This window comes from Anaerolineae bacterium, from assembly GCA_013178165.1.
Lineage (GTDB): Bacteria > Chloroflexota > Anaerolineae > Aggregatilineales > Ch27 > Ch27.
In genome coordinates this window covers 1-45,121 of record JABLXG010000027.1, presented here as the reverse complement: position 1 = coordinate 45,121, position 45,121 = coordinate 1, and the positions used below count along the sequence as shown (strand labels likewise).

Genomic DNA, 45,121 nt, shown 5'->3' with positions numbered 1-45,121 from the left:
ACCCTGGGGCTCATCCGGTTGTTGAAGTTCGACTTCATTCCCCAAGCACGCCGCTTCTTCAATGCTCGGCTCGACCTGGCGCTTGACCTGCTTCTGGCTCCTCCCTGACAACTTTGCAACAGCCGTGACGTCATGCCGGAGAGTGTTGTCCAGTACGGCGCACCATAGTATAGTGTCCGGAACATACCCCGGAGGGTGATCCGTATGACAACACTTCTGGTACGGCATATCTACAGGCTGGTCACCATGGATGAGGCGCGCCGCGAGATTGAAAACGGCGCGTTGTTTATCCGGGATGGTGTGATCGAAGCCGTGGGCGAGACTGACTCGTTGCCTGCCAGCGCTGATGAGGTGCTTGACCTGAGGACGCATGTGGTTCTTCCGGGTCTGGTCAACACGCATCACCACATGTATCAGACACTGACACGAGTCATCCCTGCCTGCCAGAATTCGGAATTGTTTGGCTGGCTCAAGAGCCTATATCCGATCTGGGCCGGGTTGCGGGCTGAGCACGTGTATGTTTCGGCGCTTACCGCTATGGCGGAACTGATTCTTTCGGGTTGCACAACCAGCAGCGATCACCTGTATATCTTCCCCAACGACTGCAGGCTGGACGATGAAATCCGCGCCGCCCAGGAGATCGGGATTCGTTTTCACGCCATGCGCGGCAGTATGAGTCTCGGGGAAAGCAAGGGCGGGTTACCGCCGGACCGGGTTGTGGAGGATGAGCGGGCGATTCTGGCTGACTCGCAACGTTTGATCGAGACCTACCATGATGCCCAGCGCTATGCGATGTTGCGGATTGGTCTGGCCCCCTGTTCGCCGTTCAGCGTGACTCCCACACTGATGCACGAATCGGCGGTGATGGCCCGCAGCTATGGCGTGCGCTTGCACACGCACCTGGCGGAGAACCAGAACGACATCGACTATAGCCAGGAAGTGTTCGGAATGCGTCCTGGCGATTATATCCAGAGCGTGGGATGGGTCGGCGAGGATGTTTGGCACGCGCATTGCGTCAAGCTCGATGCTGCCGAGATTGCGCTGTTCAGTCACACGGGGACGGGTGTGGCGCACTGCCCAAGCTCCAATGCACGGCTGGCTTCCGGCATAGCGCCTGTCCGGGCCATGATTGACGCGGGCGTGTCAGTAGGGCTGGGGGTGGATGGTTCGGCGTCCAATGACAGCGGGCATTTGCTGGCTGAGGCGCGGCAGGCGTTGCTGCTACAGCGTCTGGCTGGCGATCCGGCAGCGCTTTCGGCGCGGGAAGCGCTGGAACTGGCGACGCGCGGTGGGGCAAAGGTGCTGGGGCGGGATGATATCGGCGCTCTTGCGCCCGGTATGGCAGCGGATTTTGCTGCCTATGATCTGGCGCAGGCAGGCTTTGCCGGCGCCCTGCACGATCCAGTTGCTGCGCTGCTGTTCTGTATGCCGGTCAATGCAGACTACACTGTCATCAACGGGCGCGTGGTAGTGCGGCACGAGCAGCTGGAAACGATCGATCTGCCGGTTGTTCTGGAACGGCATAACCGGCTGGCGAAGGCGCTGGTGGAAGGAGTCTGAGGTGAGCGAAGTCCAGCGGCTACTGATCACTGGTGGCCAGGTTGTGACCGGCCACACGGTGTTACCTGCTGATGTTCTCATCGAAGGCGAGCGTATCGCTGCCATCCTCTCACCCGGTGCAGTCCGTGATGCCGATCGCGTGATCAGTGCGGCGGGGTGCTTTGTCATCCCCGGAGTTGTGGATGCTCACACCCACATCAGGCTGGACACCGGCATCTATCAGACGGCTGATGACTGGGAGACCGGTTCGAGGGCGGCGGCGTTTGGCGGCGTGACCACCGTCATTGACTTTGCGAACCAGATTCCGGGTAAGCCATACATGGAAGCGCTTGCCGCGCGGCAGGCTGAAGCAGCTGATACGGTCATTGATTATGCGCTGCACATGGTGGTGTTGCGTCCGGAAGCTGACCGGAATGCTCTACAGGCAAGCCTGAGCGCGTTGATTGCGCTGGGCGTTCCCAGTATCAAGCTGTTCACGACGTATCGCCCGAACTATTACCTGGATGATGCGGCGATCCTGCGGGTGTTGCAGGCTATGCCAGATGGCATGATTGCGATGGTTCATTGCGAAAACGACAGCATAGTCACTGCGGCAACTCAGGCGCTGGTGGAGCAGGGCAAGACTGACTGGCGGTATCATGCCGAGGCTCGTCCGGCGGAGGCCGAGGCTGAAGCAGTCAACCGTATTCTTTATCTGGCTTCCCTGGCCGGGGCGCGGGTGTATATCGTGCACAACTCCACGGTCACAGCGGCCAGGCTGGTTAACCGCATGTGCTCACAGACAGAGGATGGGCGCCGGGGCAGGTTCTTCTGCGAAACCTGTCCTCAGTATGTGCTGCTGCATGATGGCGTCTATGCTGGTGAGCATCCTGAGCGTTACATTCTACAGCCGCCGCTTCGCTCATCTCATCACATGGAGGGGCTGGCTGATTTCGTCAAGGCCGGGATGATTGACGTACTCTCCACCGATAGTTGCGATTACACGCTGGCGCAGAAACAGGCCAGACGCGACTTCACCCGCACGCCGGGCGGGTTGCCGGGGGTGGAGACGCTGTTACCGCTGATGTTCACCCAGTTTGTCGACCATGTGGGGTTGCCGCGCCTCATGGCGATGCTGGCGGAGAATCCGGCGCGGTTGTTTGGTCTATACCCGCGCAAGGGGGCGATCCTGCCCGGTAGCGACGCAGATGTGGTGATCTATGATTCCGCGCCGCAAAGCGTGATTCGTCACCAGAACCTGCATTACCTGGCTGGCTATACCCCCTTTGAGGGGATACCTGTGCGAGGCAGGGTGCGGACGGTGTTGAGCCGTGGCGAGGTTATTGTGGAAGAGGGGGTGTTTAAGGGAAAGGCGGGGCGCGGCCAGTTCCTGCCGGGAGGCCGGTCGCTGGACCCATGTTAGGTGTGCCGGGTTGAGTATTGGCGCGTGATCTGGCCGGGAGAGAGGAGGTTGCCTTGACGCTGGAAGAGAAGCAGGCCCTGATTGCTGTCGCCCGCGGGGATTCTCCGGCTGATCTCATCCTCCGTAATGCCCGTCTGGTGAATGTATGCTCCGGGGAAATCCAGGACACGGATATCGTAATCAAGCGGAGTCGCGTGGCAGCGTTGGGTAGAGGATATGAGGCTGCTCAGACTGTCGATCTGGGGGGGCGCTATGTATGCCCCGGCTTCATTGATGCTCATGTGCATATTGAGAGCAGTCTGTGCACACCGCCGGAATTCTTCCGGGCGGTGCTGGCCCGCGGGGTGACAACGGTCGTAACAGACCCGCACGAGATCGCCAATGTGCTTGGCCTTGAAGGTATCCGTTTTATGCTGGATGCGGCCAAATACAGCCCGGTCAGCATGTACGTGATGGCGTCAAGCTGCGTGCCGGCGACGCGGATGGAGACAAGCGGGGCGCGGCTGGAAGCGCACGACCTGCAAACACTGGCCGGCAACCCCTGGGTACTGGGACTGGCGGAGATGATGAACTATCCGGGGGTGATTCGCGGCGATGACTCGGTGCTGCGGAAGATCGAAATCTTTGCCGATCGTGTCCTTGATGGTCATTGTCCCGGTCTGACGGGCAAGGCGCTAAACGCCTACGTTGCTGCCGGCATCCAGAGCGAGCATGAATCCACCAAAGTTGAGGAGGCACTAGAAAAGCTCCGGCTGGGTATGCACATTTTCATCCGGGAAGCGACCAATGCCCATAATCTACTGGCGCTCTTGCCGATGGTTACGCCGGAGAACAGCCGCCGGATATCGTTCTGTACAGACGATCGACAGCCCGCCGATCTGCTTGACCAGGGATCGGTTGACTATATGGTGCGCTTGGCCATTGCAGAAGGCATCGATCCGGTCACAGCCATACGCATGGCCACGCTTAACCCGGCGGAATACTTTGGCCTGCGGGATCGGGGCGCAGTTGTTCCGGGCAGCCGGGCGGACCTGCTGGTGTTCAGCGATCTGCGGCATCCTGAGGCCGAGAGTGTCTACCGTGGCGGGGAACTGGTGGCTCGGGATGGCAGAGTGATTGTTAGCCTGCCGGATCACAGGCCGGTGCAGTTGCGCCACTCCATGAATGTGCGCTGGGAAGCCGTGAATTTCGCCGTCCCGGCGGAAGGGAAACGCATCCGGGTGATTGGCATCATTCGCGATCAACTGGTGACCGAGCACCGCGTTGAGGACGCGCTGCTGGTTGATGGCTATGCTGTCAGTGATCCGGGGCGGGACATTCTGAAGATGGCAGTGATTGAGCGCCACCACGCCAGCGGCAATATGGGCAAGGGATTCATCCAGGGGTTTGGCCTCCAGCATGGCGCTATCGCCGGGACGGTAGCGCATGATCATCATAATCTGGTGGTCATCGGGGTGGATGACGCCAGTATGATGGCCGCTGCCAGGCGAGTCGGCGAACTTGGCGGCGGGCTGGTAGCTGTCCACGGGGAGCGTGTCCTGGCTGAGCTGGCCCTGCCGATCGGCGGCCTGATGAGCGATCAGCCGATTGGCAGGGTGCGGCAGGCGATCGATGCGCTGATCGCTGCCGGCCATGCGCTTGGTTCTACGCTGCATGATCCGTTTATGGCTATGAGCTTTATGGCGCTGGAGGTCATTCCGCATCTGAAACTGACCGATGCCGGGTTGATCGATGTTGATCGATTCGAGCAGGTAAGTCTGTGGGCAGACTAGCCAGCCACTGCGGGACGGGTTACACTACACAGGCGCCCGGAAGGGGCAGCAGGGCACCATCCCTGCTGATAGCCTGTGTGTTCATTATCGCCATGGTCGGCTACCATTACCTATCCAAGGAGAAAGCACAGTCATGAGGAGCTTTGCCGGTCGGGACATTCTCTCTCTTAAGGGTTTCGAGCGCAACGAGTTTGAGCGCGTCTTTGAAGTGGCCGATGAACTGGCTCTGTTCGCCCGCAATCGACAGAATACGGATCTGCTGGCGGATAAGATTCTGGTCACAGCTTTCTACCAGCCCAGCACGCGCACGCGGCTGGCGCATGAAGCCGCGATGCTGCGCCTGGGTGGCAAGGTCACCGGCTTTGCCGACGCCAAGATGACCCGCGCTGGGGATTTCTACCAGGAGTCGATCAAAGATACCGTGCACATGCTGGAGTACTATGGCGATGTGATCGTCATGCGCCACTTCCAGCAAGGCGCTCCTCATGAGGCGGCGCGCTGGGCCAGCGTCCCGGTGATCAACGCGGGCGATGGCTGGGGTGAGCATCCGACCCAGGTGCTGACAGACCTCTACACGATTCTGGAGGAGAAAGGCACGCTGGACGGTCTTGATTTTCTGCTGGTGGGCGATATGCGGATGCGCACCATGCATTCGATGCTGTATGCCCTGTCGCAGTTCGATGTCAAAGCGTATGTGGTTTCCCCGCCGGAGATGGCCCTGACCGAGGAATTCAAGAAGGAAATCACCGAGATGGGGACGCAATTCGAGGTGGTCAATTCCGTGCACGACGTCATCGGCGATGTGGATGTGATCTACATGGAGCCGGTGGTGCAGCCGGACTATACCAAAGCCCGGCAGGAAGCGACTGCGGATAAGGGCCTCACGCCGCTGGAGTACAAGATCACCAAGGAAATCCTGCTCAAGAAAGCGCGCCAGGATGCTATTGTGCTGCATTCCCTGCCGCGCCAGGACGAGCTGACCGTTGATGTGGATGACACGAGGTTTGCCCGTTACTGGGTGGAAGCCTTCAACGGTGTGGTGATGCGCATGGCGTTGCTGGCGCTGATTCTCGGCGCGATGGAGTAAGCCGCCGATCGGGGTTTACGAGTGGTAGGCGAATACGGATGCCCGGCGTGTGCCGGGCACCATCTTCTGTAAGTCAAAGGGATGACACACAGACAGGAGACTGGCAGCGATGCAGACGGATCTTCGCGGTCGCGACATGATCACGACCCAGGAATTCACTGACGACGAAATCTGGACGATTCTGGATGTGGCGTTTGACCTCAAGCGCAAGCGCGCAGTCGGCGAGCCGCATGCGCTGCTGAGGGACAAAGTGTTGGCGATGCTGTTCTTCTTCAGCAGTACACGCACGCGGGTCAGCTTTGAGGCGGGCATGGCTCAGCTTGGCGGGCATGCGCAGTTCATTGAGAGCCGAACCACGCAGATCAAGCATGGCGATACGCCCAAGGAACTTGGCGAGATCATTGGGCGTTATTGCGATGGGATTGCCGTGCGCCATGTCGAGTGGGGTGAGGGCAATAAGTACATTCGTGAGATTGCCAAAGCCAGCCGCGTGCCGGTGCTGAACATGCAGTGCGAGATCTATCACCCCTTCCAGATTCTGGCCGATGCCATGACGATTATCGAGAACTTTGGCCGCAATCTCAAGGGACGGACGATCAACGTGAGCTGGGCGTATGCCGCCAGTTATTCCAAGCCGATGTCGGTGCCGCACAGCCTGATCCTGCTCATGACTCGTTTCGGGATGAACGTACGCCTCACCCATCCGCCGGAGTTCAAGTTGATGCCGGATATCGTGGAGCAGGCCAAAGAGAATGCCAGACGCGCCGGCGGTAGCCTGGAACTGCTGGATGACTTTGACGCTGGCTTCAGGGGCGCGGATATTGTACTCCCCAAGAGTTGGGGACCGATGATGACCACGCTCGATCCTGATGAGACGACGCGTATCACCAATAAGTATCAGAATTGGATTGCAGACGAACGGCGCATGGCGCTGGCGGCTGAACATGCCATCTACATGCATCCGCTGCCTGCCGATCGCAACATTGAAGTCACCGACGCTGTGATCGATGGCCCACAGAGCCGGGTCTGGGACCAGGCGGAAAACCGTCTCCATGCCCAGAAGGCAGTGATGGCGCTGACCATGCGCTGATGCTGACCTTTACTTCATCTCGCCAAATAGAGGGTGGGCAGGCGGCAGGGCGGGTGTCCTGCCTCTGCCCACCAGTAAGGGAGCTAAGAATCTATGGCCAAGACTGCGGTTGTTGCCGTTGGCGGCAACGCCCTCATTACTGACAAGACCAAGACAGCTGTCGAACATCAGTGGGAAGCTGTTCGCGAGACGGCAAAACATATTGCGGATATGGTGGTGCAGGGATGGAATGTAGTGGTCACCCATGGCAATGGGCCACAGGTCGGGTTCATCCTGCGCCGCAACGAGCTGGCAGCCCACGAAGTACACCCGACTCCGATCGATTTGATCGGCGCTGATACGCAGGGTTCGATTGGTTACATGCTGCAACAAGCCCTGGGCAACGCTTTCCGCAAGGTTGGCATTGAGAAAACCATCGTTGCGGTGATCACCCAGACTGTGGTCGATCGGAATGACCCTGCCTTCCAGAATCCAGTCAAAGGGATTGGCGGGTTCATGGATGAGGCCACTGCCCGTACCTTTGAGGCGCAGGGCTGGACTGTTGCTGAAGATGCCGGTCGTGGCTGGCGGCGGCTGATCGCCTCGCCTGAGCCGCTGCGGATCGTCGAACAGCGGGCGATCCAGGACTTGCTGGAGAAGGGCGTGGTTGTCATTGCTGTCGGTGGTGGCGGCATCCCTGTCTATGAGGATGAGCACGGCGATCTGCATGGCGCGATTGCGGTCATTGACAAGGATCGGGCGACGGCGCTACTGGCCAGTGAGATCAAAGCCGACCTGTTGCTGATCTCGACGGCGGTGGAGAAGGTCGCCCTACACTTCAATACGCCCAACCAGGTATGGCTGGACCGTATGACGCTGGAAGAAGCCAGACGTTACGCGGCGGAAGGGCACTTCAAGCCGGGAAGCATGCTGCCCAAGATTGAAGCGATCATCAGCTTCTTGGAAAAAGGCGGCCAGGAGGCGTTGATTACCGATCCACCGAACATTGTACGGGCATTGCGCGGGGAGACAGGGACGTGGATCACTCGCGAGTAAGTCTCGCCAGCAGATTGCCACATGTAGAGGGTTTCCGGTGCGTCGTCTGTGGCGCGGAATACGGCCTCGATCAGGTGACCTACGTCTGCCCTGCCTGCGGGCCGGTCGGCGTGCTGGACGTGGTCTACGCTTACGATCGGATTCCCGCGGCGCGCCCGGACGGGGGGGCACGGTCGATGTGGTATCGGCAGCTTGCCCCCCTTTCCGCTGAAGCGCAGCTGCCTGCGCTGAACATTGGCGGCACGCCCCTGTACGATGCGCCACGTCTGGCGGGGATGCTTGGTTTGGCACGCGTGTGGGTCAAAGACGATGGCCGTAACCCTACGGCGTCTTTCAAGGACCGGGCCAGCGCGATGGTCGTGGCGCACGCCCTGGAGTTGGGAATTTCGACAGTGGCGACCGCCAGTACCGGCAATGCGGCAGCGGCGCTGGCAGGAGTCTGTGCGGCCACGCCGGGGATCAGCGCCACGATCTTCGTGCCAGCCGCAGCCCCGGAAGCCAAGATCGCCCAGTTGCTAGTCTATGGCGCCCGTGTCCTGCTGGTTGAGGGTACGTATGATGATGCCTTTGACCTGTGCTGGGATGTTTGTGAGGAATTTGGCTGGTACAATCGTAGTACAGGTATCAATCCGTTCACCACGGAAGGTAAGAAAACCGTGTCGTTTGAGCTGGCCGAGCAACTTGGCTGGCGGACGCCGGATGTGGTAGTGGTCAGTGTAGGGGATGGGAGCATTATCGGCGGCGTGCATAAGGGCTTTGTTGACATGCTGGCGATGGGCTGGATCGAGCGCATACCACGACTGATCGGCGTGCAGGCTGAAGGCAGTTCCCCGCTGGTGGAGGCCTGGCAGCATGGCCTGACGGCTCAGGAGATGAAGCCCGTTGACGCCCATACCATTGCTGACAGCATCAGCAGCGGCCTGCCCCGCGACCGTGCCAAGGCCCTGCGCGCGGTGCGGGAGACCGGTGGAGCGTTTGTCAGGGTGAGTGACGATCAGATCATTCAGGCCATCCCGGAACTGGCCCAGGCGACGGGGGTCTTTGCTGAACCTGCTGGAGCAGCAGCTTATGCCGGGCTAAAGCAAGCTGTTGCCGAAGGATGGGTGCGTTCGTCCGAGAGTGTGGCGGTGCTGGTGACAGGGAGCGGCCTGAAGGACATCCGCAGTGCGATGAAGTCGGTGGGTAGCGTGGTCCGGGTGGCCCCCAGTCTTGAAGCTGTCCGGGTGGTGGTTAACCGGTAAGGTCGGTCTGGCGGGAGGTAGCGCAGCAGATCAATTGCTGCGGTTATGGCGGGTGACGGTATGAAGAGCGGGCCTGTCTATTCGATAGTTGCACCGGTCTACAACGAAGAAGGGAATATCTTCCCGCTCTTTGACCGGATCAGTGCTGTTATGGAAAGTCTAGGGGAACCATGGGAACTGATCCTGGTCAATGATGGCAGTCGGGATAATTCATTGCAGTTGATGCGCGAATTGCAGGCCCGCGCCCCACAGGTGCGTGTCCTGAGCTTTTCCCGCAACTTCGGCCACCAGATCGCGGTGACGGCTGGCCTGGACTATGCGGATGGACAGGCGATTATCCTGATCGACGCTGATTTGCAGGATCCGCCGGAGATCATCCCCCAGATGATCGAGCGATGGAAAGAGGGCTACGACGTCGTCTATGCTGTTCGCGAGAGACGCGAAGGCGAAAGCTGGTTCAAACTGCAAACGGCACGGCTGTTCTACCGGCTGGTCTACCGGATCGCTGAGATTGAAATTCCGCTGGATACCGGTGATTTTCGCCTCATGGATCGGCGAGTGGTTATTGCTCTGCGGCATATGCCCGAACACAACCCATACATCCGGGGAATGACCAGCTGGGTTGGGTTCCGCCAGACTGGCGTAACCTATGTGCGGGAACAGCGCCGCTGGGGTGAGACGCACTATCCGCTGGGGAAGATGTTCCGCTTTGCGCTGGATGCGATCACGGGTTTTTCGTTTTTCCCTCTGCAGGTGGCGATGCACGTCAGCCTGGCGCTGGCGGTCATCGCTGTGCTGGCTATACCGGTAGTTGCCCTCCTGCGGCTGGCAACAGGACAGCTGATCTTCGAGGGGCAGGCAACCACGCTGATTGTGTTGCTGTTGCTGAGTTCGTTCCAGCTGTTTTTCTTCTACATCATGGGGCAGTACATCGCCCGTATCTATGACGAGGTGCGCCGGCGCCCTCTCTACGTCATTGCGGAGGCGTACGGTTTTGAGCCGGCCAGAAGTCAGGAAAGTGCTGCAGCGCCACGCCATGGAGTCATGCCGCTGAATAAAAAAGCGCAGGGCAACGATGTGGCAAATGAGGTGTTGGAGAAGGTGACAGGCGAGGATTAGCGGGGAATCATGCTGTTGAGGGAGGGAAACCGTGAGCGACAATCTGCAGGGGCAAGACTCCACATCCACGCTGATCGAAAAGTATCGTGAGGTTGTGCTGGCATACGAGAAGATCACGAAGGAAATCGCGGCGCTGCTGGAAGCTAATGACGGCGGTACGGTCAAGATGAGCGACGAGGATTACCTGCTGTACCGCGATATGGCTCACCGGCGCGATGTCCTGTATGACATGCTCAAGCGTCTGGAAGTCCGGTTGCTGGGCGAAGACGCAGGCTGATCTCGCTACCATTCACGGAGGAGAAACGGGCATGTGCCCAGCTTATCTAGGTCCAACATTTGAGGAAATGCTGCATCCTTCCCGGATTGACCCTGATGTACGTGCTCGCGCTGTGAAAGCCAGACGGGAAGACCCTCTTGCGCCGATCAACCTGTTCAACGTAACCTGGCGGAACGAGCGCAATGAGGTTTACCATGTTGTTCTGCCCAAGGCATTGACCGGTATCGAAGCCAACATTGTGGTGCTGTATGGCGCTGACTTTCCCAGCGGAAGCCATAAGGTGGGCGCGGCCTATTCCGTTCTGGCTGAGAAGACGCTGTTCAACGAGGTTGACACCGACCGGCACACGCTGGTCTGGCCGTCCACCGGCAATTATGGGATTGGCGGGGCCTGGATTGGCGGGCGTATGGGATACCGGGGTATCGTGATCCTGCCCGAAGAGATGAGCCAGGAACGGTTTGATCTGATCGAAGCTTATGGCGCTCAGGTCATCAAGACCCCCGGTTGCGAAAGCAATGTCAAGGAGATCTACGACAAGACCTGGGAACTGCGACGGGCGGACCCGAACGTCCGCATCCTCAACCAGTTCGAAGTGATGGGCAACTACCGGTTTCATTACTATGTGACCGGCAACACGATTGCAGAACTTGCCGGCGAACTGGCAGCACAGGGAATTGGTAAAGGTTCTGTTAGCGCCTATGTATCCGCGATGGGCAGCGCCGGGACTATTGCCGCCGGTGACCGGCTCAAGCAGCTCTGGCCTGATCACAAGATCGTGGGTCTGGAACCGATCCAGTGCCCGACTCTATACAACAACGGCTATGGCGGGCATGACATTCAGGGTATTGGCGACAAGCATGTGACGTGGATCCACAATGTGATGAATATGGACGCGATCATGTGCATTGATGACATTGAGACCAAGCGTGTGCTGCAAGTCTTCGCTGAGGAAGCCGGGCGGGAAACTCTGGTCAAACGGTTCGGGTTGGATGAAGAGCTGGTTGAAAAACTCGGGCGTATCCTGGGTATCAGCAGCATCTGCAACATCATTGGCGCGATCAAAACGGCTAAGTACTATGCGATGGGCGCGGATGATGTCATCGTGACCATCGCCACCGATGGCATGGATCGCTATCACAGCGTCATGGCCGATATGGCCCGTAAGTACGGGCCGATGGATGAGGCAGAGGCTACCGCCGCCATTCGGGGCCTTCTACAGTGGCAGAAGACCGACTGGATCAAGCGCGGCACACCCGAGAATCGCCGCCAGTGGCACAATCTCAAGTACTACACCTGGGTAGAACAACAGGGCAAGACCGTCGAGGAACTCAACGTTCAGCTGAGTCAGCAGTGGTGGATCGACCACCAGCAACTTGTTGGCGAGATCGATTCGCGGCTGCTGGCGTGGCGGAAGGAACACCCGGTCGTATAGGGTCTGCCGCATGTATCCTGAAGACCGTGTCCTGGTTGGCGTGGTCAACCGCGTCAGGGATCTGGATCATGTGCGGTATGATCACTGGTACCGCATCCCCCAGGGGCGGATCAGCGGCGGGATACATGCGGAGTATCTGGCATTCTTTCTAAGCCGCGCGTTCGGCGAACGTAACGGCGGGATTCATTTCTACGCGCGGCGTACCGGCCATGAGCTGGTACGCCGGCGTGATCTCCTGCCGGATGAGGCAGGCCATCCTCGCGCCGGGCATCTCTACTACAAAGTCCAGCTGGGCGAACTGCGGGAAAGGATTCCTCCCATCGCGAATCCAACGCGACGACCGATCACATTCATCTACACGACGTGGGACCGCTTCATGGCTGCCAAACAGATCAGCGATCTTTACAGCACGGCGGATTGCTTTGTGGATCGGGTGTACTATGCCCTGCGTAATGCCGGCATCCCCGCAGAGCGGATCTGGGAGGCAGAGCAGATTTCCGATGACGGGGGCGCGCAGCTGAAGGTATCCTGCCGGGAAGGGGAGTTGGTTGCCACCACAGCTCCTGTGATCTCGACCGACAGGGTGCAGTTACCCCTTGAGAACAGCCCGGAGGCCATTGCGCGGGTGGTCGCCGATGTACGCGCCAGAACGCAGGCGATGGGCGGTTCGCTCCCGGCGGGTGGGCTACTTGATATTGATTGAGGCTGCTATGCTGATCATCAATGGAACACTGGTGACCTGGGGGGAAATGCCGCGCATCATTGCCGGCGGCGCGCTGCGGATCGACAGTGGCGTCATTACGGATATCGGTGTCACTCGTGATCTGATGACGCGGTATCCGGATGATGAACGGGTCGATGCCGGGGGCCAACTGGTGATGCCCGGCAACATTTGCGCCCATACGCACTTTTATGGCGCCTATGCGCGCGGGCTGGCCATTCCCGGCCCGGCCCCTAAGAACTTCCCGGAGATTCTGGAGCGGTTATGGTGGCCGCTGGACAAAGCGCTGGACCATGAGGCTGTGCGCCTGAGTGCTCTGGTGAGCCTGGTTGATGCCATCAAACATGGCACGACTACCCTCATCGATCACCATGCCAGCCCGAACTGCATCGATGGCAGCCTGGATGTCATTGCGGATGCCGTGGAAGAGGCAGGACTGCGGGCTGTTCTCTGTTACGAGGTAACCGATCGGGATGGCCCGGAGAAGGCCGAAGCCGGGATCGCTGAGAATGTGCGTTTTCTGAAGTCATGTCAGGCGCGGCCACTCGTCAGGGCGACTTTTGGTCTGCATGCGGGGCTGACGGTTAGCGATGAGACGCTGGCAAAGTGTACGGCGGCTGCGGCTGGCCTGGGGACGGGTTTTCACATTCATGTCGCCGAGCACGAGGCCGACCAGGATCACAGCCTGCGGCAGTATGGGGTGCGCGTTGTAGATCGGCTTGAGCGGGCAGGAATCCTCGGGCCGCGGACGATCGTGGCGCATTGCGTGCATACTGACGCCTGGGAGCTGGAGACTTTGCGCCGGACGGGCACGTGGGTCTCCCACCAGCCGCGCTCCAACATGAACAATGGCGTGGGGGCGGCGCCCCTGGATACGCTGCTGCGCGGCCAGATGCGGGTTGTGCTGGGCAACGATGGTTTTTCCAATAACATGTGGGCGGAATGGAAGGCTGCCTACCTGTTGCACAAGGTGGCTAACCGAGACCCGAGGCGCGCACCGGGCGATGGGATTGCCCATATGGCCGTTCACAATAACGCTCGCCTCGTGGAGACCTTCTTTCCGGGGCAGCGATTCGGTGCGCTTGAGACAGGTGCGGCGGCTGACCTGATACTGGTGGACTACCACCCCTACACGCCGCTGACGGAGGGGAATTTGCCCTGGCACATCATTTTTGGCTTTGAAGCTTCGATGGTGACAGCGACGATGGTGGCCGGGCGCTGGCTGATGCGTGATCGCCAATTGGTGACGCTTAATGAGGCGGCAATCGCCAGGGCCGCGCTGGCGCTGGCACCAGCGGTATGGCAGCGTTACGAGCAGAATGTCCGTGCTGTGCTCGGCCAGTAGGATGGGCTGGCTGGGGGTCGGCATATTTGCGGTTTTGTCTGGGCTTGTGCGGTGCGAAGGATAAGTGTTCTGTGCCAGAACCAAAGACTGTCATGACAATCGCCGTACTGGGAGGGACCGGCAGCGAAGGCTCCGGGTTGGCAGTGCGCTGGGCCGCCAGCGGGTACAAGGTCATCATCGGTTCCAGAAGTCCGGAACGGGCCGAGATGCGGGCGAAGGAACTGAATGCCATCATTGGCGCTGAGGTGATCTCCGGGATGGGCAACTTTGACGCGGCAACGCAGGCCGATCTGGTGGTGCTGACTGTTCCATATAGCGCACACAAGGATACCCTGGAAGCTGTGCGGGATGCTCTGCGGGGCAAAATCCTGATTGACGTAACTGTACCCTTGCAGCCGCCCAAGGTGCGAACTGTGCACCTTCCGCCGGGCCAATCGGCGGCGCTGGAGGCGCAGGCCTTACTAGGGGAGGAAGTACGGGTTGTGGCGGCTTTCCAGAATGTGAGCGCTGAACATCTGGCTGATCCGCAGGGACTGATCGATTGCGATGTGCTGGTTTGTGGCAATGATCGGGAAGCTAAGGAACAGGTGTTGAGACTGGTGGAAGCCGCCGGTATGCGCGGATATGACGCCGGAGTACTGCAAAATGCCATTGCTGTGGAGTCGCTGACGCCGGTGTTGATCAGCCTCAACAGCCGTTACAAAAGCAAACGCGCGGGCATTCGGATTACAGGACTGGACGCGTGAATACCGGTGATCGCTTGATGCTGGTGGCTTTGCCAGGGATACCTCTGGTGAAACCGGGTGATGATCTGGTTAGCTTCATCATTGATGGCCTGCGCAGCGCCGAATTGGAACTCCAACCGCATGATGTTGTGGTGGTAACCTCCAAGATTGTCGCCAAGGCCGAGAATCGCTGGCTGGATTTGCGAACGGTTATGCCATCGGACGAGGCTCGACGCCTGGGCGAAGTTACCGGCAAGGATCCGCGACTAGTGGAAGCGATTCTGCAAGAGTCGCAGACTGTGTCACGTTACCGGCAGGGCGTGTTGATCGTCCGGCATCGCCTAGGATTTATATCGGCTAATGCCGGGATTGACCGTTCGAATATCGGCCCCAAAGATGAAGACCGGGTGTTGCTGCTACCTCAGGACCCGGATCAGTCTGCCCGGCGTATCCGCGAAGGTCTTCTGGCGCGGACGGGTGTGGCGGTTGGAGTGATTCTGAGCGATACCCACGGACGGCCCTTCCGGGTTGGCAATGTTGGCACGGCGATCGGCATTGCCGGGATTCCCGCCTTGCTGGACCTGCGAGGACATGCGGACCTTTTTGGCCGCGAGTTGAAATCGACTATCGTGGCTGTGGCGGATGCCATTGCTGCGGCGGCGGGACTGGTCAGCGGGGAAGCAGACGAGGGTCGCCCGGTGGTTCTGGTGCGCGGATTGGTGTTGCCGGAAGCTCAGGGTTGCAGCGCCGATTTGAACCGCGATCCGGAGTTTGATCTGTATCAGTAACCGCTGCAGATCGTACGCACACCGTTTTTGCTGTACTAAACGGACATGGCTGGAGCATCTGCGTTACAATTGAGGTAGTTGTAGGACGATGGGTATGCTTCGTTGGAAGGGTAGGGTGGAGGACGACTTTACGTGAGTGTCTGGGCGATCGTTCCGGTCAAGCCGCTGAACCGGGCCAAGAGTCGGCTGGCGCCAGTACTGGCCGCAGAAGTGCGCGAACAGCTGGCGACCGAGATGCTGAGCCATACAGTGGCGGTGCTGGAACGGAGTGCGGCGGTGAGCGGTATTCTGGTGATCAGCCGGGACAGCCGTGCACTTGTCGTAGCCCGCAGGCACGGCGCACGAACAGTGCAGGAAAGTGGCACACCAGCCCTGAGCGCTTCGCTGGAACGGGCCACACAGATGATTGCCAGCTGGAATGCCCAGGCTGTGCTCATTTTGCCAGCGGATTTGCCCCTGCTGGCTGAAGAAGACCTGCGGACGCTGGTTGATCTGGGCCGTTACCACCAATCGCTTGTGGTCACCCCGGATCGTCACGAATATGGGACAAACGCTGTGCTGATGCGTCCACCGAATTTGCTCCCTGCACAGCTGGGCAACGGTAGCTTCCATCAGTATATCTCCAGCGGAGAGTCAATGAGGGCTACCGTGCACATCTTTCGCTCTGAACGACTGATGCTCGACCTGGATACGCCCGATGATCTGCAGTTGTACCTGAACCTGTGCCTGCGGTATAGGGTTGAGCCTTTGGCAGGGATCACCTCTGACGCAGTGCAATCGATCCTGGCGGTGTCGCAAAAGGAGAAACCCTGATGGCTGACCGAGTAGCCCTCTATTTGCAGGACGCCCATGAACTGAGCGCGGCAATCGAGTATGTTCGATACGCGGAAAGCAAAGGTTTTGAAGCGGTCTGGCAGGCCGAGAGCCGGCTGGTACGGGATGCCATTGTGCCAATGGCGGCCTTTGCCGCAACAACCACCAGGATCAAGATTGGCTCCGGTGTGATCAACAACTGGACGCGCAATGCGGCGCTGATTGCCTCAACGTTCCTGACGCTGGACGACCTAGCTCCGAACCGGATCATCTTGGGAATTGGCGCCTGGTGGGACCCGTTGGCCAGGAACGTAGGCATTGACCGCCAGAAGCCGCTCAAGGCGATGCGCGAGACGGTTGAGGTGGTGCGCGCCCTGCTGGCCATGAAGAACGTGACGTACGAGGGTGAGTTCGTAAAGATGCATGGCGTGGAGCTGGATGTGGTGCATGGTCGCCGGGAACCGCGCAATGTGCCGATTTATATTGGGGCGACCGGTCCAAACATGCTGGCGTTGACCGGTGAGATAGCTGATGGGGTATTGCTCAACTATCTTGTGTCGCCGAAGTACAACGAGGAAGCCCTGGCGCAGCTCGAAAAGGGCCTGAAGCTCAGCGGCAGGCGGATAGACGATATTGACCGGCCACAACTGGTCGTTGCCTCGGTAGATCGCGACCGTAAGAAGGCGCTGGATGCAGCGCGGAAACTGGTCACCCAATATCTGGGGCAACAGCCGCACATCATGAAAGCGAGCGGTGTTAGCCAGGAATTGCTCGATGAAATCCACCAGGTGTTGACCTGGCCGGCCACAGAAGAGCAGATCGAGAACGCTATGGTGCTCGTACCGGACGATGTGGTCCAGCAGGTGACCGCCTCTGGAACGCCGGAAGAAGTGCGCGCTAAGGTGCGGGAATATGTTGCTGCCGGTTGCACCTGCCCGGTGCTTTACCCCCTTGGTGAGGACGTACGGTTGATGATTGACACATTTGCAGACGGCTATTCTGCTTAGGGTAGCCGCTTGCTGAACTGACCTGTGGCGCTGGAACACCCTTGGGAGCCATGAACGATTACGACCTATTCAAGTTGCTGCAGCAGGCACAGGAGAAAGGCGAGGACGTAGCCCTGGCGACGGTTGTGCGCACTCAAGGGTCGGTGCCGCGCCATGCAGGGAGTAAGATGATCGTATGGCTTGGCGGCCGTATTGCCGGTACAGTGGGCGGCGGCATGCTGGAGTCGAAGGTCATCGAGGCGGCGCAGCAGGTTATTGCTACTGCGCGACCTGATTTGCTGACTTATCGCATGAATGATATGGCTGCCGGCGATGTAGGGGTCTGTGGAGGAACGGTGGAGGTTTTTATCGAGCCGATGTTGCCGCCACCAACGGTGCTGGTCATCGGATGCGGACATGTGGGCAAAGAAGTGGCTGCTCTGGCGAAGTGGGTTGGGTACCGGGTGCTGGTTAGTGATGACCGGGCTGATCTGTGTACGCCGTCGCATATACCGGACATGGATGGCTATTACGTCACGCCTGCCGCAGAACTGGCCAAGCATATCCCGATTACCAGCCAGACTTATGTGGCGGCAATGACGAGGGGGCAGACTGTTGATGTGGAGTTGCTGCCCGTGCTTCTGGCGTCTCCTGCGCGTTACATTGGTCTGATTGGCAGTCGTCGGCGCTGGGCTTTGACCGCTGAGGCCATGCGCCAGGCAGGGTTTAGCGACGAGCAACTCGCCCGCGTTCACGCGCCGGTAGGGCTTGAGTTGAGGGCGGAGACTCCCCGCGAGATCGCGGTAAGCGTAGTTGCCGAGATTATCATGGTTCAGCACGGCGGTGATGGGCGTTCGATGCGCTGGCTTGATACCCAGGAGCCTGCTGCAGGGCAGGATCGGGGATCGTGAATGGTATGCGCGGGCATCAGGCGGCGGTGAAGGTTCTGGCAATCAGTGACACAGAACTGCCACACATGCAGAATGTCCCTTACCTGCGCCGCAAGTATCACGATGTTGATGTTCTGATCAGTTGTGGCGATCTTTCGGCGGGGTATATTGAGTTTGTCGCCAGTGTGCTCAACGTGCCGGTTTACTATGTCAGGGGAAATCACGATACAGGTTATGCTCTACATCCACCCGGCGGCGATGATCTGCACGGGCGGATAGTCAGGTTTCGCCATCTGTGGATAGCTGGCCTGGAGGGCTGCCGGCGGTACAACAAGGGGCCGATTCAATATGACGAGACCCAGATGCTGGCGAATGTGCTCAAGCTTGCTCCCTGGATGTTATGGCGGCGGATGCGCTGGCACAACGGCGTGGATCTGATGGTGACCCATGCTGCTCCGTATGGCATACATGACCGTGACGATCTGCCGCACCAGGGGTTTAGGTCCTTTTTACTCTTGATCCGGTGGTATCGGCCACGCTATTTTATCCATGGCCATGTGGATGTATGGGATCGCCGGGACGTGACGTCAACGACCTATCTGGGCACCCAGATCATCAACATTAATCCGGTTTATCTGTTAACACTTGACGACTCTTTGCAGACTGAGCGTTCAAAGGCTGTGCGGCCCTGACAGGGGATGGTGCAACGATGTGGCAGGATTACTACAGCGTGACTTCCATCCGTGAGGCGCTGGAACTGCTAAGCCAGTATGGCGAGCGGGCGCGGCTGATCGCCGGTGGAACCGATATCATCCTCGAAATGGAGCGCGGGCAAAGGCCCGGTGTTGAGGCGCTGATTGACATCTCACGCCTGCCGGACCTGGATTCCATCACGGTGACCGAGGATGAGGCAGTTCTGGGGGCGCTGGTGACGCATAACCAGGTGGTTGCGTCAGCGTTGCTCTGGGAGCGCGCGTTACCGCTGGCCCAGGCGTGCTGGTCGGTTGGCGCGCCTCAAATCCGCAATCGCGGCACGATTGCCGGTAACCTGATCACAGCCAGTCCGGCCAACGATACGATTACACCATTGTGGGCGATGGACGCCACGGTGAAGTTGGTCTCGCCGCACGGTGAGCGCGTCGTGCCTCTGAGGGCGTTCTATCAAGGTGTGCGGCGGACAGTGTTGCGCCCGGACGAGATGCTGCTTGACATCCGCGTGCCATTGTTGCGTCCGCATGAACGTGGCATCTTCCTGAAGCTAGGGTTACGGCGGGCACAGGCAATTGCCGTGGTCAATGTCGCTGTTGTCGCTGGCTTTGACGGGGATGTAGTGACTGATGCCCGGATTACGCTTGGCAGCGTAGCGCCGACCATCATCCCCGTACCGGAGGCGCAGACGTATTTGCGTGGCAGGCGACTGAACCGTGAAACGATCGGGGCGGCAGCGGAGATGGCCATGCAGGCGGCAAGGCCAATCGATGATATCCGGGGGAGCGCCGCCTATCGACGCGAGATGGTCGGTGTGCTAGTCCGGAGAGCGTTGCGCGCCCTGGCGGCGGGAACTGAGCGTAGCGATCAGCCGGTGCGCCCGCCGTTGCTGTGGGGAAAGTCGAACGGGCGGGTGAGCTACAGGCTACCTGTCAGTGTCCGTCATCGTCCTGGGGATACGCCCATTGAGACGATCGTCAATGGCCGACGGTATACCGTGCCGGTTGGCCAGGACAAGACACTGTTGCGGTTCCTACGGGAAGACATTGGTCTGACGGGCACGAAAGAAGGCTGCGCGGAGGGGGAGTGTGGGGCGTGTGAAGTGTTTCTGGATGGCATGGCAGTCATGGCTTGCCTAGTGCCCGCGCCGCGCGCGCATAGCGCCCAGATTGTGACTGTTGAAGGGCTGGCCCAGGATGGCAAGCTCCACCCGGTGCAGCAGGCGTTTGTGGAAAAAGGGGCCGTGCAGTGTGGCTACTGCACACCAGGCTTCCTGATGTCCGGGGTAAAACTGCTGGAGGAGAATCCGCAACCCACCGACGAACAGATCAGACAGGGCCTGACCGGCAATCTGTGCCGGTGCACAGGCTACTACAAGATCGTTGAGGCTGTTCATCGTGCAGTTGAGATCGTACAGGAAGCCGATTCATAGGAGCGTGTACTCATGGTCAAGCGCGTGGAATACAAGCGTAGACGTAATCCCTTGCTGCCGATTTTTGGCGCCATCCTGGCGATTGCATTCGGTGTGATCGCTTATGTCCTTCTTCCCTATGTACAGCGATATCTTCGCACACAGGGCATTTCCTTTGGGACGCTCAGCCCGCTGGCAAGTGATCTGCTGGTCGGGGCAGTGTTGTGGCTGGTGATGTTTGGCGTGTCGATGTTTATCGTGGCGATATTGGCCGGTCGAGACTACGACGAAGACGTAGCACTCTCCTTCACCAAAGAGTCTGCCAGGTATCGCGAGCGGCAGCGAGCCGAAAAGGAGCGCAAGCAACAGCTTAAGCGCAAATTGCAGCGAGAAAGCCGCGAGCACTCAAGACGCTTTTGATTGACTCCAGTACTATGAGCAGGTGAAGCGGCATGGATCGGACAGTGCCCAAGACCGGTAGCGAAGAGATCGAGCTGTATATACGGACGTACTATTCGCTGCTGCGCTCGACGCATCCCATACAGATTCTGACCCTAACTGAGGCGCACATGGGCATGGATTCCTCGCTCCACACCAAGGCGCGAGATCCAGAACCGGATGTTTCTGCCCTGATCTATGCCAGTCTACGTCTGCCGCTGTGCATTGACCGGGTTTCGCTGGTTGTGCTGGGCCAGTCTGAAGAAGTGTTCATCAATGCCGGCTACATCGATGTCGAAATGTGGCAACGGGTGAGCGCCAGGGGGCGGCGGCGGCGGATGCATTTTAACGGCCAGGATGTCCTGGCGGTGTATATCGCCAGCCGGTCAGATATCGATGACCTGATCCCGACTCTGACAGCCTATCAGATTGAGTGGAACAAGATTCATAGCCTGTTGCAGGGAGGCAATCTCCGTCGCCTGATAGGGCGGTATAGCGGTGAACCGGAAATGTCTGAGGGTGATATGACCCAGCTGGCGGCAGGACTGCGAATCTCTCTGGAGGACCTGCAACGCCTGCAGGCAGTGTGGGGGGCGGACTTTTCGCCAACGCTGGCGGCGATGGCTGAACGCCCCAAGAACATCCGCCTGCAACTGCTCTCCGGTTCGCTGGCGCATTATCGTAAGGCTACCAGCCGCTGGTGGACCAATCTGGCGGATCGGGCGCGCGATCATGGCATTGAGCTTGGACGCCGACCGGTATACTTTGTATCCAGTAATCCCCATGCATTGCCTAACTTGCTACATGGATATGCCTGGCGACATGAGCAGGACCTGCTGGCTTACCTGCATGACTCCGATCAGCAGTATCTACTGGCCGAATACCAGGCGATTCAATCCCGGCAATCTCCTCAAAATCATAACAACCTGTTGTACTATGTCCTGAAAAAGTACCTGCAGGACTGCGGGGAAGAGGTGCGCCGGGCGGTGTTGGAGGCGGAACAGGCCATCGGGCTATTGCGCGTGCCCAGCGAACGGGGGTTTGATGTTGAGGCTCAGGTTATGGAGTTACGGCACGTGCGCCCGGAGTTCCTGGATCAGCGCGTTGCAGCGGTCGACGGGATCGCGTTGCTGGCAGAAAGCGATGCCGTGCTGCTCAACATTGATTATCCACTTGGTATGGCTGCCTACGAGTTGCTGAATGAGGTGGCTTTTCAGGTTGGTGAATTGCTGGGCGTATATGTGATGGGCAAATCGGCGACGCTCAACAGCCGGATTGGCGACGTGGTGTTGCCCAATGTTGTCCACGACGAGCATTCTCAGAACACCTACCTGCTGGTCAACTGTTTCAATGCTGATGACGTTGCGCCATACATCACCTACGGCTCGGTGCTGGACAACCAGAAGGCGATCAGCGCACGGGGGACTTTCCTGCAGAATCCGCGCTATATGGATGTATTCTACCGGGAAGGCTACACCGACATTGAGATGGAGGCCGGGCCATACCTTTCCGCGATCTACGAGGCCGTCCGCCCCAAACGGCATCCTTACAATGAGATCGTGACCCTGTATGGTACGCCCTTTGACGTCGGCTTTCTGCATTACGTCTCGGATACGCCGCTGACCAAAGGCAAGAATCTGGGGGCCGGAAGCCTGAGCTATGGTGGCGTGGAACCGACGTACGCTGCGGCAATCGCCATTCTCCGGCGGATCTTCCAGCAAGAGATCAGGCGGATTAGTGGTGGCGCTCTTCTGCCTGTGGAGGCCGGTGACGTTGTGGGAGGGTGAAGAGGCATGACCGAAGGCGAGAAGCTTGCGGTAGTCGGCCAGAGTGTGGTACGTACCGACGCCCTTGGCAAGGTGACGGGAGATGCGCTGTATCCGGGCGACATCAATATGCCCGGTCAATTGTACATGAAGATCCGTTTCTCCGATCGCGCCCATGCCCGTATCACCCGCCTTGATACCTCGGCCGCTGAACAATATCCGGGCGTTGTGGCGGTTCTAACGGCCAAAGACGTGCCGGTCAATGAATATGGGCTAATCATGCCGGACCAGCCTGTGCTGTGCGGACCTGGCGGGACGCGGCCTGACGCGGATATTGTCCGCTGTTATATGGACAACATTGCCCTGGTGATTGCAGAGACTGAAGAGGCAGCGGCCACGGCGCGCGATTTGATTGAAATCACGTATGAGGATTTGCCGGTCGTCACCGACCCTTTTGCTGCTATGCGCGACGATGCGCCGCGTTTGCATGCCAATACGCCGAACAACATCCTGACGCACTATCGCATTCGCAAAGGTGATATGCAGGCAGGGTGGGCCGCCGCTGAGGTGATCGTTGAGGGAACATACCGAACAAGCTGGCAGGAACACGCCTACCTGCAGCCGGAAGCAGGGCTGGGCTACATCGACGAGCAAGGGCGTGTGACCGTAGTGGTGGCGGGCCAGTGGACACATGAGGATCGCGAGCAGATCGCCCATGCGCTTGGTCTGCCGGAGGAATCGGTGCGCGTGGTTTATCCGGCCATCGGTGGTGCTTTCGGTGGACGCGAGGATATGTCGGTTCAGATTGTGCTGGCGCTCGCGGCATACAAACTGCGCCGGCCGGTCAAAATCATCTGGAGCCGGGAAGAGTCTATACTGGGCCATCACAAGCGACACCCGGTTACTATCAAGACGCGCTGGGGAGCTACCCGCGAGGGGAAGATCGTCGCGGTAGAGGCTGAGGTTGTGGGGGATGCCGGGGCGTATGCCTATACCTCGACTAAGGTGCTGGGAAATACCAATCTAATGGTCACCGGCCCTTATGAAATTCCCAATGCCCATATCGACACCTACGCTGTCTACACCAATAACATCCCGACGGGCGCTTTTCGCGGGTTTGGCGGGCCACAGGGTGCCTTTGCCGCCGAGATGCAGATGAACAAACTGGCGGAAGCACTCGGCATGGATCCGGTGACGCTGCGCCAGAAGAATGTCTTACGGGAAGGAAGTCTGCTTACCGTAGGTACGCCGGTGCCTAAAGGAGTCTCCATTGAGGCCGTGCTCACGGCATGCGCAGAGCGCAGCTTCTGGCGGCAGGATGGCGATCGGTGGCAGCACCAACCAGTGGAACAGCCGGCTGATCCCGCTAGAAGGCGAGGGCGTGGTATTGCCTGCGCCTTTAAGAATGTGGGATTTAGCTTTGGCGCGCCGGAAGCATGCTGGGCAATCATCGAGCTTCGGGGTGACACCGAGATCGAGGAAGTCATTCTCTATCACGCGGCGGCGGAAGTCGGACAGGGCGTGCACACCGTCATGCAACAGATGGCTGCGGAGGCGGTCGGTGTGTCGCTGGAGAAGGTTCGCCTGGTGGCGTCTGATACCAGTTCCACCCGCAATTCGGGCAGCGTATCGGCTTCGCGCATGACCTTCATGTCCGGCAATGCGATTCGTGGGGCAGCGGAAGAAGCGCTCAAACAATGGCAGGCGGAGGAACGGCCGGCGGTTGGTACGTATGTCTACCGGCCACCCAGGACCACACCCTATGATCCCCAGACTGGTCGCAGCGAACCCAATTTCGCCTATGGCTATGTCAGCGAGGCGGTTGAGGTTGAAGTCGACCTGGAAACTGGCCAGATTTCCCTGGTTAGTGTTCACTGCGCTGATGATGTCGGGCGCGCCGTGAACCCTGTGCAGGTGCAGGGACAGGTTGAGGGAGCCGTCGTACAGGCGATGGGGTATGCCATCCTGGAAGAACTCGTGGTCAAGGATGGCCGGATTTTGAACCCGACTCTGTCCACTTACCTGATCCCGACGGTTCTGGATGTGCCGGAGCGCGTGGAGTCGATCATTCTGGAATACCCGGATCCCCTTGGGCCATGGGGAGCACGGGGGATGGGCGAGATGCCGTACCTGCCACTGGCGGCGGCGGTAGCCGCGGCAGTGAAAGACGCTACTGGTATCTGGTTCGATGAGATTCCGCTGACTCCTCAGCGGGTTGTTCAACGGCTGCGGGAGCATGGCCTTGGCGCCGATCTTTAGGCAGGTGCGGATAGTCGTCCGCGGCGGCGGGGACCTCGGTTCCGGAGTTGTCTACCGGCTGCAGCGGGCCGGGTTTCCGGTTGCGGTGCTGGAACTGGCGCAACCCCTGTTTGTCCGGCGTGGGGTGGCCTATGGTGCGGCGGTCTACGAAGGCTCCGTCACCGTTGACGGCATAACGGCCCGGCTGGTGGACCGAATAGAAGCAGCCGGCGATGTCTGGATGGCTGGCGAGGTGCCTGTTCTGATTGATCCAGCAGGAGCTCCGCTGGCCGAATGGCAGCCAACGGTGATCGTCGACGCCCGTATGGCCAAGCGTCCGCTTGATACACGACTGGATGAGGCTCCGCTGGTCGTGGCGCTTGGGCCGGGCTTTGAAGCAGGTGTTCACTGCCATGCAGTTGTGGAGACTAACCGGGGGCACTACCTGGGCAGGGTCTACTGGCAGGGACATGCAGAGCCAGATACCGGTATCCCCGGGCAGATGAATGGCGTAGCGGCGCTGCGAGTGCTACGAGCGCCGGAGGATGGGTTTGTGCGTCCGCTGCGGTCTATTGGTGATACTGTTCGTGCAGGCGATATTGTCGCCGAGGTAAATGGCCAGCCAGTCACCGCCAAGTTTGATGGGGTGGTACGCGGCCTGATTCACCCAACCGTGGCAGTATCCGCCGGGCTGAAGATTGGCGATATCGATCCGCGGGCGAAGGTCGATCATTGCTTCACCATTTCGGAGAAATCGCTGGCTGTAGGCGGTGGGGTTCTGGAAGCGGTGCTCGTTTCGCCTGCTGTTCGCCACCGTCTGGGATTACTGCCGGGAGTGGCGAATGCGACTTAAGTTCGCATTACGGGTACAGCAGGGCGATGTCATCGCCTTTGTCGGGGCTGGCGGCAAAACCTCAGCCCTTTTTCGTCTGGCGTATGAGCTGGTGGCAGAGGGCTGGCGAGTGCTGGCTACGACGACGACCCGCGTTGCAGTTGATGAACTGGCACTGGCGCCGAGCGCTCTGTCGCTGGATCGCGTTGAGGGCAACCTGGCCACGTTGACGGCTGCGCTTAACAAGACGCGCTTTGTCTTTCTTTATAGCCATGTTCGTGATGGCAAAGTCAAGGGCATTCCTCCTGAGTATGTGCATATCCTGCTGGATCGGGTTAGTAGTGATGTTGTCCTGGTCGAAGCCGATGGCGCGCGCCGCTTACCGTTCAAGGCTCCCTATGCCCATGAGCCGGTTGTGCCTTTTGAGACCACACGGATTGTGTTGAGCGCTAGTATGGATGTTCTCGGTCAGCCGCTGGACCACACGCATGTCTATAACCCGGAGGCGATGATCCGGCGCTTTGGCTATCCGGTTGGTGCGCCGGTGATCTGGCCATGGGTGGCTTCTGTTCTGCGTGATGAGCAACTGGGTTTGCTGAACCTGCCGGTCACCATACCGGTGACGGTATTGCTCAACAAAACGCCCATGGCTGGCACGGTGCGGCGGCAGGCCCAGCTTGCAGCTAGCCTCCTGCTGCGCTCCTCACGGATTGATGGTGTTATTGTGGGGGACATGCAAAACCAAGATGATCCGGTCTATGAGGTGCGTCGTCCGGTAGCGGCGATAGTGCTGGCAGCCGGGAAGTCCAGCCGGATGGGGCAGACCAAAGCGTTGCTGCCGTGGGGACGTGAGACGGTTCTGGAAGCGATCATCCGGCAGCTCTATGCGGCCCGGCTGGAGCACATTGTGGTAGTTACCGGGCATGACGCCGACCGTATTACAGCAATCGCAGAACGGTACGGGGTCCAGGTGGTTCACAACCCCGACTATGAGTGCGGTGAGATGCTCTCGTCGTTGCAGACAGGGCTGCGTGTTCTGGGCGGGCGGTATGACGGAGCGCTGGTTGTCCTGGGCGATCAACCGCAGTTGCAAAGCTATGTGGTAGCGCGGGTGCTGGAAGCGTATGCCCACGGCGGCAAAGGGATTGTCATTCCAAGTTTTGATCTGCGGCGGGGGCATCCGGTGCTGTTCGGACGGCGGCACTGGCAGGGCCTGCTGGAGTTGCCAGCCGGTAGTGCGCCGCGCGACTTGGTGAACGCTAATGTGGATGACATCGCTTATGTGAATGTTGCCACAGACAGCATTCTGCAGGACATTGACACGCCCGAGGATTACGAGCGGGCCCTGCGGCGGGCGGGTCTACGTTGAACGGCTGATCTAAGGGCTGCGGATGGGGGTGGCGGTCGGAATCGGCGCACTGATGAAGATGGTATGGGTGCAGGATGCTCGGGGGGTGTTGGTGATGTCAAAGACGTTCAGGCGGAACTTGTACTCCCCGGGTGTCAGCTGTGAAGGAATGAGCTGGCCCAGAACGCCGTCGACAACAGGAACCGTATATTCGCTGAGCTTGGCCCATACGTTGTTGGTCTGTGGGCCGTTTAGCTCAAAGCGGTAGAACGCAAAATTGGCTGTGTTGGCGCTGCCGACAATGTTGATGGCCTCGAAAACGATCATGCCATTTGCCGGGATGCGCATCTGCGCTTCCGGCGAATCGCATCCAATGGCCGGTGGAGCATCCGGCACAATGGTGCCAACCGGGGTTGGGGTCAGGGTTGGTGTGGCAAAAGGCGCCAGGTTTAACTCGTCTTCCAGGCCGGGAATCTGTACGCCCTGCGCGAAATCCGGCGGTGGCGTGCCGGCCAGAATGCTACCGGGAATGGCCGTGGTAAATGGTGTCTCAACGGCTGCGACAATCGCTGCGCCGGCCTGCGGTGGCTGTGCACGCAGCGTCGGGGCGACCACCAGCGAAATGGCCATCACCGCCAGCGCCACCTGAATCAGCAGCACCACAGCGGTCACGGCGTTGTCAACGCGGAAGCGTGCCAGTTCTTTCTCCAGCTCGAACTGGGCGCTTTGCAGCTGCCGCCGTGCCAGCAGCACTGCCCGCAGGCCGATGACAATCCCGACACCGCACAGGATGTACAGACCGGGAGCGATCTGCTCGATGAAGAAGGCCAGGTTAATCATGGATGGCGTCGCATTATGCCTCCAGACGCCTGAGCACACCTCGAACCAGCGCGGTTAGTTTGGGGGCGATAGTCTTACCGGCTTCCAAGACTTCATCATGGTTAGGTTGCAAATCTGCATCGGGATCATCGATGGCGCTGTTGGAAATGCCGGAGATGCCCAAGACGCGCATACCGGCATGGTTGGCGACAACGACTTCTGGAACAGTGGACATGCCGACGGCATGAGCGCCCAGCGTGCGCAGCATACGAATCTCTGCGGGCGTCTCAAATGCCGGGCCTGACAGGTAGACATACACGCCTTCATGCAGGAGCAGGTTGAGGTCGTTCGCTACTGCGCGCGCCAGCCGTCGCAGATCGCGGTTGTAGGCGTTGGTTAGGCTGGGGAAGCGCGGGCCAAGCTCATCACTATTGGGTCCTAGCAGCGGGTTGTGGCCAGCCAGGCCGGGTATATTGATGTGATCCTTGATCAGCATCAGATCGCCGGGCCGGTAAGCTGGATCAAGCCCTCCAGCAGCATTGGTCACGATGAGCGCACGAATACCCAGGCGCTGCATGACGCGGATGGGGTAAGTTACCCGCGCCATACCCTGGCCTTCGTAGAAATGGCTACGCCCCTGCATCACCATGACTGTGTGGCCTTCTAGGTGGCCGATTACCAGCTGCCCGCTGTGACCTGCGACAGTGGAATGAGGCCAGTTGGGAAGTTCCGCGTAGGGGATACTGGCGGCATTGGTTACGCTGTCGGCCAGAGCGCCGAGGCCGGAGCCAAGGATGATGGCGACAGAGGGACGATGTGTAGTCCTGGCAGTGATAAAGGCAGCAGTGCGGTCATAATCCGCGATAGTAAATTCTGATTGTGGGGGGACCGTCATAGTTTTGTCCTGGTTCTAAAATAAACACCGGTACCGGTTACGCATGTGGGAGATTATAAGCCAGAACCGCGTGGCTGCCAGATTGAATCTAGATGAGGCACAGGCCAGACCTTTCAGCAATCCTGGCGGCAGAATGGCCGGCAGCGAGCCAAAGAAGCCACCGGGAGATCACATGGGACGTTGCATCCCTTCGTCTGACGGCGCTGCTGCCATTTGGATTTGCCTCCAGCTGCCGGGAACAGCAGGCAGCGCCTACAGTGCACAGGCGGCTCATTCACTGACATCTCTTGACTGAATCCGCTGCGTGTGATCAGGCAGGTCAACATGTCCCGTTGTAGCCCAATGGTTCTCTGGTCACATTGGGGGTCGAGCAGAATCCCGTAGAATCGGAATAGTGAATGATCACCTGACTGTGTCATGTTCCTGTCATGCAGATCAGCGACTATAGTTCGGACACTGTATCCGCAGGCAATCTGGCATCTTCGGTGTCAGCGATCATTGGGCGTTACCGGCAACTGTACCGCAAGCTATACTTGCAGGATCCGCGTGAGTTGCGCGATCTGGGAACGGGCTGGGTGGTTGTCAATGGCGCCCGGATGCGTGTTTCGGAGCTGGAGAAGCTGACCGACCAGATGCAGAGCCGGTACCGCCAGACGATTGCCCAGAAGCGCAATGTCGTCAAGCGACTGGTGGCCTGGCTGCGCAGTCACTGATGCTGCTACAACAAGGCGCTGCCAGCCTACAGAATCAGCATGGCATCCCCGAAGCTGTAGAACCGATAGCGATTGTCTCTGGCAATCGCGTATGCTTCCAGCGTACGCTCGCGGTCCAGGAAAGCGCTGACCAGCATCAGCAGGGTTGAACGAGGCAGATGGAAGTTGGTGATCAGGCCGTCGATCACGCGGAATCGGTAGCCCGGACGAATGAACAGGCGGGTTTCCCCGTCAAAGGCGATGACAGGCCGCCAGGGACAGTAATCATCAGGGGGCATCTGACCGGTGGCCGGGTCACCACCGGCGCTGAGGATGGCCGCGCTTTCCAGCGTGCGGACGACAGTAGTCCCGACGGCAATCACTCGCCTTCCGGAAAGCCGGGCTTCGTTGATGCGCTGGGCATCTGCCGCGGACAGTGACGCCCACTCGCTGTGCATCCTGTGATTGGCGATCTCATCTTCCTTGACTGGCTGGAAGGTTCCCAGGCCAATGTTGAGCGTGCAATAAGCGAACTCCACACCCATCTCCTTGAGCGCCAGAAGCAGATCGGCTGTGAAGTGCAACCCGGCTGTTGGCGCAGCTGCTGACCCCTCGTGGCGCGCATAGATGGTCTGGTAGCGCTCAGGATCGGCCAGTGGCTCGTGGATGTAAGGAGGCAGGGGAGTCTCACCCAGTTCGCTGAGATCGTGGTTGATCGGGCGCTCAAAGCGCACTAACCGTTCCGCCCCCTCCAGAACGCGAATCACCTCAGCGTCTACCTGCACACCCTCCTTCTCCAGGCGGATACGTGTCCCTTCCCTGATGTTCTTGCCGCCAGCGAGTACAGCCCAGGTATGACTGTCAATCTGGCGGAGAAGCAGTAGCTCCACGGCTCCGCCGCTGGGATGTTTGTGTCCTTTCAGGCGGGCAGGAATAACGCGAGTCTGGTTGAAGACCAGCAGATCGCCGGGACGCAGGTACTCCCCCAGATCGGCAAACCGCCGGTGTTCTATTGGGCCGCCGTCCCTGGGCACTACCAGCAAACGGGAAGCATCCCGCGGCTCGATGGGCGTCTGTGCAATGAGTTCAGGGGGCAGTTCGTAGTCGAAATCGCTGAGTCTCATGAATTCAAGGCTATCTTGATGGGTCAATGGATCAACGCCTGAGTATTCGCAGGATCACATTCAGCAGAACTGTCAATATTGCACTGATCAGCAGCATACTGGTCAGCGGGATGAAGCAGGAAAAGCCCTGGCCTTCGATACGGATATCGCCTGGAAGATGGCCAAGATTGCCCAGAAACGGCAGGCGGCTGAGCAGGAGCAGCACGCCTCCCGTGATTGCCAGCACAATTCCCAGCCCCAGCAGGGCACGACCGAGACTTTCCATCACCTGCTTTGACTTCTCCATTCCAAAACTTAGAACAGGGTTGGTTGCTCAGGGTGATCTGGAAACATCAGTCCAAGATGTTCGTAGGCAGCCCGCGTAGCAACCCGCCCGCGTGGCGTACGCTCTAGAAAGCCAAGCTGAAGGAGATAGGGTTCGTAGACATCCATGATCGTGTCCGGCTCCTCGCTGATGGCTGCCGCGATGGTTTCCAGACCAACCGGACCGCCGTCAAATTTCTCGATGATGGTCCGCAACACCCGTCGATCGATGTCATCCAGCCCAAGCGGATCGATATTGAGCAGGGAGAGCGCAGCATCGGCGATCTCAGCGGTGATTCGACCCTGTGCGCGGACCTCCGCGAAATCGCGGACACGCCGGAGCAGACGCAGGCCAACCCGTGGCGTGCCGCGAGCGCGCTGCGCGATCGCCAGGGCGCCTGCTTCATCAATGGGTGTATTGAGCATGGCTGCCGCCCGATTGACGATAACCACCATATCCTCAAGCGTGTAGAAATCCAACCGGTAGACGGCCCCAAAGCGGGCACGCAGGGGGGCAGTCAGCAGGGCCAGGCGCGTGGTTGCCCCGATGACGGTGAACCGGGGCAATCTGAGCCGCACATTCTTGGCGGCAGGCCCTTTGCCGATCACAATGTCCAGGGCAAAGTCTTCCATCGCCGGATAGAGAACTTCCTCAACAGCGCGCCCCAGACGGTGAATCTCATCGATAAAGAGGACATCGTTCTGTTTAAGGTGGGTGAGAATGGCGGCCAGGTCTCCGGCTCGCTCAATGGCCGGGCCGGCGGTAATGCGGATATTGACGCCCAGTTCATTAGCGATGACATGAGCCAGGGTTGTCTTTCCCAGTCCCGGCGGGCCGTACAGCAACGTATGATCCAGTGCCTCTTTGCGCTGTTTGGCAGCATCGATCAAAATAGATAAATTCTCGATGACCAGACGCTGCCCAATGACTTCGTTCAGAAAATGAGGGCGTAGCGCTGCATTGCGGCGGTCATCGGGACGGGGCTTGGCGCTGGTCAAACGCTCTGTCGGTTCCATAAGCTTACACGTTTCTCTCCTGCAGCAGGTACCCAGAGTATAGCGGCCCTACAGGGCAGTGCAATACGTTGACAGCGTTCATCTGGCTTCGTACAATCGGCCCAGTCTTATCGGGCGGCAGGGAATCCTATTCTTGTTATCGTCTGCCGCGTGGAAGCGATGCAGACCCGGCTAACCCGCCATCAGGTGAAGGAGTACTCCGTGACACACCCGCAGGTATTTGTTTCCGATCATCCTCTGGTCAAGCACAAACTGACTTTGCTACGGGATGAGCGTACAGATCACCGCAAATTCCGCGAGTTGGTTCGCGAGATCGCTATTATGCTCTGCTACGAAGCAACGCGCGATCTCACGCTGGTGACAAGAACAGTCCGGACACCGCTGGCGGAGACCACAGGGTTTTCCGTGCAGGAAGATGTTGGCCTGGTACCGATCCTGCGGGCTGGCCTGGGCATGGTGGATGGCGTGTGGGAGATGGTTCCGGGCGCTCAGGTATGGCACCTGGGTATTTATCGCGATGAGAAGACCCTGCGTCCTGTTGAGTATTACAACAGGCTCCCAGTTGAGCCAACTGTGCAGCTTTGCCTTGTTCTTGATCCGATGCTGGCGACCGGTGGATCAGCTTCAGCGGCGGTTGATGTGCTGAAGAACTGGGGGGTGCGGCGCATTAAGTTTGTGGGGCTGATTGCCGCGCCGGAGGGGATTGCCCATCTTTCAGGTCGACATCCGGATGTCCCGATCCATGTGGCTGCCGTGGATGATCATCTCAATGAGGTGGGCTTCATTGTGCCGGGTCTTGGCGACGCCGGTGACCGCCAATTTGGAACGGCCTGAGGGGAAGTACTGTAGTCGGAAGCGCCGGGGTTTTCCGGGTCAGGGGGGAACGACGTGCCCGACAGGACCTATGTGATTGTCGCCTGCGTTGTCTTTGTGTGCGCCTTTGTCCTGTCGGTGGCGGTAGTGCCTGCAGCCAAGTGGCTATCGTTCCGGTGGAACGTCGTCGATCGACCGCGCGGGAGACACCAGCATCGTCGACCCACACCCAAGCTGGGCGGCCTATCGCTATATGTCAGTTTCACGCTGGCGATTATCCTAGCTCAGGTTCTGCCAGTGCCACGGTTTGACTCCTGGGAGTGGATCCGGCTGGCCGGGTTGTTGCTGGGTGGGCTATTTATCTTCGTCTTCGGGCTGCTGGATGATCTTTTTGAGTTTGGCCCGTTGCCGCAGTATTTCGCCCAGCTTGCTGCAGCAGCCATCGCGGTATTCTTCCGGATTTTTATTGAGACGTTTAACAACCCGTTCACGGGACAGCAGACCGATCCCTGGCCATTCTGGGTGACGGTTACGCTGAGTCTGTTCTGGCTTGGCCTGATGATGAACACCGTCAACTGGCTGGATGGTGTAGACGGTCTGGCGGGCGGGGTGGTGTTCATCGCCGCGCTGGTGCTCTTCGCTAACTCGGTATTCAGACTCGACCCGCCACAGTTAAGCGTGAGTCTCCTGCCGTTGGCGCTGATGGGCAGTGTGGCTGGATTCCTGGTGTTCAATTTCCCGCCGGCCAAAGTCTTTATGGGGTCCAATGGGGCATTTTTCCTGGGCTACACAGTTGGGGCATTGAGCATCATCGGTGGGGCCAAGGTGGCAACGATTCTGCTGGTGATGGGACTGCCCCTGCTTGATGTGGCATGGCAGATTGTGAATCGTGTAGTGAAGGGCAAGAATCCGGGGCTGGGTGATCGCGGGCATCTCCATTTCCGCCTGATCGATGCAGGTCTCAACCCCCGTGTGATTGTGCTGGGATACTACGCTTTCTGTGCGTTCTTCGGCGGCCTGGCCCTGGTGACAACCAGCCGTTTCTTCAAGTTTGTGGCGCTGGTGGTGATGGCGCTGCTGGTCAGTGTGGGGTTTCTGATGCTGACCCGGCATTCCCGGCAATCGTCAGAACCGTGAACTCTGACGGTCAGGGGATTTCCTCAAGGTCTTCGTCATCAGTATATTCATATTCCTGCGGTTCCGAAGCTGCAGTTGCTGAATCTTCGGTTGTCTCACCCCCCATTGTCTGGACATCTTCCTGCTCAGTTGGCGGCGCGTCGGCTTCCATATCGGACATGCTGAATATGCTCTGTGTCGCACGATAATCGTGATTACCCGGTGTGTCTTGTGCAGGAGTCATGAATGCAGCCGGTTGTGGCAGGGCAGGAGCTGATTGCGGGAGGAGAGCAGCGCGCTGCTCTCTGTCAGGAGGAGGTGGGATTGGCAGTCGACGCTCCGTGATGCGCAATGGCGCTTCGCTGGCCGAAAGCGGTGTTTCGCCGCCGGGCTCCGGTCGCGCGGGGCGCTCTCGACGGGGGTGGGGGTAGTTGGCTCGCCGGCCGGTGAGCCGTTCCAGCAACCTTTCCGTTGTCATGAGCACCAGGATAACGAGAAGATCCAGCACAAGGATTGTGCCAAACGCGGTGGCCAGCGTGTCCAGACCACTATGTAGAATTGGCTCCAGCGTTGTTTGGACGCTCTCCCCCAGGAAAGCCGCGGCGATGAGTATAGCAGTCACACCAGCAAAGACCGCAACCCTGGCTGACCAATCCTGTTCTTCAACCGGCGTGGTGGGCAACATCGCGTTGCCCACGGCAAAGAGCAGATACAGCCACAGCCAGAAATCCGGCGTGCCAAGTAATCGCCCGATTTCTGCCTGAATGATCGGCAATTCACCGGTAGATAGCGCGATCGAAAGCCCGCCGACGTTGAAAACATTTCGGCTGATGAATAGCACAACGCTGATAGCGGCAACGATGGGTGCGAACTCGAAAACAGCCCGACCTGCGCGGCCAGTGGTGCGGCTGAGCCGCACAAAGTCAAGGCGCAGAGCGCCGTCAGCCTGCGGCCTGGGCCAGACTCTGATCTTGCCGAGTTTGAGCTTGAGCGCCCCGGCTACAAGCCATTGGGTGAATTCGTGCAGGAAAACACCCGGCAGCAAAATGAGGTAGTACAGAATGGTAGCGCGTTCTTTGTCCTGAGTGAGCAGCCACCCCAGGCCATACAGATGTCGATGTATCCAGCGCTCCAGGTGCAACAGGGGCAGGAGGACAACGACAAAGGTCAGCCAGGGCTTTAGCAGGTCCAGGTGTGGCATGGGGCGGCTGCCGCGCTATTTGACCGTTTCCGCTGTGATGCGGATAAGCTCAACAAATGAGTCTACCTTGAGCGAGGCGCCGCCCACGAGAGCGCCGTCAATGTCTGATTGGGCGATATACTCGGCCATGTTATCCGGTTTGACGCTCCCGCCGTACTGTATGCGAATCTGCTGGGCAATCTCGTTTCCATACAGGTCGGCTAATGTCCTGCGGACAACGCCGCCAATGATGTCGTTGGCCTGGCTGGCGGTGGCATTGCGGCCTGTACCGATGGCCCAGATTGGCTCATAGGCGACAACAGTCTTCAGGGCCTGCTCAGCGCTGAGGCCAGCGTAAGCGCCATGGATTTGCTGGCTTACGAAGGCTCTTGTTTCTCCGGCTTCATTTTGCTGGAGGCTTTCACCACAGGCGATGATTGGGGTCAGGCCGTGGGCGAGGGCGGCCTTGACCTTCTTGTTAACGATCTCATCGGTGTCGCCAAGATCGCGCCGACATTCAGAGTGACCGATGATGACATACTCCACCCAATTCTTAAGCATTAGCGGCGACACGCGGCCTGTGTATGCTCCTTCGTTCTCCCAATGTACGTCTTGGGCGCCAACTTTGATGGCTGTGCCCTGCAGGGCGGACCGCACGGCAGGGATAGCTAGGTAGGGTGGGCAGACTACCCGCTCCACGTTGGAATACGGCGCCAGTTTCGGCGCAAGCTCCCGCACAAATGCCTCAGCTTCAGCGGGAGTCTTGTACATCTTCCAGTTGCCCGCAATGATCGGAATGCGCATACTCATACAACTCCTTATGCGATTTCAGGATAGCCTCTGGAACTGGCGCCTGAGGGCAGAAGGCCCTGACGCCTGATGTGGGATGACCGCGCCAGTCGAACATTGATCTGCGTCGGGAACCTGTTGGCACGGGCGAGGCGGGTTGTCACGCCTGCACGTGGCAGACCTGGCGGCTTACAGGGGCCTTACAGGTGCATGGTCACGCTGGCCCCTGTAAGCCGGTTTGCTATTAGCGGTCCAGCAGAGCGGCAACGCCAGGCAGGACTTTACCTTCCAGCATCTCCAGGCTAGCACCGCCGCCGGTTGAGATGTGGGTCATGCGATCTTCATAGCCAGCCTGGGCGACAGCCGCGGCAGAGTCGCCGCCGCCGATAATCGTCTTGGCGCCGGTTGCGGTGATTTCACTGAGGATACGCGCAATCTCGCGGGTACCGCGGGCAAAGTTCTCCATCTCAAAGACGCCTACCGGCCCGTTCCAGACGACGGTCTTGGCAGTACGGAGAATTTGCTCGAAGTTCTTGATCGATTCGGGGCCGATGTCCAGGACTTCCCAGCCTTCCGGCACGCCGCCTTCCTCTTCGATCTTGACGATCTTGGTATTGGCGTTGTTATCGAACGCGTCGGCCACAACAACGTCCACCGGGAAGCGGAGTTTGGAGCCGCCCTTAGCCAGCAGGCCCTTAGCCAGGTCAAGCGCCTCTTCGTCGACCAGCGAGTTGCCCATCGGATAGCCCTGCGCCTTGCGGAAGGTGTTGGCCATACCGCCACCGATGATCAGCGTGTCGACTTTGCCCAGCAGGGCCTCGATGACGCCGATCTTGTCGCCCACCTTAGCCCCGCCGAGGATAGCGACAAAAGGCCGAACCGGGTTGGCGATGGCATTGCTGAGGAACTCGATTTCCTTTTCCAGCAGGAAGCCGGCAACAGCGGGCAGGAAATGGGTCACACCCTCAGTTGAGGCATGGGCGCGGTGGGCGCTGCCGAAGGCGTCATTGACGTAGATGTCGCCGAGTTTGGCCAGTTCTTTGGCGAAGTCAAGGTTGTTCTTCTTTTCCTCGACGTGAAAGCGGGTGTTTTCCAGCATGAGTACGCCGCCTTCCGGCAGGGCATTGGCGGCTTCGATGGCCTTTGGTCCGACACAGTCTTCGGCAAAGAACACCTGAACGCCCAGCAACTTGCTGAGGACCGGAACCACCGGGCGCAGGGTGTAGGCAGGATCGGGGGCGTCCTTGGGCCGGCCCAGGTGGGACATCAGAATCACGGAACGCGGCTTCTGGTCGAGGATGTATTTCAGGGTGGGGATGGCCGCACGGATGCGCGTGTCATCGGTGACTTCACCGTCCTGAAGCGGGACGTTGAAATCGACCCGTACGAGGACACGCTTGCCCTTCAGGTCGACATCGCGGATAGTCTTCTTGTTCATGTCGAAATCCCCTTATGTCGCTAACAGGGTGGGGCGGGGCTTTAGCCCCGCCCCCTGTCAAAGCACAAGCAGGCCAGCTAGAGGTTCTTGCCCATCAGGAGGGCCAGCTCAACGGTGCGGACCGAGTAACCCCATTCGTTGTCGTACCAGGCCAGCAGCTTGAGCATATTGCCGTTGTAGACCGCGGTGAATTCCCCGTCCACGATACTTGAGTGCGGGTCACCCTTGAAGTCGGAGGAGACCAGCGGCTCATCTGTGTAAGCCAGGATGCCCTTCAGTTCGCCCTCGGCAGCTTTCTTAAAGGCGGCCTTGACTTCCTCGGTTGTAGCTTCCCTGGCTAGTTCGAAGACACCGTCAACCAGCGAAACAGTTGAGGTAGGGACGCGCACAGCGATACCGTTGAATTTGCCCTTGAGCTCGGGGATAACCAGGGCAACCGCCTTGGCCGCGCCGGTGGAGGTAGGGATCATGTTCATGGCTGCGGCGCGGGCGCGGCGGAGGTCCTTGTGGGGCAGGTCCAGGATACGCTGATCGTTGGTGTAGGCATGAATGGTGGTGATCACGCCGCGGTTGACGCCGAAGGCATCATGGACGACCTTGACGGCGGGAGCCAGGCAGTTGGTGGTGCAGGAAGCGTTGGACACGATGTGATCAGTTGCTGGATTGTAATCCTTGTCGTTGACGCCGATCACGATGGTGCGGTCAACTTCGCCCTTGGCCGGGGCAGAGATGATAACCTTCTTGGCACCAGCGTCGATATGCGGCTGGCACTTTTCGCGGCTGGTGAACACACCGGTGCTCTCGATCACGACGTCGACACCGAGGTCCTTCCAGGGTAGCTTGGCGGGGTCTTTTTCCGTGTAGCCCTTGATGACTTTGCCGTTGACAATCAGATTGCCGCCGTCGACTTCCACCGTGCCGGGGAACTTGCCGTAGTTGGAGTCATAGCGCAGCAGATGCGCCATGGTGTTGACGTCACCCAGGTCGTTGAAGGCTACGATCTCCGCATCCGGATACGATTCGAATGCGATGCGCAGCACCTGGCGCCCAATGCGGCCAAAGCCATTGATACCGATTCGGACAGCCATGTCTACAATCCTTTCGTTTTGTACAGGTGGGTGTTTACCAACTCCGGTAAACAGCCTGCGACCGTTTCACAAGGCTCCAATTATCAGGCGACCCCTTGCCGGGTGGCCTGGTAGTTGGCATAGGCGGCGGATAGTACATTTGCCAGCTTGGTTGGATCGTGCCGCCAGGGATAGAGCGTGTCGGTAAGGTCTGCATAGACAATGCCGTAGCGATGGACGATTTCGTGATGAGCATCTGCTGGCAACACGTAATGGGTATTCTCGCCCGCATTTTCCTGCGGGAAGTGGTTGTTAGCCACGACAAGATGGAACAGGCGCGGCCCAACGTGCCTCTCCAGTGCCAACACGTGCTCCGCAACTGTGAAACCGTCGGTCTCGCCGGGCTGGGTTGCAACATTGCAGACGTACACACGCAGCGCATTGCTGGCCCGGATCGCCTCAGCAATCCCGTCGATCAAGAGTGTGGGCAGAATACTGGTGAACAGACTACCCGGCCCAATGACGACAAGGTCAGCGGCAAGAATGGCCTGCACGCTCTTTGGATAGGCGCGGGCATGGGGCGGCTGCAGGTAGACCCGCTCGATGCGACCACCAAGTTCGGTGATCTGGGATTCGCCGGTAATCTGGTGCAGCGTGTTATCCTGCGGATGCCAGATCTCGCCACAGAGTGTGATGTCATCCAGGGTTGCAGGCAGGACACTCCCCTGAACGGCCAGCACGCGCTCGGTTTCCTGCAGGGCCTGTTCCATACTGCCGGTGATGTCGGACAGGGCGGTGATGAAGAGATTGCCAAAGCTATGGCCATCCAGGTCGCCTGAACTGAAGCGATACTGAAAGAGCTGCGTCATTAGATCCTCATCATCAGCCAACGCTGCAATGTTGTTGCGCAGGTCGCCCGGCGGCAGGATGCCCATCGCGCGGCGAAGCCGACCGGAACTCCCACCGTTATCGGCTACTGTGACGATGGCGGTAAGATTGCCGGTCAGGTGTTTCATGCCTCTGAGCACGCTGGGCAGCCCTGTTCCGCCGCCGATTGCCACCACCTTCAAGCCGCGTTGTACGTGGTCGCGCTCTCCGGTCGGTTCCAGGTGCGTCTGCGGCTGCAAAGCCGCCGTCTCCATGGTGCGACGCAGCATCACTATCGCTGCTCCAAGCAATATGACCCCAATTGCGCTGGCCAGCAGCATACGGAACACAGCAGGAAGAGGTCTCAGTAGAATAACCGAGACGATGTCAGTGGCTGGCTGTACCTGATAAAGCGCGCCAAGTGGCTCTGCCAGCGCGATGATCAGGAAGATCACCCCCATTCCAAGCAGGAACAACCAGCGTGGTCGTTCGAGCAAGGGGACTAGCCAATGCCTGACACCCCTGAATCTGCTGTGCATATCGCCAGCGAAACCCTGTCAATGACCGCAGACAATCCAGAGTGTAGAGTAACATGAGGCTGCAGTGCCTGTCAAAGCTTGCAGGCTGATTCTTGTCCTGATTTGGCCTGCCTAAAAGCAGAAGACCTCACCGGTGGCTTGTGACAGACCCTCGGCCATGTTAAAAAGAGGGCTGGACGCCTGTGCGGAAAGGAAGGTTGCAGCGATGGCTAGTTTTGAATTGATACGTCGTCTGGCCAAGAGCAACGGCGGGAAGATCCTGCTGCTTGTCATGGATGGCCTGGGCGGTTTGCCGCGCGAACAGGGCGGGCCGACTGAACTGGAAGCAGCCCATACGCCCAACATGGATCGCCTGGCGCAGGAAGGGGCGGTGGGCCTGAGCATTCCTGTGGCGAGAGGAATCTCTCCGGGGAGTGGCCCGGCGCATCTGGCGCTCTTTGGCTATGATCCGGTTGAGTTTGAAGTGGGGCGGGGGGTTCTGTCCGCTTTTGGCGTGGGGTTGGAGCTTGGGCCGACGGATGTTGCGGCACGCGGCAATTTCTGTACGGTTGATGCCAATGGCTTGATCACCGATCGCCGGGCCGGGCGTATCCCGACCGAGGTCGGTGAGCAAATGATCGCATTGCTGCGCGGTATCAAGCTGCCCGGTGTGGAGATCGAACTGAGTGTTGAGAAGGAATACCGATTTGTTTTCGTGCTGCGGGGTGAAGGGCTGAACGCGGCGGTTAGTGACACCGATCCGCAGGCTACCGGCGTGGCGCCGTTGCCCGCCAGAGCATTGCGGCCAGAAGCCGCCTCTACGGCTGACCTGATCAACCAGTGGATCGACCGGGCCAGGGAAGTGCTCAAGGATCAACATCCCGCGAACATGCTTACGCTCCGCGGCTTTGCCATGGACCCAAACCTGCCCAAGATGCAGGATGTCTTCAAGCTCAAGCCAGCGTGTGTAGCGGTCTATCCCATGTACAAGGGCGTGAGCAAACTGGTCGGGATGGACGTGATCCAGACAGGAGATCACGACAGCACAGAAGATGAATTTCGCAAGGCCGCCGAGATCTGGGATCAGTATGACTTCGTGTTCTGCCATATCAAGTACACAGATAGCCGGGGTGAGGACGGCAACTTCGACGCCAAGGTGAAGGTGATCGAGGGGGTCGATGCGGCGCTGCCTATTCTGCTTGATCTCAAACCGGATGTGCTGATTATCACCGGCGACCATTCGACACCGGCAAGCTATAAAGCACATAGCTGGCATCCTGTGCCAACACTGCTATGGGCGCCGGGGGTGATTCTGCCCGATCGCGCTCAGGCGTTCGGGGAGCGGGAGTGTCTGGTAGGGGGCCTGGGGCAGTTCCCCGCGACCGATCTAATGCCGCTGGCGCTGGCTCATGCCCGGCGGCTGGAGAAGTTTGGGGCCTAAGGGGAAAGATCGGGGCTTCTCAACCGTTCAGCCGGCAGCGTCCTGGCCGTCAGGATGCTGTCGGCTGATTCTCCGTAGTGCCCAGGAACTGATTGCGATCAATGCGATCGCTCCTGCCGCGGTAAACAGGCCAAGATTGAGAGCCGTATCGAACCAGAACTTCTCCGGGAAGAGGCGAATAAGTGTGTCTGAATACTCGAAGCGCCACGTGCCATCGGCAAAGAAGAGGTGGTGAAATCCCTCGAAGAACTGATCCCAGCGAAGGACAGCCAAACCAAGCAGTACAGCCAGGACGCTGAGCATTAGAATGCCACCCTGGCTAATGGCCTTGAGTAACACAATTCGTGTAGTCATATCCCCAAACACAAACACCACAACACACACCACAGAAAACACAAACAACACAACACCAACACCAAAAACACCCCTCAAAGCCAACACCACATCCTCCAAATGACGCAACTCCCGCGCATTATACAGCGCCACACCACCAGAAAAACTCATAGCCATCAAACACGCAGAACTCCACCCACCAGCACGAAGACACCCAACAGTTTCCACAGCATAAGCCAAGCGCTCCTCAAACGTAAACCCATAGCCATCCGGCGGAAAATCCGACCGACCATACTCCAAAGCCATATACCCCTCAGTCAGCGCCAGTTGAACTCCGACAACAAGCAACCCCACCGGCACCGCAACAACAACACCCAGCGCCAGATACCGCACCACAGGCACCATCACAGCCCTCCCAACACCGAAATTCCCCATACCAACAAAAGCAACACCGGCATCCAAGCAACACGCCCAAGCGATCGGCTACCGCCGTGCACCCACACACCCAAAATGGCAACAGCCAACAATAACCCACCCAGAACACCAAATGTCGCTGTTACACCAAGAACAGGCAGCATATAGAGCACAGGAACCAACGCTCCCAGCACACTTCCCACTGTAGACCATGCATAGACCTGACCCGCATAACGACCCGCCTGCCCAGCATCCACAAGAACAAGCCGAATCGCATATAGCGGTACACAGCCCAACACCGACACAGGAACAGCAAACAACACCATCACCACTGAAGGGACCGCAACCACCAGCGGCAGAGACAGCCCACCAACAGCCGGCACAATGACCCGCGCCATATACGGCACAAGTCCGCTCAACAGCCCCGCCCAAGCCACAAGCCCATATAATTGAAGCGGAGCCGGAGAACGATCAGCCAGACGCCCCCCATAAAAGTAGCCTGCTGCCAGATACAGCAGAACCAGACCAATCACACTTGCCCACACCAGATTGCCAGTGCCAAAGGCACTCCCCAGCAATCGGGACGCTGAGAGTTCTATACCCAGCGTCACCACTCCACTGAGCAGCACCGTCAGAAAGAGCAAGAAAGTAGAGAATCGAGAAGACACAACACCCATCAGAGTTCCAGAATTAGACCAACCTGGCCATGCAAGCTAGTACAGAGGCTGACTCAACACAGCGGAGAGATCGTCTCCTGCACGTACAACATAAGTAGGCACATGAAACGTCGCCAGGCGAGCCTGCGTAGCAGTAGTATCCACAGTACCGCCAAAGCTAACCGGATCAAGCAGGACAGCAACCAGGCGAATGCCACGCCGGGAAAGCGTATGTGCCTCTCGCACCCAACCTTCGGTCTGATCAGCGGTAATCAGGATGACGGTCGTCCCGCGTCCCAGATACTCTGTATTGAGACTGAGCATGTGCTCCAGATCGAAGTCGCTACCACTCTTGACCACTGCCAGCAGTTCCAGAATCTGACCAAGTTGGCGCTGGCTGCGATCAGCATGCAGCACTTCGCGGTGCGGCCCATACGTGACCAGACCCAGATTACGCCCCTTATCAAGAAAATGCCGGGCAATCGAAGCTGCAATAATAACACCATACTCCTCCGTAGATGGAGGGAGATAGAAAGGAGTCACCGCGTAGTCAAAACCGGCACTATAAGCGCGAGCGCCAGGCAACTCGACCAGCGAACTAGCTGAGAGATCGAGAAAGATCCACACATCCGCCAGTGGATCCAGCTCAAATTCCTTGACCAGCAGGCGGCTCTTACGAGCTGTGCTACGCCAGTGAATCCGGTTGAAACTATCACCGGGTGCATAGTCGCGAACCCCAGCCGCATTGGTAGTTACAAAGTGTGTCCGCCGCCGCTGAGCATCACCGCCGGAAAGAAGGCCGCTAGGCAAGGCGAAATCATCAATAGGAATCGTAGCCGGGTAGACAATGATCTTTGAGGTTGCAGCAACAGTACGCGTAAGACGGAACAACCCGAACGGATCACCGCTGGCCACCGTCACCGGCCCCAGTTGATATTCTCCGCGCACTGTGCAGATAGTCCTGGTCTCCCACCGGTAACGCGCCTTTGGAAGCAATGCCGGTACCACCTGACTGGCATGGTAGCCCGGCAAAGTCGAGTGATCCAGGACCTCCAGCCATAGTTTGGGCAGGAGACCAGTGTTCATAACTTCAAAACGCTCACCAAACTCGTTGCCAACCTGAGCACGCCGCGCAACTGTACGCCGCCTGATCCGCACCCACGACACACCTGCCCATGAAAGCACAAACGACGCCAGCAACAGTCCGCCGAGTACATACGCGATCGTGAACATGATCGGACGACCGCTCAGCAGACCTGCCAGCAGTACAGCTATCAGCAGGATGTAGATCGCGATACGTCGGTTACTCATAGCTCAGGGGCATCTCAGCGCCGCGCCCCGATGGTCGCGCCTGGCACCGGCACTGTGGCAAGGATGTCCCGGACAATCGCCTGAGCGGAGATATCTCGAATCCGCGCTGTAGGGCCAACAATGATCCGGTGAGCAAGGGTAGCTTCCGCCAGAGCTTTGATGTCATCAGGCTGGACGTAGTCGTGGCCAACACTGGCCGCCCGGGCCTGCGCGGTACGGTAGAGAGCCAGAGCACCGCGCGGGCTGGCGCCCAGATAGACATCCGGGTGGCGACGGGTAGCCGTGACCAGATCAATGATGTACTGCTTGATTTCTGGCGCAAGATACACATCACGGATGGCCTGCTGGGCAGCCAGAAGCTCCTGCACACTGACAACCTGCTGGATGAGATTCACCGGATGTTCGTACTGCTGCGAATCCAGCATGGCGATCTCTTCCTGAGGAGACGGGTAGCCCAGCTCGATGCGCAGTAGAAAACGATCCAGCTGTGCCTCAGGGAGGGGAAACGTCCCTTCGTACTCGATGGGATTCTGAGTCGCCAACACCAAGAAGGGAGGCCCCAGACGATAGGTTCGACCATCAACTGTGATCTGGTGCTCTTCCATCGCCTCCAGGAGGGCAGCCTGGGTTTTCGGCGTAGCGCGGTTAATTTCGTCGGAGAGCACGATCTGCGCCATGATCGGTCCGGGGCGAAACTCAAACTCCATTGTCTTCTGGTTGTACACCGAGACGCCCGTGACATCGGTGGGGAGCATGTCCGGCGTGAACTGAATACGGCTGAAGGTACACCCGATTGACTTTGCCAGTGCGCGGGCCATCATCGTTTTGCCCACACCGGGAACATCTTCGATGAGAATGTGACCATTGCAGAGCAGGCCGAGCGTGGTCAGACGGATCTCGTTGCGCTTGCCGATAATCACATTGCTGACGTTGTTGATGATTTGCTCTGCTACCCTCTGCACAATATTCATGCAGAAACTCCTTATCAACCAGTTCCAGGTGATCCAGTCCAAGAAGCACCAGAACGCTACTGTAGCATACTTTGCCGCCGGTTGCGATAGACGTTCTGTCCCGGTAGCGCTATACCCGCCTGTGGCAGGGCTGTGAGGTAAAGGTGAGACGACAGATCAGGGGGCAGGGGGCTACCTGAGATGCTGCACCGCCGCACCGCACCGGACACGGCTGTTGCAAAGTCCGGTAGTGTATCTTTCGCGGTTGAAATTCAGATGCCGGTTGAAGGTTGCCCATCTAAGCACCAAATCGCATGTGTATTTTCTCTCAAAATGACACGCGACTTCATTCTG

At 58.8% G+C, this 45,121-nt stretch carries 42 protein-coding genes; 28 read left to right on the top strand and 14 right to left on the bottom strand.

Features of this window, described 5'->3' with window-relative positions:
- Window positions 1-204: 204 nt before the first annotated feature.
- The 24 genes from HPY64_14425 to yqeC all read left to right on the top strand — a co-directional run bounded on the left by HPY64_14425 (window position 205) and on the right by yqeC (window position 27,045).
- Window positions 205-1,560 (top strand): 8-oxoguanine deaminase, encoded by a 1,356-nt coding sequence (locus HPY64_14425; protein NPV68334.1) that lies wholly within the window; start codon window positions 205-207, stop codon window positions 1,558-1,560.
- Between the two features lies 1 nt (window position 1,561).
- Complete coding sequence (gene hydA / locus HPY64_14420) at window positions 1,562-2,962, top strand: dihydropyrimidinase (GenBank protein NPV68333.1); 1,401 nt, start codon at window positions 1,562-1,564, stop codon at window positions 2,960-2,962.
- A gap of 59 nt (window positions 2,963-3,021) precedes the next feature.
- On the top strand, window positions 3,022-4,734 hold the full coding sequence (ade, locus tag HPY64_14415) for an adenine deaminase (protein NPV68332.1): 1,713 nt from the start codon (window positions 3,022-3,024) through the stop codon (window positions 4,732-4,734).
- A gap of 133 nt (window positions 4,735-4,867) precedes the next feature.
- The gene (gene pyrB, locus HPY64_14410; protein ID NPV68331.1) at window positions 4,868-5,821 is read left to right on the top strand and encodes an aspartate carbamoyltransferase; all 954 of its coding nucleotides are present in this window, start codon (window positions 4,868-4,870) and stop codon (window positions 5,819-5,821) included.
- Between the two features lie 109 nt (window positions 5,822-5,930).
- Window positions 5,931-6,911 (top strand): ornithine carbamoyltransferase, encoded by a 981-nt coding sequence (locus HPY64_14405; GenBank protein NPV68330.1) that lies wholly within the window; start codon window positions 5,931-5,933, stop codon window positions 6,909-6,911.
- 93 nt (window positions 6,912-7,004) lie between these two features.
- Entirely contained in the window at window positions 7,005-7,946 is a 942-nt protein-coding gene (arcC, locus tag HPY64_14400; protein ID NPV68329.1) for a carbamate kinase, read from the top strand.
- Window positions 7,947-7,960: 14 nt separating this feature from the next.
- The gene (locus HPY64_14395; GenBank protein NPV68328.1) at window positions 7,961-9,187 is read left to right on the top strand and encodes a threonine synthase; all 1,227 of its coding nucleotides are present in this window, start codon (window positions 7,961-7,963) and stop codon (window positions 9,185-9,187) included.
- Window positions 9,188-9,247: 60 nt separating this feature from the next.
- Window positions 9,248-10,306: a glycosyltransferase family 2 protein gene (locus tag HPY64_14390; protein ID NPV68327.1), complete on the top strand. Its 1,059-nt coding sequence runs from the start codon at window positions 9,248-9,250 to the stop codon at window positions 10,304-10,306.
- 31 nt (window positions 10,307-10,337) lie between these two features.
- Entirely contained in the window at window positions 10,338-10,583 is a 246-nt protein-coding gene (locus HPY64_14385) for a hypothetical protein (GenBank protein ID NPV68326.1), read from the top strand.
- Window positions 10,584-10,614: 31 nt separating this feature from the next.
- A complete protein-coding gene (locus HPY64_14380) occupies window positions 10,615-12,015 on the top strand; it encodes a pyridoxal-phosphate dependent enzyme (protein NPV68325.1) in 1,401 nt (466 codons plus the stop codon).
- Window positions 12,016-12,025: 10 nt separating this feature from the next.
- Window positions 12,026-12,718, top strand: coding sequence for a hypothetical protein (locus HPY64_14375; GenBank protein NPV68324.1), 693 nt, complete (start codon window positions 12,026-12,028; stop codon window positions 12,716-12,718).
- Between the two features lie 7 nt (window positions 12,719-12,725).
- Window positions 12,726-14,081, top strand: coding sequence for a putative aminohydrolase SsnA (ssnA, locus tag HPY64_14370; protein ID NPV68323.1), 1,356 nt, complete (start codon window positions 12,726-12,728; stop codon window positions 14,079-14,081).
- A 92-nt stretch (window positions 14,082-14,173) separates the two neighbouring features.
- Entirely contained in the window at window positions 14,174-14,827 is a 654-nt protein-coding gene (gene npdG, locus HPY64_14365; protein NPV68322.1) for an NADPH-dependent F420 reductase, read from the top strand.
- Window positions 14,828-14,844: 17 nt separating this feature from the next.
- Window positions 14,845-15,594: a coenzyme F420-0:L-glutamate ligase gene (gene cofE, locus HPY64_14360; GenBank protein ID NPV68321.1), complete on the top strand. Its 750-nt coding sequence runs from the start codon at window positions 14,845-14,847 to the stop codon at window positions 15,592-15,594.
- A gap of 132 nt (window positions 15,595-15,726) precedes the next feature.
- A complete protein-coding gene (cofC, locus tag HPY64_14355; protein NPV68320.1) occupies window positions 15,727-16,407 on the top strand; it encodes a 2-phospho-L-lactate guanylyltransferase in 681 nt (226 codons plus the stop codon).
- Complete coding sequence (locus tag HPY64_14350; GenBank protein ID NPV68319.1) at window positions 16,407-17,414, top strand: LLM class flavin-dependent oxidoreductase; 1,008 nt, start codon at window positions 16,407-16,409, stop codon at window positions 17,412-17,414. The genes cofC and HPY64_14350 overlap by 1 nt, the downstream gene beginning before the upstream one ends.
- Window positions 17,415-17,464: 50 nt before the next feature.
- Entirely contained in the window at window positions 17,465-18,304 is an 840-nt protein-coding gene (locus tag HPY64_14345) for an XdhC family protein (protein NPV68318.1), read from the top strand.
- Window positions 18,301-18,975, top strand: coding sequence for a hypothetical protein (locus HPY64_14340; GenBank protein ID NPV68317.1), 675 nt, complete (start codon window positions 18,301-18,303; stop codon window positions 18,973-18,975). Before HPY64_14345 ends, HPY64_14340 begins: the two co-directional genes overlap by 4 nt.
- 38 nt (window positions 18,976-19,013) lie before the next feature.
- Window positions 19,014-20,423, top strand: coding sequence for a 2Fe-2S iron-sulfur cluster binding domain-containing protein (locus HPY64_14335; GenBank protein ID NPV68316.1), 1,410 nt, complete (start codon window positions 19,014-19,016; stop codon window positions 20,421-20,423).
- A 12-nt stretch (window positions 20,424-20,435) separates the two neighbouring features.
- Entirely contained in the window at window positions 20,436-20,822 is a 387-nt protein-coding gene (locus HPY64_14330; protein NPV68315.1) for a hypothetical protein, read from the top strand.
- A gap of 32 nt (window positions 20,823-20,854) precedes the next feature.
- Window positions 20,855-22,627 carry a hypothetical protein gene (locus HPY64_14325; GenBank protein NPV68314.1) on the top strand — a complete coding sequence of 591 codons (1,773 nt, stop codon included), beginning with the start codon at window positions 20,855-20,857 and terminating at the stop codon, window positions 22,625-22,627.
- Window positions 22,628-22,633: 6 nt separating this feature from the next.
- A complete protein-coding gene (locus tag HPY64_14320) occupies window positions 22,634-24,865 on the top strand; it encodes a molybdopterin-dependent oxidoreductase (protein NPV68313.1) in 2,232 nt (743 codons plus the stop codon).
- Window positions 24,843-25,697 (top strand): EF2563 family selenium-dependent molybdenum hydroxylase system protein, encoded by an 855-nt coding sequence (locus tag HPY64_14315; protein ID NPV68312.1) that lies wholly within the window; start codon window positions 24,843-24,845, stop codon window positions 25,695-25,697. Before HPY64_14320 ends, HPY64_14315 begins: the two co-directional genes overlap by 23 nt.
- Window positions 25,687-27,045, top strand: a complete 1,359-nt coding sequence (gene yqeC, locus HPY64_14310; protein NPV68311.1) for a putative selenium-dependent hydroxylase accessory protein YqeC — start codon at window positions 25,687-25,689, stop codon at window positions 27,043-27,045. Before HPY64_14315 ends, yqeC begins: the two co-directional genes overlap by 11 nt.
- Before the next feature lie 9 nt (window positions 27,046-27,054).
- Here yqeC and HPY64_14305 read toward each other — a convergent pair whose 3' ends face one another.
- Together HPY64_14305 and HPY64_14300 are read right to left on the bottom strand one after the other, a co-directional pair.
- Window positions 27,055-27,864, bottom strand: a complete 810-nt coding sequence (locus HPY64_14305) for a hypothetical protein (GenBank protein ID NPV68310.1) — start codon at window positions 27,862-27,864, stop codon at window positions 27,055-27,057.
- Between the two features lie 13 nt (window positions 27,865-27,877).
- Complete coding sequence (locus HPY64_14300) at window positions 27,878-28,738, bottom strand: purine-nucleoside phosphorylase (GenBank protein NPV68309.1); 861 nt, start codon at window positions 28,736-28,738, stop codon at window positions 27,878-27,880.
- A gap of 485 nt (window positions 28,739-29,223) precedes the next feature.
- Here HPY64_14300 and HPY64_14295 point away from each other — a divergent pair, with 485 nt between their 5' ends.
- The gene (locus HPY64_14295) at window positions 29,224-29,451 is read left to right on the top strand and encodes a hypothetical protein (protein NPV68308.1); all 228 of its coding nucleotides are present in this window, start codon (window positions 29,224-29,226) and stop codon (window positions 29,449-29,451) included.
- A gap of 26 nt (window positions 29,452-29,477) precedes the next feature.
- On the opposite strand, the gene queA is transcribed toward HPY64_14295, so the two are convergent.
- The 3 genes from queA to ruvB are packed head-to-tail and all read right to left on the bottom strand — an operon-like array spanning window position 29,478 to window position 31,874.
- Complete coding sequence (gene queA, locus HPY64_14290) at window positions 29,478-30,554, bottom strand: tRNA preQ1(34) S-adenosylmethionine ribosyltransferase-isomerase QueA (protein NPV68307.1); 1,077 nt, start codon at window positions 30,552-30,554, stop codon at window positions 29,478-29,480.
- Window positions 30,555-30,585: 31 nt separating this feature from the next.
- A complete protein-coding gene (locus HPY64_14285) occupies window positions 30,586-30,819 on the bottom strand; it encodes a DUF2905 domain-containing protein (GenBank protein ID NPV68306.1) in 234 nt (77 codons plus the stop codon).
- A 29-nt stretch (window positions 30,820-30,848) separates the two neighbouring features.
- On the bottom strand, window positions 30,849-31,874 hold the full coding sequence (gene ruvB / locus HPY64_14280) for a Holliday junction branch migration DNA helicase RuvB (protein ID NPV68305.1): 1,026 nt from the start codon (window positions 31,872-31,874) through the stop codon (window positions 30,849-30,851).
- A gap of 159 nt (window positions 31,875-32,033) precedes the next feature.
- Here ruvB and upp point away from each other — a divergent pair, with 159 nt between their 5' ends.
- Entirely contained in the window at window positions 32,034-32,708 is a 675-nt protein-coding gene (upp, locus tag HPY64_14275) for a uracil phosphoribosyltransferase (protein NPV68304.1), read from the top strand.
- Window positions 32,709-32,762: 54 nt separating this feature from the next.
- Window positions 32,763-33,824 carry an undecaprenyl/decaprenyl-phosphate alpha-N-acetylglucosaminyl 1-phosphate transferase gene (locus HPY64_14270; GenBank protein ID NPV68303.1) on the top strand — a complete coding sequence of 354 codons (1,062 nt, stop codon included), beginning with the start codon at window positions 32,763-32,765 and terminating at the stop codon, window positions 33,822-33,824.
- A 10-nt stretch (window positions 33,825-33,834) separates the two neighbouring features.
- On the opposite strand, the gene HPY64_14265 is transcribed toward HPY64_14270, so the two are convergent.
- The 5 genes from HPY64_14265 to HPY64_14245 form a co-directional block, all read right to left on the bottom strand.
- Window positions 33,835-35,004 carry a hypothetical protein gene (locus HPY64_14265; GenBank protein ID NPV68302.1) on the bottom strand — a complete coding sequence of 390 codons (1,170 nt, stop codon included), beginning with the start codon at window positions 35,002-35,004 and terminating at the stop codon, window positions 33,835-33,837.
- Between the two features lie 15 nt (window positions 35,005-35,019).
- Window positions 35,020-35,787, bottom strand: coding sequence for a triose-phosphate isomerase (locus HPY64_14260; GenBank protein NPV68301.1), 768 nt, complete (start codon window positions 35,785-35,787; stop codon window positions 35,020-35,022).
- A 229-nt stretch (window positions 35,788-36,016) separates the two neighbouring features.
- Window positions 36,017-37,210, bottom strand: a complete 1,194-nt coding sequence (locus HPY64_14255; protein NPV68300.1) for a phosphoglycerate kinase — start codon at window positions 37,208-37,210, stop codon at window positions 36,017-36,019.
- Window positions 37,211-37,287: 77 nt separating this feature from the next.
- A complete protein-coding gene (gap, locus tag HPY64_14250) occupies window positions 37,288-38,298 on the bottom strand; it encodes a type I glyceraldehyde-3-phosphate dehydrogenase (protein ID NPV68299.1) in 1,011 nt (336 codons plus the stop codon).
- 83 nt (window positions 38,299-38,381) lie between these two features.
- Window positions 38,382-39,641 (bottom strand): YvcK family protein, encoded by a 1,260-nt coding sequence (locus HPY64_14245; protein NPV68298.1) that lies wholly within the window; start codon window positions 39,639-39,641, stop codon window positions 38,382-38,384.
- Window positions 39,642-39,888: 247 nt separating this feature from the next.
- On the opposite strand from HPY64_14245, the gene HPY64_14240 reads away from it, so the two are divergent.
- On the top strand, window positions 39,889-41,103 hold the full coding sequence (locus HPY64_14240) for a 2,3-bisphosphoglycerate-independent phosphoglycerate mutase (GenBank protein NPV68297.1): 1,215 nt from the start codon (window positions 39,889-39,891) through the stop codon (window positions 41,101-41,103).
- 27 nt (window positions 41,104-41,130) lie between these two features.
- On the opposite strand, the gene HPY64_14235 is transcribed toward HPY64_14240, so the two are convergent.
- Genes HPY64_14235 through HPY64_14220 form a run of 4 tightly spaced genes read right to left on the bottom strand, consistent with a single transcriptional unit; the run spans window position 41,131 to window position 44,788 of the window.
- On the bottom strand, window positions 41,131-41,841 hold the full coding sequence (locus tag HPY64_14235) for a DUF1461 domain-containing protein (GenBank protein ID NPV68296.1): 711 nt from the start codon (window positions 41,839-41,841) through the stop codon (window positions 41,131-41,133).
- Window positions 41,841-42,527 carry a fused MFS/spermidine synthase gene (locus tag HPY64_14230; protein ID NPV68295.1) on the bottom strand — a complete coding sequence of 229 codons (687 nt, stop codon included), beginning with the start codon at window positions 42,525-42,527 and terminating at the stop codon, window positions 41,841-41,843. The genes HPY64_14235 and HPY64_14230 overlap by 1 nt, the downstream gene beginning before the upstream one ends.
- Before the next feature lie 36 nt (window positions 42,528-42,563).
- A complete protein-coding gene (locus HPY64_14225) occupies window positions 42,564-43,817 on the bottom strand; it encodes a DUF58 domain-containing protein (GenBank protein ID NPV68294.1) in 1,254 nt (417 codons plus the stop codon).
- A gap of 14 nt (window positions 43,818-43,831) precedes the next feature.
- Entirely contained in the window at window positions 43,832-44,788 is a 957-nt protein-coding gene (locus HPY64_14220) for a MoxR family ATPase (GenBank protein ID NPV68293.1), read from the bottom strand.
- Window positions 44,789-45,121: the final 333 nt, after the last annotated feature.

What these genes read in the sequence shown, in the direction of transcription:
- ruvB (NPV68305.1), bottom strand. Translation starts at nt 31,874, where the DNA reads ATGGAACCGACAGAGCGTTTGACCAGCGCCAAGCCCCGTCCCGATGAC.
- HPY64_14220 (NPV68293.1), bottom strand. Translation starts at nt 44,788, where the DNA reads ATGAATATTGTGCAGAGGGTAGCAGAGCAAATCATCAACAACGTCAGC.
- HPY64_14330 (NPV68315.1), top strand. Translation starts at nt 20,436, where the DNA reads ATGGTCAAGCGCGTGGAATACAAGCGTAGACGTAATCCCTTGCTGCCG.
- HPY64_14285 (NPV68306.1), bottom strand. Translation starts at nt 30,819, where the DNA reads ATGGAAAGTCTCGGTCGTGCCCTGCTGGGGCTGGGAATTGTGCTGGCA.
- HPY64_14230 (NPV68295.1), bottom strand. Translation starts at nt 42,527, where the DNA reads ATGGGTGTTGTGTCTTCTCGATTCTCTACTTTCTTGCTCTTTCTGACG.
- HPY64_14425 (NPV68334.1), top strand. Translation starts at nt 205, where the DNA reads ATGACAACACTTCTGGTACGGCATATCTACAGGCTGGTCACCATGGAT.
- HPY64_14305 (NPV68310.1), bottom strand. Translation starts at nt 27,864, where the DNA reads ATGATTAACCTGGCCTTCTTCATCGAGCAGATCGCTCCCGGTCTGTAC.
- HPY64_14225 (NPV68294.1), bottom strand. Translation starts at nt 43,817, where the DNA reads ATGAGTAACCGACGTATCGCGATCTACATCCTGCTGATAGCTGTACTG.
- HPY64_14345 (NPV68318.1), top strand. Translation starts at nt 17,465, where the DNA reads ATGAACGATTACGACCTATTCAAGTTGCTGCAGCAGGCACAGGAGAAA.
- HPY64_14390 (NPV68327.1), top strand. Translation starts at nt 9,248, where the DNA reads ATGAAGAGCGGGCCTGTCTATTCGATAGTTGCACCGGTCTACAACGAA.
- HPY64_14235 (NPV68296.1), bottom strand. Translation starts at nt 41,841, where the DNA reads ATGGTGCCTGTGGTGCGGTATCTGGCGCTGGGTGTTGTTGTTGCGGTG.
- HPY64_14320 (NPV68313.1), top strand. Translation starts at nt 22,634, where the DNA reads ATGACCGAAGGCGAGAAGCTTGCGGTAGTCGGCCAGAGTGTGGTACGT.
- npdG (NPV68322.1), top strand. Translation starts at nt 14,174, where the DNA reads ATGACAATCGCCGTACTGGGAGGGACCGGCAGCGAAGGCTCCGGGTTG.
- HPY64_14350 (NPV68319.1), top strand. Translation starts at nt 16,407, where the DNA reads ATGGCTGACCGAGTAGCCCTCTATTTGCAGGACGCCCATGAACTGAGC.
- HPY64_14375 (NPV68324.1), top strand. Translation starts at nt 12,026, where the DNA reads ATGTATCCTGAAGACCGTGTCCTGGTTGGCGTGGTCAACCGCGTCAGG.
- HPY64_14315 (NPV68312.1), top strand. Translation starts at nt 24,843, where the DNA reads ATGGCCTTGGCGCCGATCTTTAGGCAGGTGCGGATAGTCGTCCGCGGC.
- upp (NPV68304.1), top strand. Translation starts at nt 32,034, where the DNA reads ATGCAGACCCGGCTAACCCGCCATCAGGTGAAGGAGTACTCCGTGACA.
- ssnA (NPV68323.1), top strand. Translation starts at nt 12,726, where the DNA reads ATGCTGATCATCAATGGAACACTGGTGACCTGGGGGGAAATGCCGCGC.
- HPY64_14265 (NPV68302.1), bottom strand. Translation starts at nt 35,004, where the DNA reads ATGCCACACCTGGACCTGCTAAAGCCCTGGCTGACCTTTGTCGTTGTC.
- gap (NPV68299.1), bottom strand. Translation starts at nt 38,298, where the DNA reads ATGGCTGTCCGAATCGGTATCAATGGCTTTGGCCGCATTGGGCGCCAG.
- pyrB (NPV68331.1), top strand. Translation starts at nt 4,868, where the DNA reads ATGAGGAGCTTTGCCGGTCGGGACATTCTCTCTCTTAAGGGTTTCGAG.
- HPY64_14380 (NPV68325.1), top strand. Translation starts at nt 10,615, where the DNA reads ATGTGCCCAGCTTATCTAGGTCCAACATTTGAGGAAATGCTGCATCCT.
- HPY64_14300 (NPV68309.1), bottom strand. Translation starts at nt 28,738, where the DNA reads ATGACGGTCCCCCCACAATCAGAATTTACTATCGCGGATTATGACCGC.
- HPY64_14240 (NPV68297.1), top strand. Translation starts at nt 39,889, where the DNA reads ATGGCTAGTTTTGAATTGATACGTCGTCTGGCCAAGAGCAACGGCGGG.
- cofE (NPV68321.1), top strand. Translation starts at nt 14,845, where the DNA reads ATGCTGGTGGCTTTGCCAGGGATACCTCTGGTGAAACCGGGTGATGAT.
- arcC (NPV68329.1), top strand. Translation starts at nt 7,005, where the DNA reads ATGGCCAAGACTGCGGTTGTTGCCGTTGGCGGCAACGCCCTCATTACT.
- HPY64_14325 (NPV68314.1), top strand. Translation starts at nt 20,855, where the DNA reads ATGGATCGGACAGTGCCCAAGACCGGTAGCGAAGAGATCGAGCTGTAT.
- queA (NPV68307.1), bottom strand. Translation starts at nt 30,554, where the DNA reads ATGAGACTCAGCGATTTCGACTACGAACTGCCCCCTGAACTCATTGCA.
- yqeC (NPV68311.1), top strand. Translation starts at nt 25,687, where the DNA reads ATGCGACTTAAGTTCGCATTACGGGTACAGCAGGGCGATGTCATCGCC.
- HPY64_14260 (NPV68301.1), bottom strand. Translation starts at nt 35,787, where the DNA reads ATGCGCATTCCGATCATTGCGGGCAACTGGAAGATGTACAAGACTCCC.
- HPY64_14405 (NPV68330.1), top strand. Translation starts at nt 5,931, where the DNA reads ATGCAGACGGATCTTCGCGGTCGCGACATGATCACGACCCAGGAATTC.
- HPY64_14255 (NPV68300.1), bottom strand. Translation starts at nt 37,210, where the DNA reads ATGAACAAGAAGACTATCCGCGATGTCGACCTGAAGGGCAAGCGTGTC.